This window comes from Candidatus Paceibacterota bacterium, from assembly GCA_035652395.1.
Classification (GTDB): domain Bacteria; phylum Patescibacteriota; class Minisyncoccia; order Phycocordibacterales; family CAJBRS01; genus JADGRH01.
Genome location: DASRDX010000009.1, coordinates 1 through 57,671, shown reverse-complemented (window position 1 = coordinate 57,671; position 57,671 = coordinate 1). Strand labels below are relative to the sequence as shown.

Sequence of the window (57,671 nt, the reverse complement as noted above, 5' to 3'; positions counted from 1 at the left end):
CGCCAGAAACGATCGCCGATTGATTCTTCCCTTTTGATAGTTAAGGCCTTAACTTCTTCTACATCCATTTTGTCTCGAAAAGCCACTCTTTTGACTCTTTCCTCAAAGTCGCATTCAAGCTTCACCTTTAATGAGTCCGGCACAAATCTCCAGCCGAGACGCGCATCTAAAATAAAATTGTCATTTTTCTTGCCAAATTCCTCAATCATCTTGTCGCGATTTAAATCATAGTTTGGGTCTTTGCGGCACATTTCATCAAATTCATAGATGGTCAGGCCAAGTTGGTCTGCCTGATCGCGCATAAAATTTCCGGTTGAATAGAATTGATATTTTAATTTCCGGGCTAAGGCTCGTCCGACGGAACTAGTGCCGGTGCCGGCCAAACCAAATAGAGTAATCTTTGCCATATCGTATTCTAGCAGTTACAAAATGTAGAAGACAACCTGAAGAGGCCGTAGTCAGCGGCTGCGGCCCTCGTTACTCATACCGCAGAGCTTCAATCGGATTCATATCAGCCGCCCGTTTGGCCGGATAATAGCCGAAGATAGTCCCGATAGCAGCGGAGACGCCGAAGGCCAGGATAACTGAACTAAGACTAACTCGGGCTTGAACCAAGCCGGTGGCCGAAGCACCCACAGCAATCAACCAGCCTAAAATAGTGCCGATTAAACCTCCGATAAAAGTCAAAACAATAGCTTCGGCCAAAAATTGCTGACTGATATCATTTTTCTTGGCTCCAATAGCTTTGCGCAGACCGATCTCTTTAGTTCTTTCGGTTACCGTTGTCAACATCATATTCATAATCCCGATACCGCCGACAATCAGAGAGATGCCGGCAATGGAAGCCAGAAATAAAGTGAAAGTATTAATAACTTGAGAAAGTGTCCCTAAAATATCTTCTTGAGAAATAATGGAGAAATCTGCTTCGGTAACATCGTGCTTGTCCACCAAAGCCGCCGTGATTTCGTCCTTGATTAAATTAGTATCGTTTTTATCAGTGACGCTCACCGTAATGGTGGAGTAAAAATCATCACCGGTTAAGATTCTCTGCATGACACTTAACGGAACCACTACCATATCGTCCGGTCCGGAAAAACCGACTCCGCCCTTTTTAGTCAGAACGCCGACGACAGTAAAGAGTGAATTGTTGATTTTAATTTCTTTGCCGACTGGGTCAGTGTCTCCAAAAAGATCGGTAGCAACGGTAGCTCCTAAGACGGCTTGCCGTCGCAGGCTTCTTTCGCTCTCATCATTGAAAAAATTTCCTTCACCCAGAGTTAAATTATGAATATCAAAATAAACAGGCAAACCACCTGTAACTGTGGTGTTAGTATTGTTCCCCAGTGAGGAGACGATCTGAAATCTTTTAGAATCTTCAGGTGAGATAGCTCCAATTCCCTGAATTGACTCGATAACGGGCAAGTCAGTAATTTTCAGGTTCTGGGCCGCTCCTCGGCCGCTTGAGACTATACCTCGGCCGGGTTGAACTACTCCAGGGAGGATAGTCAGAAGATTTGAACCCAGCCCTTCAATGCTCGACTGAATCTGAGCTTTAGCGCCGTTGCCAATAGCTAACATGGCAATAACGGAGGCAATACCTATAACAATACCCAGCACAGTCAGGGAAGATCTGACCTTGTTACTAAGCAGAGAGCTTCGGGTTTCTTGAAATAAATCTTTTACGTTCATACTTTATTAGCGTCAGCCAATCTTTTTTGATGACTTTTACTGTCACTGACAATCTCTCCGTCTCTTAAATGAATAATACGATCAGCATGTTCGGCCACTTCCACTTCATGGGTGATCAGAACGATGGTTCGACCGTGATTTTTATTTAATCTCTCAAAAGTTCCGAGAACGATTTCACCCGTCTTGGAATCGAGATTGCCGGTTGGCTCATCCGCCATAATAACCGAAGGATCATTGACTAAGGCTCGGGCAATGGCCACTCGCTGAATTTGTCCGCCGGAGAGCTGGTTGGATCGGTGATGCCAGCGATCTTCGGAGAGGCCGGCGGCCCGCAGGGCTGCCGCACTTAATTCTTCTCTCTCGGTCGTTTTTACGCCCGAGTAAACCAGTGGCAGCATCACATTTCTGATAGCAGTAGTGCGCGATAATAAATTAAAAGCTTGGAAGACGAAGCCAATTTTCTTGGCCCGAATGGCGGCAAGTTCATCGTCGGAAAGTTTGGAAACATCTTCCCCGTCTAAAATATAAGTGCCGGAAGTGGGAGTATCGAGAGCCCCTAAAATGTGCATCAGAGTTGATTTGCCGGAACCGGAAGGACCCATGATAGCTACGAATTCGCCATCTTCAATTTTCAAACTGACATCTTTTAAAGCAAAGGTTTCATTGTCCCCATTTTTATAGATTTTAGTGATGTGCTGGCATTCAATCATTAGATTGTGCTAATTAAGACCGCGAGAACGACTTGTTGGTAGGCTTCGTCTACCGACTGATAGTTCGGCTGCCGCCTCCAGCGGCAGCCCCTCCGCCAAAGAAGGTTCGGTTACCGGCACTGGCTGAATTGGCACTTCCAGCTGTGACACTGCTACCACTTGTGAGTGTACGGACAACGATCACATCTCCGGCATTCAGACCGGAAACGATTTCAGTTTGGGTGTTGTTTGATTCCCCAATCTCTACCGGAACATTGACCGGTTTAGTTTTAGTTGAGATAGGTCCTGCTGTAGTGATGCCTGGAATTTTCTGAACATAACTTTTACCAGAAGGACTGGTTTTCACCGCAGCTGTCGGCACTAATAGAACATTCGGTTTGGTTAAAGTAACAATGGAAGCGGAAACGCTCATGCCTGGCAGCACTCTAGTGTCCTGCGTATCAAAGCCAATCTTAACGGTGTAATCCACCACTCCCTGCGTCACAGCTCCAACCGTATCAATCTCGGCTACCGTGCCCTCGATAGTAAGATCGGGGAGGGCGTCAAAAGTTAAGGTGACTTTTTCACCCAAGGCGATTTTGGCCACATCCACTTCATTTAAGGTAATCTCGGCGAGCTTCTGAGAAGTGGTCAGAGTGCCCACCACGGTTGAACCACCTACCACATCTCCTACCTTGATATTGAGAACGGCTAAAGTGCCTTCAAAAGGAGCCTTAATGATGTTGTTGTTGTAAGTGTTCAAAGCCGCCTGATAGGAAGCTTGGGCGCTCTCCAAACTGGCTCTGGCACTAGCTACATCTTCGGCGCGGGCCGGGGCGGTGGTGACAGATAGACTGGCTCTGGCGCTTGAGAGTGCCTGCTGATTGCTTTGAATATTGGAAATTAAATTGGTCACAGTCGAGCGGGCGGAAGCGACATCGGTTTTAAAGGTATCAATGTTACTTTGATATTTAGTCTGGGAAAGAGAAATGGAATTTACGGCATCGGCGATATCATTAATGAATTTCTGAATTTGATTTAAATACTGAATGGTGTGAGCGGCTTGAGCGTCAACATCAAAAGAGGAAGTGGCGCTGATATCGGCTCTCCAGTTAATTAAGGTCTTGCCGATATCCACTCGCTCGGCATTTAGAGTCAGAATTTGATTTTGATCATTGGGTTTTAGAACAATAGTGGATCCGCTGGAACTATCGTAAAAAGAAACTTGGAATTGCGGCGAATAAGAAGTGGCGGCGTTAAAAAATTTATCCAGATCAGTCCTAATTAAATTATCAGTCTGGGTGTAAGCGCTTTGAATACTGTTTTGGAGGTTGGTTTGGGCAGTCTGAACCCCCACCTGGCTCTGATTAACCGTGGCCGTAGTAGCGCCGTTTATAACTTTATTGTAATTAGCTTGAGCACTATCCAGACTGGCCTTGGCTTGAGCTAAAGAGACATTGGCACTCCTTTCATCAATAACGGCAATGGTCTGTCCTACCTTTAAAATCGCCCCTTGTTTGGCCGGAATACTGACAATTTGGCCAGAGCCTTGAGGGACGATATCGAGCTGATTTTTAGCCGAAACCTGTCCAGTCCCCTCTACTGAAGCGACCAAGGTGTCAGTGGTAACAGCGCCCATAATATATTGGGTCGGCGCATTGGCGGCCGCAATTTTTTTGTAAGCAATATAGCCGCCAACCAAAACAACTACGACTACAATGGCAGTAATAATCTTGTGAGCTTTAATATATGTCCAGATTTTCATGAAAATGTTTATTAACCTTACAGCGGAAAATTAATAATGGCAAGTTAAGCGTAACCGATGAAGAAGTCCGTCTTAATTTGTGATCTTGAAACTCCCATCTCGGTCAAGATTTTCTTGAAAGCTTCTACCATCTTCGGCGGACCGGAGAGATAAAAAAGTCTCTCCCGATAATCCGGCACTTCTTTTCTAATCAGATCCGGAGTGATTCGCGATGGCTCGCCGGAATTATTCGTTTTGTCAGTGATTACATTTATTCTTTTCAGACCGACCGCTTGCTCGGCCGGGCCGAAGACATCCTCATAAGCCAACTCCGAGCTCGTGTGAACCGAATAAAAAAGGGTGATCGGCCGTTTTTCGCCTTTGTCGGAAAGATATTTAATCATGCTTCTAAATGGCGTTATTCCGATGCCGCCGGCAATGAAAACCATTTTCTGATCCGAATTATCCGGCAGAACGAAATCACCCGCCACCCCGTGAGCGAACAGGCTGTCCCCTTTTCCGAGCTTTAGTAATTTCTCCTTGAACCGGCTTGGCCAAGCCGGATCATAACTGATACCGAGATGAATTTTAGACTCGGTTGGCGAAGAAGCGATGGTGAAGTAGCGGCGATTGCCTTTTTTATTGAAGGACACGTCAGGTAGTGTCCATTCCATATACTGACCGGCTTTGTACTGAAAGGGCCTTTCCGGCTCCAGAGTGATATTAAAGGTATGACTGGAGATAGTTTGGCTCTCTACAAATGCCAGACGAACCCGCGACTTAAAACTGACAAAATAGGAAAAAACGTTGCCGATAATCAGGGCTAATTCCGGCGTGGAATAAATCGGTCCCAGTCGATACGATAAAGAAAAAAGTAGACCGATAATAATTCCGTAAATGATTCGGCTAATCTTTGTAGGCGGCATGGTCAAAGGTTCGGTTACCATTATCGATCCGAAGAAAATCAAGGGACTGTAAAGAATGGCTTGCTCTAAATTGGAAAGTAGACTACCTCCTGACCAGCGGGTTATGAGAAAAACAATCAAACTAGTTAGGGCAAAAGCGTTGAAAAGATGAAACTTCCGGATTTTCTTGACTACTAAGAAACCTAGAATAATTACCGGAATCACCAGCACTGGCACTGAAATCCACCAGGCGGTACCGCCCAGACCGCTAATGTCTAAAATGACTAGACTAATAGCGGCTGGGTTGAAGAGATGCCGACCGCCCGTGTTGAGAAGATATTTGGAAACCATGGCGAGCGTCGCCGCCAAAACTAAAAGATAGAAGCTGTGGAGATCCAGTAGCGGAGTCAGAGCAAAGAAAAGAATCAGAGCGCTGATATGGGAGGATTCTTGATTCAGAGGCACTTTAAAAACCCAGCCGAGAAGATAATTAACCAGACCAGCGACCAGAATCAAGGTAAGCAGGGCACCGATTAGAGAGAGCGGACTAAAGACCACAAGACCAAAAAGACTTAAGACAATGGAAATCACCGCCAGAATTAAAAGGCCGTAGAGCAGGAGGCCATACATGGTGATATTGTCCAGAAAATTGTCTATGAATTTCATAGGGAAGAGTTAAATAAAAGCCAAGCCCTTTGTTTTAGTCCAAAGGGCTTGGCTGAAGTCTTTCAACTAATTGGATCCTTTGACTACCAAGGTACCCGTCATGCCCATCTGTCGGTGATTGCCGACTGAGCAGTAGAACTGGAAGCTGCCAGCCTTGTCAGCTAAGAAAGTGATAGTCTGGCTTTTGCCGGTAGTTAGAACGTTGGTGCGGGCATTATAACCGTCTACTACCAAGTCATGGCTGCCGTTGTCGCTAACGAAGGTGATTTTAACGGTATCTCCTTTGTTAACACTGATCTGGTTCGGGCTAAAAGAAAAGTCCTGCCCGTGAATGGTAAAACTTTTAGTGTTCGTTCCGGTGATAACGGTCGTAGTGGAGTTAGTGGTGCTAACTACTACTGGACCCGCGCCGCCCGTTCCAGCGGTTCCCGAATTAGTCTGACCATTTGCTCCATTTTCTCCCGTCGTAAGATCAGAGGTAGTGGAAGCAGTCTGCGTGTTTGAACTTGAATTATGCATAGCTGCATATGCGGCCCAAACAATGATTACTAGTACTATGATAACGATAATCGTTATCCAAGCATTTCTACTCATAAATTTAATTTAAATTAATAATGGCGTCCTGTCATCTATTAGGACGTTAAACCTATTCTACTCCTTACCGCCATATTTCCAAGCCGATTCGAAGCGAACTTTTATACACTCTCTCTGGAGCTAACCGAAGGTAAATGTAAAAGCATCGAGACCGGAGTTCTCAATATCTATCTCTAGAGTATGAGTGCCGTAATCGGCGCCATGAACAATGTCGTAGAGACGATTGTCTTTGACGGTAACGGTGCCGTCGGCACCGACATCGGAGCCGGCGCGCCCGTCAATTGGCGCGCCGTCAATTAAAATTTTTAGTTTCACTCCGCTCTTAGAACTTGCCACCAGATAAACATTCTTGGCGCTGTATTTATAGACGATCTTGGCTCCAGCTTCCGTATTTTCCGCATACTCATTTGTGAAGTTCCATGTTCCATCAAGATAAAGCGTGTTTGGATTGATCTCGGCAGGCAAAGTTAGTTTTTGGTTGCCGCTGTAATTTTGCTCACCGTTTCCCAGAAAAACATTGCGCGCCGATCCGAAATAAGTTTCCTTGCTGCCAATTTTATTTTCATCCATTGAAATGACGTCTGCGGGCGAGACGATGGTGCTTGGAATATTTAAATTAAGCCCCAAAGCATCACTGCGCTCCCTCAGAGCCGTCTGAATAGCCCTCTCTGTTCCGTCATAATCACCTTCCCCAATCTTGTCATGAACAATGAATCCATCAATGTCGATTAAATACTCGCGAGGCCAGTAAAGATTCTGGTAAGCATTCCAGATGCCATGATTGCTGTCGAGTACTACGGGATATTGAATCCCTAATTTTTTAACGGCTGCCGAGACATTATTGTAGTCCTTCTCAAAATTAAATTCCGGCGAGTGAATTCCGACAATCACTAATCCATCATCTTTGTATTTCTGATACCAAGCGTTGAGATACGGAATGGTACGCAGGCAATTAATGCAGCTGTAAGTCCAAATATCGAGAAGGACAACTTTGTGACCGACTAAGTCCGAGAGTTTGAAAGAGTTGGTATTTATAAATCCAGTTGGGTCGACGAATTCCTTGGCCCGGGAGAATTCTCGAGCTTTGGCCGCCTGAATGGAAGACCGATCAGCTACAGTGCTGCTCGAGCTACTACTCGAAGCATTTAAATTGCCTGAAACCACAATGTCTTCCGCCGGGGAATTAATGGAGGCCGGTTTTTTTGCTTCGAGATACCCAATAGCTACTACAATTAGCGCCACTGCTATGATTAATAAAATATTTTTCTTCTTCATTAATTTGATTTAACTGCTGTGGAAGCGAGATACGAAAGGAAACCGGGAATAATCGGCAGGATGCACGGACTTAAGAAAGAGCCAAGACCGGCCAGAAAGGCCACGGCCAGATTGATGAAGGTCAGCGAAGAAATTTCGCCACCGAAGGTGGCGGTTAGTTGAAGAGAGTCAAGAATATTTGAAAGAGCGGAAAGGTTGGCAATGGTGCTCAATTCACCGGTAAAAACAAAGACGCCAATCACAATTAAAATCACTCCAAAAAAATATTGAAAATACTGAAACCATTTGCCGGCTCGATCAATTAAATTCTGGGCCTGGCTGGTGAAAAGACCGACCAATAAAAATGGAATACCTAGTCCTAGAGTGTAAGAGAAAAGCAGGAGAAAGGCGCTGGCCGATTTGGTGGCGGCCAGCGCCAAAATCGCTCCAAGAGCAGCGCTAACGCAAGGGGTCCAGCCAACGGCGAAGGCGGCACCAAAGACAAAGGAGGTTAGATAATATGAGCCGAATCTTTTCTTAACAGCAATGGTGTGAGTGCGCTCCAAAAAAGCTGGAGTAAAAAGTTTTAATAGAAACAGTCCGAAGAGAATGATAATTGCTCCGCCAATCCAGCCGAGCCACTTCTCTACTTCAATTGAGGCATGTGCCAAAACGGTCTGAAGTAAGACTCCGACCAGAGAAAAAATAATTGAGAAACCGAGGACAAAGAAAAGACTGCTTAGAAAAATATGCCACCTTTGCATTTCTCAATTGTAACATGGGCCAATTGCCAAGAACCTATTGACAGAAGTCTTGACATCAGGAAGCCAGCCGAGCAGTCACCACAAGCCGATGATCGTCTGTTTTCGCGGCCGGCAACCACTCGCCGGTGCAAGTAATAAGACGTAACCATGAGGCGCCAGCGCGGTTGAAAACATCGTAGGTATCATCTTTATAACCATAAACGGAAATGTCCGTAACTACAAAACGGAGTTTGGTTCCATCTTGAGAGATGACGTAAACACTATCTCCTTTTTGAACTTGATTTAGATTTTTAAAAACACCGGGAAGGGACAATCCATTATCAACATGGCCGGCAATGACGGCGCTACCGTCTTGTCCTGGTAAAGTTCCATACTTGTACCAGCCCACGTCGGTGTAGTTATTTGGCACGCCCATGTTGCCCGCTTTAGTAATACCCACTTCTTGTACTTTGGCATCAACGTTAATTGAAGGAATTTGTAATTCTTTCGGGTGTTCAGCTGGTACATCGGGAGAGCTGGCAACACTTGAAGGCAAATTTATTTCGGAATCAGGGGCGTAAAAGAGCGCTCTGGTTAAAACGTAACCGATAACGACAAGTCCCAAAACAATTAAAATAATTGGAAGAATGATTCGCTTTTTCATCTTTTGATTATACAAAAAGAAAGACGGCCGCGAAGCGGCCGTCTTTCTTTTTCTTGCGATTTTAGATGCTTTAGATCAACTTGCCCCAGCGTCGGTAAGAATAAATGAGACTAAGAGCTACCATCAAAGCTCCGAGAGCTAAGAACGTAACGTTAGTCGTCATCAAGCCGCTAAGACCAGTGGTTGGGAAACCAGGTGAGACAGTGTTAACGGCGCCAGTCTCTCCGGCCACAGCTTGACCGTAAAACGGTCCATATGGAGGAGAAACGGTGGTACCAGTGCTTCCGGTTGTACCGGTAGTTCCTGGGCTGGTAGTGCTGCCGCTAGTAGTAACAACAGTAGTGGTCGAGGTGGTAGTGCTGGTTACCTGAGCATGAGCGCTAAGAGTAAAGGAAGCAAAAGCGGCCAAAAGCACCATAGCAAACATAATTGAAGTAATTTTCTTCATAATTTTTAAGCTAAGCTTTAATTGCTAATAGAAACCGACCTATATTAGATAACGAATTAGAAAGCCCTTCGTTACATACGAAGTTTTAACAACAAATATTAAGGAAGGTCAATAGAGAGGGACTAGTAACCGATCTCTTCGCGAGCTAAAGCCGCTTTGAACTTTCGATGAGTGAAGTAAAGGTAGGCCAGAAAAGCGCTCCACATAAAGAGACCGCTAAAGAAGAGAATCACTTTTAAATCGAGATGAGCGCCCGTGGCTGGAACCTGATTAAGGAAGACTCCGGCTGATGGGGTGCCGTATATTCCGGAAGTTGTTGGTTGTGTGTAAACCACTCCATTGTTGTTGTAATTATTTGGACAAATGTTGTAACCATTGCTGATGTAACAGCCGTTATTGTTGTAGTTGTAATTATTGTTTGGACAATTGTAATAACCGTTACTGTAGTAGCAGCCGTTTGTGCCGCCGCCATAGTATCCGTTATTAACTACATTGACGTAGAGAGTGCCGCAACCGGATACTCCCCCATTGGTGCAGACAGTGATAGTGGCTGAGCCAGAATTGTTGCCGTAAACATTTAAAACGCTGCCGTTAATGTTAGTAGAGACAGCGTTTGGATTGGAATTATTTGAGATGTAATAACTACCTGAACCGTAGATGCTAACCTGTACGCCTTGGCCAACGTTTACCGAAAGATTATTTTGACTGAAAGTTACCTGATTGTAAGAGCCTCCGCCCTGATTAACGTAAAGAGAGCCGCAGGCTCCGTTGCCGTTCGAACAGACAACGATAGTGGCTGAGCCGCCGGTATATTGATTGTTTGGAGCCGAAACATACACCTGATTGCCACTGACGTAAGCGTTAACGAAATTCGGATTGGAATTGGAAGAGATGTAGTAAGAGCCGGAACCTCCGTAAACAGTGACGGTCGTACTCTGACCGTAACTTAAATTAATATTGTTCTGACTGAAAGAAATTGAACCATTATTGTTGCCGTTAGTGTAGGGCCAGCTGACTTGGTTTGATTGCTGACCGTTAACGCTGACATAAGTGTTGGCGCCTGACGGAATATTGTAAGTACCGTTACTGATGATGGTAGAGAAATAGCCGCTACCGTTAGTGCTGCCAATGTTTCCGACACTATTGAGAAAAGAGGTGCCCGGCGAATAGTAGTAGAGATTAACGGAAGAGTTAGGATCACCGTTGACGGCAATCTGGACTTGGCTATTGCTAAAAGTAGTTAGACTAAGACTCGGAACGGCGGCAAAAGTAGAGAGTGGGAGGAGTAAAAAACCTCCTAAAATGACTAGAGATATGGCACTAAATTTCAGGGTTTTCATGCGCGGCTAAATTAACGATTAATGCCTTTTATATAACTGCCACTTCCCCTTTTTGTCAATCGGCTCCGAAGCGAAGCTTCGGAGCCGATCAATCACTCCAAATCAATAAAAAGTCTGGCTAATCTTAACTCTTCGTAGGAAAAGCCGGGCCCAAGCATTATTTTGACTGGCGTCAGACGAGTGTCGCCATGTTTTTCAAAGGATTTTTTGAAGGCCTTCTCAATTTTTTTGAAACGAGAGTCGCTAAACTTGGCCGATTTAATGTAACTAATATCAATCTGCTCATTATCTTCAATTAAAGTTTCTAGATGATCGATGATGGTTCCCTCTTTTAGTTCGCGCTCCTTGGCAATTTTCTCCAGTGACATTTTCTCTAGTACTAACAGTTTAGTCTTGTGATGAGTGGAGAGATTTTCATTATTTTTTGTTTTGGTTGAAGCGTTTCGGCGCACAAATTCTTCCTGAAGGCGCTCGATGGTTTCCGGATCCATTTCCGAAAGTTCGGCTCTAGCTTCTTCGGATTGCTGACGAAGTTTTTGGTCCACTTCAAAAACTTCGCCGTTCACCAAGAGAGCCGTCTGATTAAGGCCAAGGAGAGTCAGTCCCTCAAGATTCCTTACTCGTGACAGGGCCACATACCCCATGCCGGCCACAAATGATTTTGAAAGATCAATCTCAGCCGCTTCGAGACTCATGCCCTGACTTTTATGAATGGTGATGGCCCAGGCCAATCGAAGTGGTACTTGAATGATTTCCGCCAGAACCTTGCCCTCTTCTTCGATTCGCCAGCTTTCGAGAGAGGCGGTCAGAATTTTGCCTGAAGAGATTTTGACCAAAGGATTGTTAGCTTCGTCGTAGCCGACTATTTCCCCCAAAGTGCCGTTGATGAAGCCTTTCTCATAATTATTTTTGACGAACATCACTCGAGCGCCGATTTTCAAAGTCAATTTCTCCGGCGCTAGGCAACTTCTGGCCAAAAGGTCAGTCAGAGGTTTGCGCCCACGAAAAACCATCTGAAAAGTCCGAGCTTCTCCCGAGAGTTTTTCGAGCTCATTATTATTAATGACATCAATATCAACATTGTGGCTGAAAAGCTTAGTCGGCGGCAGAGTCGAGCTCGATCTTTTCTTAAAGCGGCTGCGCAAATGTTCCAAAACTTCTTCATCTACATTATTTTCTCGAATGGCGCTGAGTAGCGAAAAATAGGCGCTATCGCTTTGGCGATGCTGCTCGGAGAGATAACAAACGGTCAAATCCATCTCTTTCCAGATCTTTGATTTGTAGGCAAATTCTGGCGCTCTCTCGCCGGCTCGAGAGACAGGCGGGAGCTGGAAAAAGTCACCACATAAGACAACTTGTAGGCCGCCGAAGGCGGCCTCATTTCTCTTAAAGGATCGGCAAAGCCGATCCAACAGATCAAACCGAAAATGATGCAGCATTGAGATCTCGTCAATAATTAGCACTTTCGTGGCCTGATATCTTTTCCAGAGATTCTGCTTTGACTCCAGCATATCAATATCCCACTCTGACAAACTATCTTTTACCCCGAGACCGCTCCAGGAATGAATAGTCATCCCACCAAGATGCGTAGCGGCAATACCGGTAGAAGCGGTCACGGCCACTTCAATATTCTTTTCTCTTAAATAAGCAATGTAGGCGCGCAGAGTATGAGTCTTGCCACTGCCGGCCGGGCCGGAGAGATATACATTCTTCCCCATTTTTAAAATAGTCAGAGCTTCGGCCTGCGTCATGCCAGAATGTTATCACAGAGAAATAAAGAAGAGATAAAAATTCTCTTATGTACTGATCTTTTGGCCTTTAACGCTCTATATTAATTTTCTGGAGCAGGCTCAATAGTATTTCCTGTAGAGGTGCCACTTTCTGAAGAAACTGTTTCTGTGGAAGAAGCGCTCGCACTATTGTCCGTAGTGGAGCTCGCGCTTTCAACAGTGCCGCCTCCGGCGGCACTGTTATCGGGCACTACAACCGTATTGTTATTTGAATCCACTGTAATGATGTTGCCTGAAGTCAAGGGTGTAGAGGTAGCGTCTTCACATTTTCCGGGGGCACTAATTGGAGTTCCATCATCATTTACTGTTAAGCAAAATGCTGTGCCGTTTTTACTATAAACCGTAATCCCCGTCGGCTTCTCTGGTGATCCGACAGTCAGATGCTCCACAAACACATTCTTCAAGTAAGCAATGCCGTCTACTACCTCGGCGCCAAAGCTTTGAAGGGCGCCGATGATGGCGTCTCCTACGGAGACGCCTCCTCCTAGGGTGGAGAGTGACTCAATGGAAGAGACTCGGATCTCGAGGTTAGAGAGTGCTTCTGTGGTGGAGGCATCTCTCTGGTCTAGTTCTTTCACCGCATTTACCAGAGTAGCCATGATTGGTCGGTCTTGGAGGTTAAGGAAGCCGTTAGGTCCTGTGGTGACTGCTTCAGGGATAGCGCTTTGGATATTCTGAGCAGAGAAGCCTGCGTAAGTTCCTCCGTCTTCGAGGCCTGTACCTTCCTTCCAGGAGTAGATGATTGGATTGATGTTTTCTAGATCTGCTAGTCCTCTATTGAAGGAGCCGCTGATATTCTTTAGTCTCTCATCTGAGGCTGCGGTGATTACACCAGAGGCATTGGTGGTTAGAGTTCCCGCTCCGTAGCCGCAAAATTGGATGGAGGCACCGCCGCCTGAGGTGCAGATGTGGATGGCGGCACTTTGACGAGGGCCGATGAGGGTGGAGGAGGCGACGGAGTTGGTGAGTAAGTTAAAACTATTTCCCCCTCCACCAAATACCGACGCTCCTGATGCAGAAACACAGGTTCTGTAACCCGAAGCAGTGGAATGATAACCAGAAGCAGTACTCTGGTTACCCATAGCTGTTGAGTAGGAGCCGCAAGCCGCATTTCTGTGACCTAATGCACTAGAAGTTGGACCAGACGCAATGTTCAAATAACCGATAGCTGAGGAGTAAATTCCCGAGGCTGTGTTGTAGAAGCCGGAGGCGCTTGAAGAAGTGCCTGAGGCGGTGTTTATATATCCAAAAGTGGAACTTAAACAACCACTCGAGGTATTACAATACCCCGAAGCTGAACTCCTATACCCAGAAGCAGTATTAAATGCTCCAACTGCATTAGCTCTGAAGTTTGATGCTACGTTAGCGAAACCCACAGATATAGATTGAAGACCCGTAGATGAATTTCCTTCCCCCGCCGCAAAGCTGTCATTACCACACGCCTGATTATAATATCCGGAAGCAGTACTTCTATTTCCTAAAGCGAGATTTTGGGAGCCAAAAGCAGAACTTTTATAACCGCAAGCGACGTTGGCATACCCAGATGCGGAACTTAGACCGTCAACTCCTGCGGCGGTGTTGAAGTAGCCGAAGGCGGAACTTTTACAGCCGGAGGCGGTGTTACCTAAACCAAATGCGGAGGAACGAATACATGAAGCAGTATTTTCAATACCAAAAGCAGAAGAATAGCTAGCAGAGACAGTGTTTTGATTACCGAATGCGCCCCCATTAACCTGAGCACAAATACTATTAGAATAACCAAAAGCAGAACCGTATAAAATACCAGATGCAATGCAATTAAACGTTCCTACTGAAGCGGTATAAGAACCATAAGCACTATTGGAGGTACCTAAAGCAGTGTTATATTGACCTGAAGCAGTATTCCCTACTCCAAATGCTGATGAGTAGTTACTCGAAGCAGTATTGGCTTTTCCATAATATCCCGAATTAGTTCCAACCGAGACTGAATTTATTCCTGAAGCAACGGTATTTAAAGGTCCGTTATATCCAGAAGCGCTTCCTGAACCGATGGCGAGGGCTCCACCCCCACATGCTTCGGTATTAGCTCCGAAAGCAACACTTAAATAACCCAGAGCATGGTTATAAAAACCTGAGGCGGTGCTGTCACATCCATAAGCATGGTTTTCAAAACCTACAGCGGTGCTTCTTCTACCACACCCCAGATTACTGTAGCCCAACGCGGAGCTGTAGCAGCCGGAGGCCGAATTGCTATAACCCGATGCACTGCTCCCGTAGCCTGAAGCGGTATTAAATTGTCCCAGAGCCGAACTTTTAAACCCGTCTGCAACATTGCAGTACCCCGAGGCGGTACTATGACCGCCGGAAGCAATATTATGATAACCAATAGCAGATCCATGAGTTGCACCCGCGCAAACGCAATTTCTTGATCCAATAGCTGTCCCATAATAGCTGCTTGATGTATTACAGACGCCAAGTGCGACACTATCTCTACTAGTCGAATTATTGCTATATCCTACGGCGACGCTGTTTACGCAACTAGCGGTATTCGATATTCCAACTGCAGATGTACGAAGGTATCCTGCAATATTTTGAAAGCCCAAGGCGGTAGTACAGCAGCCTGAAGATGTGTTATTTTGCCCAATAGCTATGCTTCTATAGCCACTGGCCGTATTAAATCCCAGTGCTGCAGAGCCCGCACCAATCGCAGTACTAATAAAACCCGAAGCAACATTGTACCCACCAATAGATACCGAAGACTGCCCGCTTCCGCAATTTTTAAATCCAATAGAGGAGGAATAATTCCCACTCGCAGTATTACAAAAACCGAATGCAGAACCGCGAAGACTGCCCGCTACATTACAAAACCCCACCGCACTAGCGTTGGCCCCTGTGGCAGAGTTCTGGAACCCCACTTGAATAGGATTCAAATTGTTTAATGTGGTAGTAGAGAAAGAAGAGAGTCCGGTTAAGTGTGATCCATCTCCATAATATGTGGTGGCGCAGAGTGGTCCGGCAAAGGTTGAGGTGGCTGCTCCGGTGAGAGTCAGGTGATTAAATGTCGGTGAGTCAGTGGTATTCAGTGATTGGTTGAAAGGATTTCCAGGAGTGGTGGTGATGTTTGTAATCTGGTTCTGGATATTTTTAATGTCAGCTTGAGAGGGTGAGCCTTGAAGAGTGATGCTGCCTCCTCCACCAGAGTAGGTGATGTAGTTGTTGACGGTGGTGGAGGCATTTCCACTTGTGGAAATGCCGGAGATGAGAGAGCGCAGCTCTTGGTCGAGTTTTGAGAGTTTGGAATCTAGTTCTGCTTCTGTCACTCCATTAATGATGGTGGTGTTGTGGATGAGGTTTGAGGTAGAGGTTGGAGGAGTGGAAACGGGAGGGTTGAAGATGGGAGCTGGAGTAGGAGTCTTTGGAGCGGTGGGGGTAGTATTGATAATCTCTACAGTCGTAGGCTTTGCGAAGAGATTTTTGAAGAAGTTAAGGAGGGAGGAGAGAAGAGAGGGAGAGGAGCTTCCTTCAGCAGCGTAGGCTGGGGTGATTAAGAGAGAGGAGAAGGGAGAGTGTTTTAAGAGAAGAGAGAGATAGGGTTTGAGGAGGAGGGAGGAGTTTGCAGATCTTCTAATTGGGGCAGCAGTGGTCTCTTCTTTGGCAAGAAGAGTGATGGAAGAGGAGCGGAATAGAAGAAGGAGGGCTAAAGAGAAGAGAGCTATTTTAGAAAAGAGGTGCTTCATTACAATTTGGAGCCTTTTGTGAGCTGATTATATCACAGGGGTAAGGGTGTCAAGAATTGGAGGCTATTGGTATTGGATATAACTCGGAATCGGTCGCAATTTCAAAAGATCTTTTGGGGCAAGCATGGTGCTGGAAGAATAGACGGTATCGTTTCGATAAAAGAGTTTAAAGCCGGTAAATTGAATCGGGTACGGATAGATTACCTGCTTGTAAGTGCCGATCTTTTTAGCCTGCGGTCCCCAGCCATCCATATCCATGACAATCTGCACTTCCGGCTGCAATCGAATATTTTGATAATTAGTCACCATTCCTTCAGTGAAGCGGTGAACAATTAAAATTTTTGGAGGCAAATTCCCTTCTCTTACCAACCGAGCCAGATAATCAGCGGCATAGTTTACATCCGTCGCATCCATGATGCCGATGACAGTACCCGGCTTCTCGCCGTGCTTCATGGAAAATTCGGGATCAATGGCCAGATGAACGTTTGGCAGCCGCAAGTATTTATCCAGATGCGGAATCTCTGCCGGTAAATCACTCTGTCCAACTTGAATATCTAGAAAAACCAATCCGTTAACTTCTGAAGCAAGCTGGAGAGCCTTGTCTATTTGATCGTCCGGCATACGTAAACGATATTTACCATCAGCCCCTGGTAGCCCTTGAGCAGTGACGGTAATGTAGTGAATTGCTGGAACCACGGGTGTGGCCGGATCCGCCTGCTGCCATTTTTCTACTTCGGCCTTCAAACGCGAGAGCATTTCTTCTGGCGGATACTGGCCCAAGACGCCCATGCCTTTGGAGTAGAAGTTGCCGTAGTAAGCCACAATTCGGTTAAAAGGCAGGATGGCTCCCGTTAGAGGGTAAACGGCACTTTTAGGAGGCCAGAGGTATTTGGGCGTGGAAGTGGAGTGAGTGCTGCTTGCCGTTGAAGTGGAGGCCGGCACCGGCGGATTATTGGCCAGCGCCAGCATTTTTTGATCATAGAGGACCTTATCAACGGGTGCTGCTTCAATGCCAATTAGAGCGTCTTTTACTTTGGCAACCGTCGTAGCAATTTTATTCGTCTCATCTCCGATCTGATATTTGACCGGACTGAAAGGAAAAACCGTTCCCAAGAAATTCAGGACGGCAATTACCAAAAGAAATGTTAGAAAAATGGCCGGAAATTTTGAACTTCTCTTTTTCTTCATTTTTTCCTAATCACCAACAAATTTCTCGGCATATTAATAATGTTATTTTATCACGAAATGAAAAAGCCGGCGCTTTCAACTCCGGCGCCGGCTTTTTCTTCCCTTCCCCAAAATTTATTTCAAATGAGCGCTGACGAGCTTCGTCATTTCAAACATATTGACTGTTTTCTTGCCGCCAAAAACTTTCGTGAGCTTGTCGTCGGCATTAATATTTCGCTTATTGGTGGCATCCTGAAGATTATTCTTCTTAATGTAAACCCAAAGGCCTTTCACCACTTCCGAGCGAGGCATTGGACCCTTTCCCACCACGGCCTCCAATTCCGGACTAAGATTCATCGGTTTCATGAAGGCTGAATTTGCTTTTGCCATTGTTTTAAATGTTTATTCTATTAATGGGATTATTATAGCATTTTCTATAGAGAGCAATACACAGGCCGTAACTTAAATCTTCAAATACTTCTTCACGGCCAAGAAGCTGGAGATAGCGCCGAGGATTAAGCCGGCGCCTAAAATGACGAGGGAGATTTGCCAGAGGTGATGGATGTAGTAATCAAATAGATTTAAACCGGTGCCAAGCTTGGCCGTGAGCGGCCCAAATCCGAAAGTAATTGGGTAAAGCAGCACGAGAGTTATAACGGCCGAGACGAAGCCGTACATAAGCCCGACTGTCACAAACGGCCCGCGAATAAACATGTTGGAAGCCCCTACCAGTCGCATAACGGCGATTTCTTCGCGAGAAATATAAATTGCCAGCCGGATAGTATTAAAGGTGATTAAAATGGAAATGAGGATAAAGAAGACCATCAGGATAAGGCCGATGCGATTGGCCGAATCGATGATGCGATTCAGGGCGTCAATAGCCGCCTTGTTTTCCGAGTAATTGATCTTGTCGATGATGGACGAGCTCGGTGAGATGGCGGCCGCTTTAGTTTCCACGAATTGGGCGATGCTCTCGTATTGCGACGGGTCTTTGGCCTTAATGTTTAGACTGGCGCCGAGCGGATTGTCATTTAATTCATCGAGGGCTTGAAGAGTGAGCTGATCGGTAGCGTGTTTGGCTCGAAAGTTGTTCAGAGCCTGCTCACGAGAAGTGTAAGTGACGTTTAGAACTTCTGGCTGGGCTTTAATGGAATTCTCCAAGCTGAAAATCTGATCTTCCGGCGCGGTGGTCAGAAAGTAAACGTTCACATCCACTTTGTCTTTAATCCCTTGCAGTGTTGACTGAAGCATCGCTCCGACAAAGATTAGAGCCGCTACCACGGAAAGAGTAACAGTCATGACCAGAACGGAAGCCAGCGAAACGTAACCGTTTCGCCAGAAGCTGATGAAACCCGATCTGATTACTCTTTTTACTTTAGTCCACATAGAAATTAGAAGTTAGAAGTTAGAGTGTAGGTTTAGGATTAATTATAGGATGTATTTGCCCGTCTTGTCGTCACGAAGAATTTTACCATGCTCGAGGGTGATCACTCTCTTCCCTAATGAATCAATTACCCCTTTGTTATGAGTAGTCAGAATGACGGTGGTGCCAAGGTCGTTAATCTTCTTCAGGATTTGCACGACATCATAAGTATTGACCGGATCAAGGTTGCCGGTTGGCTCATCGGCAATGATGAGATCCGGCTGATTGACGATTGCTCGGGCAATAGCCACTCGCTGCTTTTCTCCACCAGAGAGTTGGTGTGGAAAGTTCCAGATTTTTCGGCCAAGGTCTACTAGCTCCAGAACGTGCGGCACATCCGCCGCAATCTCCTCTTCGGTGCGGCCGGCCGCTTCCATAGCGAAGGCGATGTTCTCGTAAGCAGTTTTGTTGGGTAGCAGGCGAAAATCCTGAAAGACGGTACCGATACGGCGCCGATATTTATTGATCTGGTTTTTGGCCAGTGTGTGAACGTTAGTGGATTCGAAAAAGACCGAGCCTGAAGTCGGATACTCCTCGGCCAGAATCATTTTTATTAGAGTGGTTTTGCCGGCCCCGGATTGGCCGACTACGGAGACAAATTCGTTTGGTTCGATATTGAAGCTGACATCCTCTAGCGCTACGGAATTATCGGCATAAATTTTCGTCACCTTGTCAAAATAAATCATGCCTTGCCATTATAGCAGATTATCCAAGAGCGGAAAAAGGCCAGATTTAAAGGCCTTTTTCCGCTTTTATATTCCAGACTCTTTGTAAGATTAAATCAGCCATAGTTTTCACATCTTCACGGGTTTTTAGTATGTTCTCTCTTAGCTGAATCTTTTCTTCTTCGGAAAGAGGTTCCTTTATCCGGGCTTCAAAAATCGCCTTTTTGTGTGGATCTTTAAATTTTTCATTAATTACATCTACTCTATCGTCTGGTTTTAAATCAAATATTTGATCGATCTCTTGGTGCATGAATCTCTCCCTTCCTTCTTCCTCAATGACTTTGGTTAACAGTTGCGGACTAGGGTTGTAAGTCTTTCCTGATTTAGCCAACCCTGTATAGAAATTGTGTTTAGAATCTATGTCCATAGTAGAACTTCTGTCTCCAATATAGGTTTGATTATTAAATTCAACATTTAGCACCTCTTCGGGGTATAAACTTCTCGCAGAAGCAACATCAATATTATTGAAACCAGCTTGTTGTAGAGCTAGTAATAACTTGCCGATTGTATCTCCGTGATGAATGAACTGGGTGATAAGCAGGACACTCCCTTCGGGAGAGATTTTTTCTTTTAAATGCCTGACAAGGCCTTTCCATTCCTTTCCCGTAACAGATCCGGGCGTAGAATGACCAGCAGCGACAAAACTTACAGAGATGTCGTGACGGAGCTTTTTTAATACATTGGCTATGACCAATGTTGGGATACGACCACCTATATCATCACTAAGAAGTGTTCTATACTTTCCCGTATCAAAATTGTTTTTTAGTTTTGAACATAATTCAATCATTGGTTCTGCCAAATTTTCGATCTCAGGAAAATTGAATTTTTCTATCTTCTCAGTTTCTTTTTCGGCTGATGGTATTTGTTCCATATTGCTATAGATTCTTCTCCGCTTCTATAAACTCGTCAAGGTCTCCGTCAAGGACCTTGTCAATCTGGCTGGTTTCAACGTCGGTGCGGTGATCCTTGACCATCTTATACGGATGCATGACGTAAGAGCGGATTTGATTCCCCCATTCAGCGTCAGTGGTTTTGGAAATATACATGCCCTTTTCTTTGGCTAATCGCTCCTGCTCCTGTAGGTTGTAGATCTTTCCAGCGAGCAACGCCAAGGCTTTTTCCTTGTTTTGAGCTTGTGAGCGTTCAGAGTCCACGTGAACGGAAAGTTTAGTTGGTTTGTGAACAATGCGGACGGAAGTCTCCCGCTTATTAACGTTCTGACCACCGGGACCGCTTGATCGTTGAGTGGTTACTTCAATCTCATCTTCCGGAATTTTAAATTCTGCCTGCTTTTCAAATTTTGGAATGACTTCCACCATTGAGAATGAAGTGTGGCGAAGTTTTTTAGCGTTGAATGGCGAGAGACGAACCAATCGATGCACACCGGATTCATTTTTTAGAGTGCCATAAACATTGCGGCCGTTTATTTCAAAAGTCAGATTGCGAAAACCGCCATGATCATTTTGATTCTGATGCAGGATGATGGCCTGCCAGCCTTTTCGCTCAATAAATTTCCGATACATTTCAAAAAGAATGCGGGAGAAGTCCTCCGAGTCGTCGCCTCCGGCACCACTGAAGATGGTGATGATGGCGGATCCGGAATCGTAGGGGCCGCGGCCTGGGTTTTCGGCCGCGGCCTTTAGTTCCCGCAACTCTTTAATAGTAGCCTGGGCTTTCTCCTTATCCTGCCAGAAATCCGCCGCGCTCATGCGCGCTTCTATTTCCGCAATCTTTTTTTGGATATCGTCTTTCATTATTGAGCCACCCCGCAGGATCGAACTGCGGACCCCCGCTTTACGAAAGCGGTGCTCTACCAACTGAGCTAGGGTGGCTTAGCCTAATAATTTATCAGTTATTGGTATCTGAATACCATAACTACGCAGGCATCTACGATAAAAATATTCATAATCGATTCTATCACCTTTGATTTCCTGTACACGCTGATAGGATTTTTTATCACATTGATGAGCAGCTATTGCGGGTCTCCCTATAAACCATCCCAACAAAATGAGAATTACGATTGTACCAATCAGCAAAAATACATTCTTCTGCTTCATATTTGGGAGCCGTTGCCCGGGATTGAACCGGGGACCTTCTCCTTACCATGGAGATGCTCTACCAGCTGAGCTACAACGGCAAACGATCCTTGTGTGTAGAGACCGTCTGACCCCTGGCCGTTATTCCACTGCAGGGCTGATCGATTTACTGTCTCACGACATGAGGATATATCATCGGGCGTGCACACAAGGAGTTTTCATATACTAAAGGATTTTAAAGTTATTTTCAATTTAAGTTAAAAAATATATAAAGAAAGATTAAAATCATCTTTATGAGTCTTCCCCATATCCGCTAGCCTTCTTAATACTTCCTAAAATATAATTAAGGAATTGTGCGAATATTAATTGTTGAAGATGACAAAAACATTTCGGCTTTTCTGAAAAGCAGCCTTGAGGCGGAGAATTTTGTGGCTGATACGGCAGAAGACGGCGAGAAGGGCTCGTATCTAGCCCGAACCAATGATTACGATTTAATCATCTTGGATTATGTCATGCCAAAGAAAGATGGCCTGGCGGTTTGTCAGGAACTGCGAGCTCTTAATAAGACAGTGCCTATCCTAATGCTTTCGGTAAAAGCGGAAATTCCGGATAGGGTGAAGCTCCTTAATGTCGGGGTGGATGATTATGTAGCCAAACCTTTCTCTTTTCATGAGCTTCTGGCCAGAATTCGAGCTATTCTTCGGAGACCAAGATTGGTACAAAATAATCCTCTAAAATTTGCCGATTTAGTTCTGGATAGCGAACGACAAATGGTCTGGAAGGGTAAGAAAGAAATTTATTTAACTCGCAAAGAATTTCTACTTCTTGAATATTTTATGAAGAATGCCGGCCGAGTTCTCTCCCGTGGCTTGATCATGGAACACGTCTGGAGCATTGATGGAGATCCCTTCTCTAATACCATTGAGGCGCATATCTTAAACCTGCGGCGCAAGGTCGATGACGGAAAGAAGAAACTCATTCATACGGTGCCAGGCAGAGGATATAAATTGGATCTGAAGAAATGAAAAGGTCGGCGCGAAGCGCCGACCTTTTCTGTCAATACTTTTGTCAATTACTTCTTTCTCTTGTGAAGAGTCAGTTTGTTCTTATCCGGATCCTGAATGACGATCATCTGACAGGTCGGGAAATCGTGCGGACCCATCTTAATCGGCACATTTTTCTCCTTTATCAAAGCCATAGCGGCATCAAAATCCTCCACTTCAAGAGCTACTGAGGCACCGTCTTCTGATGGTTTCCACATATCCGGCGCATGACCAATAGCTAAGGTGCCGGAGCCGATGTTGTATTCGACGTAATCGGGATTTTTGCTGCCATCAAATTCATTATTTGGCACTAATCCCAAAACTCCTTCATAAAATTCTCTGGATTTAGCTATATCATTTACGGCGTAAGCTGTGAAAGCAATTTCTTTAATTTTCATAGGTTTAAAAATTAATAATAATTAACCGGTCTTTTTATTGTCAGCGGCTAGAGTCTTAAACGCCTCCTGCACGCTCGTCATAAATTGAGCCGGGAAAATAATAGTGGAATTTTTTTCAGTGCTGATTTCCGACATGGTCTGAAGAGTGCGAAGCTGCAGAGCCACCGGATGAGCGCTGATAATGTCAGCCGCTTCTCCCAGTTTTACCGCTGCCTGAAATTCTCCTTCAGCTGCCACAATTTTGGCCCGTCTTTCTCGTTCGGCTTCGGCTTCCTTGGCCATGGCTCGCTGCATGTTGTCGGGCAAAGTGATATCTTTGATTTCCACCGCCGTTACCTGCACGCCCCAAGGCTCGGTGTGAGTGTCAATAACATTTTTAATTTGAGTATTGATATCGACAGTCTGCGAAAGAAGCTGATCGAGTTGAAATTGGCCCACAACATTTCGTACAGTGGTCTGGCTAATTTGATTGACGGCGCTGTAGACATTCTCAATTGAGATAACAGACTTGGATGAATCAACAATGTGATAGTAGGCGACGGCGGCGATATCAATTGAGACATTGTCCTTAGTGATAATCTTCTGTGAAGGAATGTTCATGGTGATCGTCCGCAAGGTGACGCGCGTCATCTGCTCAAAAACAGGAATGAGAAAAATCAGACCGGGCCCGCGCACGCTGGTGTACTTGCCGAGAAAGAAGATCACTCCCCTTTCGTATTCTTTTACTACCCGCAAAGATAGAAGAACTAATATAAGAACGATGACTCCGATAATGTAAAACATATTTTTGAGAATAGTTGATAAGATTTTTATTCTAGCATGAAATAGAAAGACAAGCGGAAAATATGTCTTGCGGACTTGGTCACAACTCTCGCTCTGCAGAGCTCGGTCGCGACCCCGGCTCGCTTGTTTTCTCTACTGAGAAAACATAGCTGCGCCTTTCAAGTCCGCACGCAAGCAAAGCAGTTTGCTTGCTTTGGCCGCGCAATTAAAAAATCCGGACAGACTTGCCGGATTTTTTAATTGCGCGGCCAAGCGGACTTGAACCGCCAACCTCTCGCGTGACAGGCGAGTGCTCTAACCAGTTGAGCTATGGCCGCAACTTTCGTATTTTACAAAATACGAGTGTCGGAGGTGGGGATCGAACCCACGACCCCGGGCTTATGAGTCCCGTGCTCTACCAACTGAGCTACCCCGACATTAAGTTCAACTAATATAACCTTAATTGCAATTAAAATAAAGTTAGAGTATATTTGAAAATCTCCACAATTTTTAGCGGGGTGGAGTAACAGTAGCTCGGGAGGCTCATAACCTCCAGGCCCCGGTGCAAATCCGGGCCCCGCAACAAGATATAACAAAAAATCCACCTTTGGTGGATTTTTTGTTAATTAAATAAAATGAAATTCCTGAAAGACGCTCTCGTAGAGAGCGATCACCCGACGTGCTTCACGCTGTGACAAAATGAAGTCGGCGCCCTCATGAGCAATGGCATTTCGAATTTTGTGAGCCTCCCAAGCGTTATCAATGGTATTAAAATCGCTCTTTTCTACTGATTTCAACATCTCGCCAATTCCCTCTCCGTGATAACCCATTTTCTCCAGCAAATCCCCTAATAAAATGTCCCCTTCCAAAATGGCCAGACGCCAATCATTCGGGTTCTCACTGTTAACATGATCCAGAACTCTCTGCCATTTTATATTTCCCTTTGGTACTTCCACTGATCCGCTTCTAATGGTTCTCTCTCGTTTCTCCCGCGCGCGCTGAAATCTCTCCAGATAATGGAGTCTGAATAAAATATAAATCACTCCCATTAAAAATAAGACGGAAATAAAAATGGCCAGAAGTTCAATAGTCGGAAAAATTCGGGCAAAACCGCTGCTAAAGCCATGCCCAATGGAGGAAAACAACAACGAAATGCCCGAGGAAGTGGCAGCCGTGCTGGTTGCTCCGTTCTGATTAATCGAATAGAAGTGTCTGGAAATAAAAACACCGACCTGATTTAGAAAATAAATAAAAATAATAAGAATGAAAACTATTTCAAAAATAGTGGTGGCGAGCTCGGACCCAGACTCTTTTTTATTATCATCATCGGCCATTTTAAATTAAATATTTATTGTTACTTGTTACTCCCTTCAAATTGTTTACCGATTTCAAACAAGAAATTTTCGGCCAAAAAAGGTGCCGTGAATTGAATACCGAGTGGCAATTTCTTACCATCCACTTCCGTAAAGCCGGAAGGAATGGAAATAGAAGGCAACCCCGTAATGTTGGCCGGTACTGTGAAGACATCCGAAAGATACATGGCCACCGGATCAGCCGCTTTTTCCCCAATCTTAAAGGCTGGCGAAGCGGTGGTTGGGGTCAAAACGACATCAACTTCCTCAAAAGCTCTTTCAAAATCGGCTTTAATCAGATTGGCTACCTCATTGGCCCTACCATAATAAGCATCGTAATAGCCGCTTGAGAGAACGTAGGTGCCAAGCATGATGCGGCGGCGAGGCTCTTTGCCAAACCCGGAACCGCGCGTTAAGAGATAGTCTTCCAATAAATTGCCGCCTTCTTGATGATAGCCGAATTTCACTCCGTCGTAACGGGCCAAGTTGGAAGAGGCCTCGGCCGGCATAATGATGTAATAGACTGCCAAGGAATATTTAACATTCGGTAATTTAATTTCTTTGACTTCGTGTCCGAGACTTTCCAGTTTGCTGACAGCTTCTTTAAAATTCTTCATTACTTCCTCATTAACGTCTTCCATAAAATGGTACGGCACTCCGATTTTCATTTTCTTGGGCGCTGCTTTAGAATTTCCTTCTCCAATTTTCAGAGAGGTGCTATCCAATGAATCCTTCCCTTGAATAAGGTTGTAAAAAATCTCGGCATCTTCAACTGTCTTAGTAAAGGGACCGATTTGGTCGAGCGATGAGGCCAAGGCCATTAAACCTCGGCGCGAGACGCGTCCGTAAGTTGGTTTAAGACCGACTACTCCGCAAAAAGCGGCTGGTTGGCGGATTGAACCGCCGGTGTCCGATCCGAGAGATGCCAGAGCCAGATCGGCGGCTATGGCGGCGGCGGAGCCGCCGCTTGAACCACCCGGAACTCTTTCTGGATCATATGGATTTTTAGTGACTCCGTAAGCGGAATTTTCGGTGGAAGAGCCCATGGCGAATTCGTCCATATTGGTTCGCCCCAAGATTATGGCTCCTGTTTCCTGAAGTTTGCTGGCCACAAAAGAATCGTAAGTGGCTATGTAATTTTCCAAAATCTTTGAACCAGAGGAAGAAATTTTTCCCTTAATTAGCATATTGTCTTTCAGGGCAACCGGTATTCCGGACATCGGACTGTCAAATTTAGAAATAGTCTTTGATTTCTCTAGAGCGTCTTCAAAAACTTCCAGATAAATGTGCAGATCCTTATTTTTTGATTCAATATTTTTTAAGTAAGCTGCCGTTAATTCTTGTGGCGAAAAATCACCTTTTTTGAGGTGCTCATGAGCTTTTTTAATTGTCAGATCTTTTAAATTAATCACTTTAAACTTACAACTAAAGTATCTTTTTCACTTTAATATATTGTCCTTGCCGGTCTGGAGAACTTTCCAGAAGAGCTTCGTTAAAAGCACCGGCGGGATGAGGCTCTGCATCCTCTCTAAAGATATTTCGAGAGAAAGGTTTATGGAGAGCTACCGCGGCGCTTTGCGCCGCGGTAGCCTCCTTGACCTGATCCACGTATGCTAAAATGGCATCCATTTCCTTGAGCAAACTTTCTTTCTCCGAATCCGGCAAATTAATACGTGAGAGAGCGGCCAGCTTTCCAATATCTTTAATTTCCATAAGAAAATTATAGCTTACTTTGGGCTTATTAGAAAAAGTCCGGCCGAAGGCCGGACTTTACTGAATCATCTTCAAAAATTCTTTTTCATCAAGCACTTTCACGCCGAGCTCTTCCGCTTTCGTTAATTTTGATCCGGGATTTTCTCCCGCCACGACATAATCGGTTTTGGTTGAAACGGATCCAGAAACGCTGCCGCCAAGAGCGCGAATCTTTTCTTTCGCTTCGTCTCGGTCCATCTTTTCCATGGTGCCGGTCAGAACAAAAGTTTTATCGGATAGGCGGCCGCCTGTTGGGATGGCGGCCGCCCCTTTCGTCTTTCTAGGATTCTCCACTTCAATTATTTTCAGAAGTTTAGAAAGCTGCTCTCTGTTATTTTTATTTCCAAACCACCGATGAATCGAACTGGCTACAACATCCCCCACCCCTTCAATCGCTTGCAGCTCTTCCAAAGAAGCTTTTCGCAAAGAATCAAGGTTGCCAAAATGGTCGGCCAGATCATAAGCGGTTTCTTCGCCAACTTGCGGAATGGAAAGCGAGATAATCAGGCGCGGCAGACTAACGTGCCGTGCCTTCTCAATTGCTTTCAATAAATTGTTAACTGATTTTTCTTTAAAACCTTCGAGTTCCGAAAGATCTCCCGCTTTCAAAGTAAAGATGTCGCTGCCGGCGGTGATCAGATGATTGTCAAGGAGTTTGTCAATGATCTTCGGACCGAGACCATCAATATCAAAGGCGTGCTTGGAAGCAAAATGATAAAGTTCCCGTCGATGTTGAGCTGCTCCTCCTTTATTAACACAGCGCCAGGCCGCTTGGCCGGGAATTCTCTCAATTCGTCCGTCTCCCCCGCACTCCGCAACATGCGTTGGAAATTTGTACGGTTTTTCCTTACCGGTACGCATTTCGGTCAAGACTCTGACGATATCGGGAATAACGTCGCCGGCTTTTTGCAAGATCACCGTATCGCCAATTCGTACATCTAGCCTTTTAATTTCATCTTCATTATGAAGAGTGGCCCGGGAAACAGTTGAGCCGGCTACTAAGACCGGACGTAGGTGAGCAACCGGAGTGATAGTGCCGGTTCGACCCACCTGAAGGACGATATCTTCCACGACCGTAGTAACTTGCTCGGCCGGAAACTTGAAGGCAATGGCAAAGCGCGGGGCCTTGCCGGTGTAACCTAAAGCCTCCTGATAATCGCGGCGATTAACTTTGATAACGATGCCGTCAATCAGATAATCCTGTTTTTTTGATTCAACCTGCCACTTTTTCCAATAGGCAATCACCTCATCCACATTTTCACAAAGTCTGTAGTGAGAATTGACTTTGAAGCCGAGCTTCTGGAGAAGCTGAAGTTCTTCGAGTTGGGTCGGGGGAAGCTTCGCTTCCCCCGACCCCCTTAACTCCGCGATATCATAAACAAAAGCCTCCAACCTTCTTGAGGCAGTCATGGCAGGATCGAGCTGACGAATCGAGCCGGCCGTGACATTTCGTGGATTGGCGAAAAGCGGTAAACCGCTTTTCGCCCTCTCCTTATTAAGTTTCTCCAGACTGCTCTTTCTCATCCAAACCTCTCCTTCGGCAATCAAATCCGCCGCTTCCTTAAGACGAAGTGGTACTGACTGAATGGTTCGGACGTTCATGGTGACATCTTCCCCCACTTCTCCATCTCCGCGTGTAGCAGCCGTTTTGAGCAGCCCTTTTTCATATTCAAAAACGATTTTCAGGCCGTCAATTTTCAGCTCACAAACATATTCCGGGGAAATCTCCTTGCCTAATTCAGCTTTCAATAAACGTTTCACTCGAGCGTCAAAGTTTTTGATATCCTCTTCACTGAAAGCGTCATTGAAAGACCACTGCGCTACCTTATGTCGAACTTTCTTAAATTCCGGCAGAGGTTTGCCTGCCACTCTTTGAGATGGCGAGTCGGCAGTGCGGAGTTCCGGATACTGATTTTCCAGATCCACCAGCTCTTTCATTAAAGAATCGCGGGCTTCATCGGAAATCTCCTGCTTATCCAGCACGTGATACTGATAACGATGGTATTCAATCGTCTCTCGGAGCTTCTCAATGCGCTCTTTTATCTCCTTAGTCGCTTTAGCCATAAGAAGAGTGTAAGAGAATTAGTACTGAACCTCAAGTCCTCTTTCTACTCGCCGCGGATTATTGGCGTCGCAGGTGTTATAGCCTCGAGATTTAATATCAGTATAAGTATTTATATTGTCAGGAAAGCTTTTATTGACCACAATATGAACAATTGGAGTAGTTGGGTTTTTCACCACATCACATTCACCGGTTGGGTAAATTAAGTCAAAACTAGTGTCCCATGAACCGTCACCGGAATTACTTAGAGCAGAGGACCATGCGCTCGCCGTCACCCCGTTACAATTAATATCAGAAGCAACGAGTGAATTTGATTGCGAAGAAGTGGCAAAAATACGGCCGCTCGGTCCGTTTTTATCCCAATAGAGAGCGCATTCAATGCCGGTATCGGCATTATAAAAAGCAAACTGCGATTCTTTGGCGGCGGACGAAAGCAACACTTGCTGCAAAGTAATGTTTAGAATTGCTAAACCAATCGAAAGGAGCAGGCTTACCACTAGCGAAGCGAAGAGTAACGTGAAGCCATTTTTATTTTTAAATAATTTATTCATCAGTCTGCTACATAGACCGCGGTCATATTTGTATTGCCATTCATAATGAAATTGCAAACATTGTTCGAATTAGAGTTGCAAGGACCACCATTCCAATGATCAAATGACCAGTTTGTTATGAACTCTCCGCTACCAGTGGTATAACCCGCAGAAGTGGTAACGCTTGTTACTGACCCATTGACAATGGAAGTAGAACATGAGTTTCCACCGGAACACTTAGTGACCCCATCCGCACTGACCTGTAGAGCTCTCCCTCCCGAAACTGACAATGTTCCAGAACCTGTATAAAATCCTGCATTCAGAGTGATATTTGAATTAGGATTAAAGGAACAACTGCTGTGTCCTGAACAAGCCTGACCGGCCCCCCAAGTAAATACATAACTGCTGTTCGGCGTTCCAGTAAGCACAATATTGTTATTGGTAACTACAGAGGTTGAACATGTTGAGGGACAATTGATGCCAGTTGGATTACTAATAACCGTTCCGTTGCTGACAGTAGTTATGTTAATGGTAACGTTAGCCATTGGTGTTCCGCCAGAGGCTCCAGAATAAAGATTATCCCAGTTAAATAGATTTTCGGTAATTTGAAAACTGGCCGGTGCCTTCAGATTACCCACTGACCAGTAGACCGTAACTGTCACTTTATCTTCATTGCTATTAATTTGTTGGACTTGAATAGTCCTATAAAAAGGTGAAGTACCATAAGCTGATCCTTGATGGTATAGGCCAGTTGAAGAATCGTATTGCACTGGGCACGAAGCAATATTGTTACCACAGGTGACCAGGATCTTACCGCCGGTAAAGACATTAGATGAGTCAAGTCCACACAAAGATGAACTGGTACAACCGGTCATGCCGGTATCCCAAGTGGCGCCATTGGAAGATAATTGATTGATGAAATTGGCATCGCGTAAATATCGCAGGTATTCGATACCTTCTTGAGCCAAATAAAAAGCGGTTACCTGGTCGTTGGCATAATAAGCGGAATTTAGACTGTTTGAGGCAATGGTAAGCGGCCCAACAATGGCTAGAATTAGAATAGCGATAGCTACCAGAGTTTCAATTAAAGTAAAACCGAATTGAAGTTTATAAAGTTGTAAAGTTTGTAAGGTTTTTAAAGGCCTCCTGGTTTGAGACTTTATGAACTTTATGAACATTATGAACTTTATGAACATATTTTTTATGAATCCAATAATCTCTGAGTAATCAAAGTTTCAACCTGAAAAGTGGATTGAGTTTTGAGACTGGCACCGGTCTTTCCTTGAATAATAAGAAGAATAATTGGTTGCTGCCCGTCACTACTACCGTTGCCTCTAATAGAGAAAAGCATGTTGGTGATATTAACTTCAGGAGCCGTAATAACTGAAGCGGCGGCGCCATTAATGCTTTTGCTGATATAACCGTTTGCCTGACTTTGCGGACAATACACACTACTGGTATTTGGTCCACAATAACTATAAATAACCTGCTGACTAAGATAGTTAGTAAAACTGATAGAGGAAGTATTGACGGCAGACGGACAACCATACGAGCCAGTGGCGCAATAACCGCTTCCCTCGCGTACATCTCTGACCATGCTCTCCAGAGCAAAGCTTAAATTAGTCATGATGGAATTGAGTGATTGGGCCTTCCGGTTAACGTTGATGATATTTAAAACAGAAGAAATAGCGATTACCATCACAATAATGAAAATAGTAGAAGCCACCATTAATTCAATCAGGGTAAAACCACGGACTTTCAGCTTTTTATTTTTTACTTTTAACTTGTTCATGGACAGGCACCCACACCGGGATTGACCGAGACTTGGCCAGTCTGATAAATGGTGACGCATTTGTATCGATCACCGATTGATGAAACGAGAGTAATGGAGGCGCTGTTGTAAGAGACCCCGCCACTAAACTGACCGTTGGCGCTAATATTGGAAGAAGGATCCGGACGAAGGTAGAAAATATCCAGCGAGGTTAGATTTCCTCCTTTCGAGCAAGTCTTGCTGTTGTAAGCATCGGTGACACAAAGATTATCAATCTTGGCCCCTTGTTGGAGTTGGTAGCTGCTAACCAGGGAATCGGCAGGACTCGGCGCCTGATCATATAATTTATCCTGATTGTTGTCGGCAATCAGTTGGTAAGTATTGGGAGAGGCGGCAGTGAAATCAATACCGTATCCTGTGTTGAAGTTGGTGCTGGCGCCTTTTACGCCAAGACCATAAACTTGAGCTTGGCGAATAGAGATAGCCACTTGATAAGCCAGATTGGTCAGTTGGATGTCACTGGAAAAACGATTCTGACGCGCCAGAACAACGGCCGTAATAATTACAAAGATGGCACAGACCACTAGAAGTTCAACGAGAGTAAAACCGGCCTTAGAAGTTAAAAGTCCGGATTTTTCTTTTTTCGTTGTTCTCTTTTCCATTAGTGAAGAAAATATGAGAGTCCTGTTACGTCCCATCCCAGAAAATAAACGAGGAGAAGACCGAGAATGAGAAAGGGGGCAAAAGGTATTTCAGTCTTCATTGTAACTCGTCTTGATTGAACAATCAAAAGAATGATGCCGAGCGCCGCGCCACTCCAGAAACCGAGAACGATTGCCGAGAGGCCGCCAAAAAATCCGAGGAACCAACCAATGCCCGCCGCCAGTTTGGCGTCGCCAAAACCCATGGCGCGGCCGCCGGAGAAATACCAGAGCAAAAAGAACGGGAGGAAGAAAATTGGTCCAGCTAGAAAATCGAGGGCGGTCGGGCGCAGAATAAATAATGGAAAAAAATATAAAATCAGTAGTTTGATTAAACTAATAATAATAAAGGCATAGACTAAGCCATCCGGAATGATTTTATGCTTCAGATCGTAGACAAGAATTACAATTAATAAGCTGAAAATTATCAAATCAATTCCTAAAATCGCCCAGCCCGTCACGGCCGAGTGAAAGTAGGCAGCAGCAAAAATCAGGCCTGCTAAAAGTTCAACTAAAGGATACTGCCACGATATTTTAGAGCGGCATTTTAGGCAGCGGCCGCGCAGAAAGAGAAAGCTTAAAATTGGGATGAGCTCGGCGAAGCCGAGGACGTGCCCGCAGTGCGGGCACGAGGAGCGGCCGCGGACCACGGTGCGGCCAGTGTTATATCGAAGAATAACTACATTTAAGAAACTGCCGACAATGGTGCCGAAAAGAAAAAATAAAAAAAGAAAGAGCAAAGACATTACTGGTTGGAAACTTTGAAACTATTGCCGGAGATATTGGTACTGCAGGAAGCGCTGGTGCCTAGAGTATTTGGATTTAGAACTTCCAAAGTGATGCCTAGACAATAGGTAGAGGCGTTGCCGATGTAGCCGTAAACATAATTTCCACTATTGGTTGGGTCAGTCGGCATACTTGGTAAATAAGTTGGAGCTAAAGCGCCGGGCAAACAGCTTGTGTCATTACAAACAGGATAAGTTTGGTTGTTGGTGAAATAATTTTCCAGAGCTAACTGAAGCTGTTTGATATCAGACGCTCGCTTGGAATCGCGTCCTTTGGCTCTAGCTGTACCGAGATTAGCTATAACAATGGCAGTCAGAAGACCAATAATACCGATTACCACGATGAGCTCAATGAGAGTGAAACCTCTGCTTCTTTTCATCTTTAAATTATAACAGAAAAAGAAAAGCCGCCCAACGGGCGGCTTTTCTTTTCACAATCAATCAGAACTAATTATGATCCACACGTAACGGAAGCGGCACCTAGAACACCGGTCTCTGCGGAAGCACCACTTGCGTCAACGCACCATCCGTTTCCTGCAGTTGTAGGATTTTTCAATGGCACCATCGCGGCCCATCCACTGGCTGAGTCATGACAGACTGCCGTAGTTGAGGTGTAAGCACCCGTTCCTACAGAAGCAATTCCAGCGGCTTTAGCGGCGGCCAGAACCATCGGTTGAGTACCGGTAGCGGCAGTACAGACTCCGACATAGCTATTACCTGAACCATCGTAATAAATAGCTGCTTGAGCTCTACCATTAGCAAGGTTTGATTTGATAGCTGCATCCGTTCCTTTGCTTCGAGCAGTGTTCAAAGAAGCGAGTACTACGGAAGCTAAGATACCAATAATGGCGATAACCACCAAGAGTTCGATCAGGGTGAATCCTTTAGTGAATTTTTTCATTTAAACTTTTAATTTTCTAATAATAATTCGACCCTTCTATCCCTTTTTTTACAAAGGGTCGTTTTCGACTAATGTCTATATTATATGTTAAATAAGCTCTCTATACAAAGGAGCTGTGGACAACTGAACGGATTAAATAGCCGAGCTAATGTTATAAATCGGAATAAGAACGGAAGCCAGAAGAAAGGCTACGCCGAGACCGAGAAGCACAATCATCACCGGTTCAATTAAATCAACCAGGGTATCCACGGCATTTACCACTTCTCTTTGATAAAACTTGGCCAAGGTATCCAAAATATGCCCGAGTTCCCCTGTCTCTTCCCCAATTTTTACCATCTGAACCATAATACTAGGAATCTCTGGATATCTTCCCATGGCATCTGATAGGGCACTTCCTCCTTTCACTGCTTCCATAATATTGTTCAGAATATTTTCATAAATGATATTGTCTACCACGCTCGATGTCAGTTCAATAACTTTAATCATCGGAATTCCACTGACGAGCAGCGTATTCATATTGTCGGCGATACGAGAGAGATAAAGCTTGCGATAGAGAGTGCCGACATATGGAAAGTCCAGTTTTACTCGCCCCAAAGCTTCCTTGCCAGCCGCCCCGCGAGTGTAGTAATAAGCGAAAAATCCTAGAATGATTAGAGCAATTAACAGAAATAATCCGTAATTGACCATAAAACTGCTCATGGCGATAATGATTCGAGTATAAATTGGGATCTGTTGTCCGGCACCGGTTAAAATACTGCCGATTTTTGGAATAACTAAGGTAAGCATCAAGACCATCACGGCCACGAAGGTGAAGATAACGAAAGCGGGGTAAATCAGAGCATTGCGCGCCTTTGAGGTAACGGCGTAATTTCGATCAAGATAATCGGCTAAATAAATAAAAGTTTCATCAAGTTTGCCGGACTCTTCACCGGCCTTAACCATGTTGACATAAAAGATGGAAAAGACTTTCGGATGCTTAGCTAAAGCTTTGGAAATGGTGCTCCCCCCTTGAAGATCGTCAGCTACTTCCGTCAGAACATTTCGGAGAGTTTCATTTTGAACTTCCGTGGAAAGCAATCGGAAAATTCGGAGCGCCGATACTTGAGCACTGAAAAGAGTGGACATCTGGCGCGAGAGAATAACAATCTCTTTGTTTGAGACGTGCTGAAAGAGATTGATTTTGCGGCCGAAGAGGCCACCGGCATCTTCGGCAGGCTTGATTTCAGAGATAATTAAGCCGCGACGCTGCAGACCGTTAATGGCGACATCAATATTAATAGCTTCAATTGAACCGTTTTTCTCGGAGCCAGCGGAGTCTATGGCTTTGTAGTTGAAGAGCATTTTTTTATTTTACTTTATCTGGAAGAAAATGTCTGTTAGTGAGGAAAAATGCAGCAGCTTTTTCCTACAGCATTTTCTCAAGCACTTTCGGATCAAAGGAATGTTTGTAACCATTCTCAATGGTAATTTCCCCGGCTCGGATCAATTCCACAATGGAGCGATTCATATCGATCATGCCTTCATCGGAACTGGTCTCAATAACCGTGTTAATCTCGTGAGTACGTTTTTCTCGAATAAGGTTGGCCACGGCATTGTTGGCAATCAGAAGTTCGTAGATTGGAATTAAGCCTCCGGAAATACGAGGAACTAATCGCTGAGAGAAAACTCCGGTCAAAGCGCCGGCAAGTTGCACCCGAATCTGGTTTTGCTGCTCGGCCGGAAAAGAGTCAATGATTCGGTCAATAGTCTGGGAGGCATTGTTTGTATGTAAAGTGGAGAAAACTAAGTGACCCGTTTCTGCCGCCGTGACAGCCGCGGCCATCGTCTCCGGATCTCGCATTTCTCCGAGAAGGATTACATTCACATCCTCTCTCAAAACACTGACTAAAGCTGTCTTAAAATCAGCCGTGTCAACCCTAACTTCCCGCTGATCGATAATGGCCTTTTTCTGTTCGTAAATGTACTCAATTGGATCTTCAATAGTGATGATGTGCTCGGCTCTTTCCTGATTAATCAATTCGATTAAAGCGGCCAAGGTTGTAGTTTTTCCCTGCCCCACCGGTCCCACTACCAGAAAGAATCCCTGTTGCTTGCGCGCGAAGGTTTCCAATACTTCAGGAAGATGTAAATCCTTAACGGAGGCAATACTTTTTGGAATAAGGCGCAGAGCAATACTAACTTTCCCTTGCTGATAGAAACCATTGCCTCGGAAGCGGGCCTGATCATTGAAATTGTAAGAGAAATCAATCTCTTTATTGAGTTGGAAGTGTGCCTTATTGCCTGGGCTTAAAAGAATATCCAAAAAAGCGCTGGTATCCTTTTCCGTTAAGGCATTTTTCTTCACCAACGGAATTAATTCCCGGGCCACGCGAATAGTCGGATGTCGGCCTTCCGAGAGATGAAGGTCGGAGCCGCCTTGGGTGATCAGAGTCTTTATTAAATCGTCAAGTTCCTTTTTGTAATCCATGACCTAAAATTATCCTTTACGCACTTTTAAAATTTTCATTACTTCATTTAGAACTTCCGAAGGAATGGTAGTGGCTTTGACAATGTATCCATCAATGCCAAGTTCTTTGGCTCTATCAATATCGGCTGATTCAGTCTGATTGGTTAAAATAACCACAATAGCTTGCGGAATTAATTTTTTGGCTCGAACTGTTTCCAGAAATTTCAAACCGTCCATGGTTGGCATGATGATATCGAGAAGAACGGCATCGGGAGCAAGACCCTCTTCTACTTTTTGAAGAGCGCTTGATCCATCATTAGCGGTAAAGACTTCAAAATTCTCCTTCTGAAACTTCATGGCGTACATGTTCAGGAGGAAATTGTCGTCATCTACAATCAGAATTTTTCTTTTATCTGGCATAAAATAATTCTATCACAATTAAAGTGTATTCACTTCCTCAAAAGGAATGGTCTTGTTAAAAGCCTTGATCATGGCATCTTCTTTCATCGTTAGCATGCCTTTCTCCCGCAGAAGTTTGGTCAGATTTAATTCGGTGGGATCTTTCAGAATGGCGTCTTCCAGCTCCTTGTCCATTTTAAAGGCTTCAAAAACGGCTACTCGCCCGCGGGTGCCGCGCGGACAGTCCTCGGTGGGCACGGCTTCTAGGACAGTTTTACTCATTGGGACATCCTTTTTATATTTCTCCGGCAGATCTTCAAACTGTCGATCTATCATCACTTTAATACTGCCTTCAACGGGGATTTCCTTGCCCCCTCCCGGACAAATCTTGGCCACCAATCGTTGAGCCATGGTCAAGATAAGAGTTGGAGCAATCAGGTACGGATCTACTCCCATGTCAATCAAACGCGGAATGGCGCCGACAGCGGTGTTGGTGTGAAGAGTAGAGAGCACTAAGTGACCGGTTAGGGCTGCTTGAATTGCCAGTGCAGCCGTTTCCTTGTCGCGAATCTCTCCCACCATGATGACATCAGGGTCCTGTCGCAAGGTTGTACGCAAACCATTGGCAAAAGTGTAGCCGATTTCCGGTCGTACTTGAGACTGGCTGACACCCTCAATGTTGTATTCCACCGGATCTTCAAGCGAAAGAACATTTGATTCTTCCTTATCGATTTCATTCAACATGGAATAAAGAGTAGTACTTTTACCGGAACCAGTTGGACCGGTAATTAAAATCAAACCATAAGGTCGAGTGATGGCTTGGCGAATCAGTTCCAGATTTTTCGGCGTTAGACCCATATCCTCACTTCCGAGTTTTTTCACTCCTTTTTCCTGATCCAAAATTCTCATCACGATCTTCTCGCCATAATATGCTGGAAAAGTAGAGACACGGAAATCAATCTTTCTACCCTCAATGCGAGCGCTAAAACGACCGTCCTGCGGTTTACGCTTTTCATCCAATTTCATATCGGAGAGAATTTTAATACGAGCTACCACGGCCGAGTGAACGTTCATCGGCAAAAGGAGTGATGTATTTAAGACGCCATCCACTCGAAAGCGCACTCTGACTTTCTCGCGCATGGCTTCAATGTGAACGTCCGAAGCTTCTCCATCCAGAGCGTAGCGTAAAATGGTGGCTACGATTTTCGTTACCGGCGCGTCTTCAATAATGTTGGCTTGTTTGGTGCCCCCTTTTTCTCGCTTCTCTATTTTCTCAATTTCAATTTCTTCGGCCGAAAGCTCCCCTTCCAACTCGGTTAAGGCTTTCGTCACTTCTCCGGAAAGTCCTTTGTAGGAATTAAGAACGCGTTCAAAATCTTCCTCGCTGACTACGAAGATTTTGAACGGCAGATTATTTTTGGAGGAAATGAAATTTAGGGCATCGCGAGCTTCAATGTTGTCCGGCTCTACCAAGCCGACCTCCAACACCCCATCTTTGACCGCCAGTGGAATGATTTTGTAATGAAGAGCCGATTCTTCCGGAATATATTTTAGAATTTCAAATGGAATTTCCTGTCCGCCCAAGTTTCGAACCGGAATCTGCATGTATTCGCTCTTAGCTTGCAGGATCTGCTCCGGCGTTACACCTTTTTCCTGCAGAACCTCATCAATACTTTTGTCCTGGCCTTGAGCCTCTTCCTTAATAGCCAAAACCTCATCCGGAGAGATGATATTCTTATCGGCCAATACGTCTAAAAAACTCATTTAAATAGATCGATTAACGACCGCGACTAGAAGTGGCGGCTGGCGTAGTAGAGAAATTAAGATTGGAATAATTAGGACCGCTAGGCTGATTGATAGTCGGGCCGTTTTCCGTATCCACTCCGATTGGAGCGAATGGATTTGGTCGGCCTTGCGGCTCGGTCGGAACGGGCTGACTGAAATCCTGAAGAGTGTTGAAGCTTGGATTGGAAAAGATTTCGCTATTTAGCCGGACACCCTGCAGAGTAAGGAGCTGATTAACAAAAGCCTGCCCGACTTGAGGATTGTTGGCTGCCGGACTGGAAGCGGTTAGAACGGCGCCATTGTTGGAAGAGCCGCCGTGCCAGAAACTATAAATAACAAAAGCTAGGATTAAAACTCCGATGATGATGAGGGGCATTTTATATTTTCGGATAGTTTGCATGTTATTTTAACCAGTACGTTTGAAGGGTAACGTTATAAGCGTAGGTGCCCGTCTGATCGTTCGGAGTAAAAGAAAGATTGGTTACATCCACTAATCTCAAACTGCTTTCCAGATCTTTCAAAAATGGCTGGAGGTTTTCGTAAGGACTAATGACGGAAAATGAGAGCTGGATTGAGCCGACTGGATTGGCCCCGGTTCCCGGAGTGCTATTAATGGTTTGGAGTTGGGAAATCTTAATATTCTTCAAACTCATGCCATATTTAGCGGCAATGCCGTTCATATCCAAAATCAGGCGGATGTTATCGACGGAGTCCGGCAACAGTTTCTGCAGGCGATCAATTGAAGCCTTATCAAAAGCATTGTATTTGGCTACTAGATTGTTACGAACCTGTCGAAGAGCCGAAGAATTATTAAGGGCTTCACTATATTGAGTTGATTCAGCTTTGAGCAGTTTGGCGCTCTGATAGAGTGGGTCAACTCCAAAGTAAAAGACTGCGCCAGCTGCCAATATGAGAATGATTGAAATAAATCCGCGCATGATTATTGATTAAATGGACTATTAGTATTTGCCGCTGCGGCCGGCGCACTGCTTTCAGTACCGAGATTTGCTCCATTTGTATAAAGAAAGCTCTTTCGATCCAGATTGGTGGTAACGCTGAAAACTACTCGACCGCTGCCATCCAAATCCAGATTGGAAAAGATGGGATTTTTGAAGTCGGGGTTCTGATCGAAGACATCCGACTGACTAGCTACATCGGCATAAGCGGTGGCCTGACCCTTTAGAGTGAGTGTCAGTTCGCCGGCATTGGCATTTGAAGCGCTTAAATTAAAATCGGTAAAGCGGACATTCTTTAAAGTATTGGCTTCCAATTCATCAAAGATCTTAGAAGTGGCAATGTGATTATTTAAAAGATTTTGAGCGTTTGTCAGGCGATCACTCAGGCGGGTAAGAGTAGTAACGGTTTTCAAGTCGAATTCCTTCTGGCTGTTCTGAAGGCTTTCGGTGTCATTCTGGATTTTATTGTTCAGGTAAACCTTGTAAAGAAAGACGCCTCCCCAAGCCACCAAGCTTATTAACAAAATTAAAATGGCAATCAACCGAAGGAGGCTCGGTCCTCCGCGGGAACTATTGCGCGGACCGGTATCAATCGGTTTTTTTGGTATGAAAGATGTTTGAAATTTACTTTCGACCATCGAAGTTGATGCTAAAATTCATATTAATTGTATCAACTTTCAGTCTTAAAGTCTAAGCGCCTGAAAAAAGGCGGGGTTTTAAACCAATTCGGCCCCAATGACAGAGCTGTGTGGTTTTGAAATCTACTCTATTTCCTGCAATTTTCGCAAAGCAATCCCTACTGCTACCGCAAATTCCAATCCGGTCGCCTTCAAAACTTCTTCAAGAAAGGCCGGCGCTTCCACTTTGGCGAACGGCTCTCCCACCACAACTTCAGTTTGAAAGTTTGCTTTGGCCAGCTCATAAAATCCCTGCATGGCCACTCCACCGCCAGTCAAAATAACTTTGCCGACTGTTTTCTGATATTTTTTTTGAAAACTTAAAAGAACACTATTAGCCTCGGAAAAAATGTAGTCCAAGGTAAGCGAGATCATTTCGGTAATACCCTTTTGATCCTCCGGTTTTAAAGTATTGTCTCCCAAGTTTCGTTTTATATGCTCTGCCCGGGCCACCGGCAAATTCATTCCTTTGGAAATACTCTGGGTGATGTCCTGCGAGCCTTTATTAATGATGTGAGAATTTTTGATCACTCCATGGTCGACAAGATAAACTTTGGTGGAAGAAGCTCCCATGTCAAAAATCATGCTTGCTGTCGGTTCCTGATCAAGAAGCGAGCGAGCGGCGCTGAACATTTCAATTTCAAAGAAGCTGGCATTTAAGTTGGCGGACTTAACGATGCTGTTGTAGGAATTCAACACTTCATTATGAATTGAAACTACTAGCACATCGGTTTTATGTTTTTCTTCTTCCGGTTTAGATTCATCATCAATCTCAATGTTGGATTCTTTCGGAATCACCCACCAGTCCAGGGTCACTTCGGAAATTGGCACCGGAATATATTTTCTGGCCTCAAGAGGAATCATCTCATCCAGTTTTTTGGAAGAGACCGGAGGAAGTTCCATCAAGGTGACAAGGCTTGATCGAAATGGAATGGAAATGCCGGCGTTAGTGGTAGAAGTGTTGGCCTCTTTTAAAACGTCGGTAATAGCTTCGCTGAGCTTCTCCGGCGGCAAGTTGGTTACTTGGCCGATAGAAAGTCCGGCGTAAGGACCGAGAGAAAGCTCTCCGTAAGTTTCGAGAACGGCTCGGCCTTTTTTGTTACGCAATTGCACCACTTTAATGGCGGAAGTGCCGATATCAATGCCAAGAACACTCTCTTCAGTTTTTTTGAGTAGGTTTTTAAACGGATTATCCATCAGAATAGTTTATTATATCATTTTATCTGTTTTTAGACAGAATTTTAGGCCTTTTTAGCCAAAATAAGCTGGTGGAAAAAGCCCTTATCCTCTGGCGAAATCTTCTTGATTTTTGTCTCCCGCGCACCTCGGATTTGAAAAAGCTGGAAGAGATGAGTGCGGTGGAGTTTTGTCAGTCGGCCCGGAAGTTGAGTCGGGCCGACTGCTCCAATCTGCCAATAAATATTCGGCCATTCTTTAGTTATCGAGATCCTTTAGTCAGAACGGCTATCTGGCAGATTAAATACCGAAATCATTCAAAAATTAGTAGGCTGCTGGCAGAAGTAATTTATTCGGGTTTATTGGAAGAATTAATGGATCGGGCGGTTTTTGAAGACTTTCAAAAACCGCTTCTCATTCCCATTCCTCTTTCAGCCGAGCGCCTTCGCTCGCGCGGCTACAATCAAACGGAAAATCTAGCCCAAGAATTAACTCGCATTGATGGTGGTCAGAACTTTGAACTCTTGACAAATGTCTTGACAAAAATCAAAGAAACGAAGCCGCAAAGTTCGCTCCCGCGAACTTTGCGGCTCCAAAACTTAAAAGGTTGCTTGCACGTAACCACCCCAGAAAGAATCCGCCACCGCAACATCATTCTATTAGATGATGTGACTACAACAGGCGCCACTTTCACGGAAGCTCAGAAGACTCTGGAAAAAGTGGAAGCGCGAAATATTATTGCAATATCAGTGGCACATTAAACTTATAATATGTTAGAGTATCGCCTATTGGAGACGTGGCTGAGTGGTCGAAAGCGCCTCACTGCTAACGAGGTAGGGTCTAAAAGCTCTCGTGGGTTCGAATCCCACCGTCTCCGCTCAGAAAGATATATTATAAATTCAGTTTATAAAACTTAAATATGGAAAAACCTCCGGAGTCTGAGATAGCTGGCCAGCATGAGAAAATAAGCTACACCGCTATCGGAGTAGCTTATGCACGCACCTTCTCGGATATTCCTTACTCAGCGGAAATTTCTAAAATTTGTGATGCTAGCAATTTAACTCCAGAGAATGCTGAAATTCACGAAAGAATGTCCCCATATTTCGAAGGACGTTTTAAAGCCCTGAGCAATCTTATCAAAAAAAGTGGTATTAAAAATATTCTCGAACTTGCTTCTGGAGTTAGCCCTAGAGATTTGTTACTCACTCAAGATTCTTTGGTCAATTACATAGAAACAGACTTACCTGACATGCTTCGGCAGAAGAAAGCGGTCTTGGCCGAGTTGGTGAAAGGTAAGGGAATAAAGATCCCACCCAATTTACATTTTGCAGAATTAAACGTTTTAGATAAGAATTCTTTTAAGAAAGTGATTGAACAGTTTCCCTCAGGCCCAATTGTTATTGGGCACGAGGGATTAGTTGCTTATTTTAATCGAGAAGAAAAAGAAAAAATGGCAACTATTATTCGAGAAGTCTTGATTGATCGAGGCGGTATTTGGATAACTCCAGACATTTTTACATTAAGTGATATGGAAAAACTGAATACCGGCGGGAAACGTAAAGAAGCATTGGAAGAAATCAAAAAACGTACAGGCAGAGATTACGCAAGTAACGCTTTTATTGATCTAGATGATGCAAAAAAATTTTTTACAGATCTTGGATTTGAATTTAATATTCAAACCCTTAAGGAAACGGCGGGAGATATTCAATCGGCTAAGATCGGCTTAAATGAGGAAAGTGTTCAAAAACAGTTATCTTGGAATATCTGGGAGCTAAAAACCAATGTCCCAAAATGATCCATTGATAGTGAATGTATTGTGATTGCCTTCTCTTCATCTTCCTGCTAGGATTTATTTATGACTTCCAGACAATATGTTTTAATTGTGGCCGTCATTATTATTGCTGGTTTGGGAATTTTCTTTGCTGTCAGCAATAAAAATAACTATACCGTCATTGAAAACTCAAATACCGATACTTCCGAGCAAAACCCATTTCCGCTGGTTATTACTAACAGCACAACTACTTCCACTACTACATTAACGGCCGCCACATCAAGTGGTTCTAACGCCACCACTACTCATTAATTGATGAAAGGCCGGTCCCGCTTCGCGGGACCGGCCTTTCCTTTCCCTATGAAAAGACACTTTACCCCTGCCCGCCAGCATCTCACCGATTTAATTTTAAGGATTTCTTTAGCCTTTGCTTTTGTTTATGCTGCTCTGCTTGGCTATCTTCACCCGTTTGACTGGATCGGCTACTTCCCGAATTTTATTCGCGAACATTTCTCTGACTCAGTTGTCTTAAATCTATTCGGTCTTTCAGAATTAATCATTGCCGCTTGGTTTCTCTGGGGGCGCAAGCTTTTCATTCCTAGTGTGGTGGCCTCGCTCTATCTTTTCGGCAGCCTCATTTTTAATTTCCATCAATTTGACGTTCTCTTCAGAAACGTACCGATCTTGGGAATCTCTCTGTCTCTGTGTGTCTTAAGTTACCCCCGCTTCATTCATAAAAATCGGTTAGAATGAGGAGATGCAGCCCGAATCTCTGATTGAGGAAACCTTTCGCCTCACTCCAGTTCAAAAATCTGCTCTGAAAAAACTTGGTCTCAAAACCATTATGGATTTGCTCTATCATTTCCCCGCTCGGTACGGAGACACCAGCGAGATGAAAAATGTCAGCGATCTGGAAAAAGGTGAGCAAGCTGTTGTCTTTGGCCAGATCAGCTCTCTTAAAACCAGCAAGGCCTTCCGGAAAAAAATTCCGATGGCCGAAGCATATGTGGCCGACGAAACCGGTCGAATAAAAATTGTCTGGTTTTATCAGCCATATTTAGCCAAGATGATTGCCGAAGGAGCGTTGGTTCGAGTAGAGGGCAAAGTTACCGAGCGCAAAGGTGAGTTATATCTTAGCAATCCCAAGATTGAGACGGTTTCCAAATTGCCAACAGCCGTCGGTGATTCTCTTTTTGGTGAGGGTGGAGAAATTCATACTCTTTATCCAGTCTATCCAGAGAGTCGCGGCATCAGTTCTAATTGGTTCTATCATGCACTTCAGAAAGTTTTTAAGACTGGAATTCTGGATTCACTGGAAGATCCGATTCCAAATGAAATTCTGGAAAGGTACAATCTGCCGAAATTAAAATCATCCTTCATTTTCATCCATACTCCGCAGCGCGCCTCTGATGCTCTGGCCGCTCGCAAACTTTTTTCTTTTGAAGAAGTCTTCTACATTCAGCTTGGTAAACAAAAAGAAAGAAAAGAACAGGAGAAATCACAGGCTTTTGTCATTAGTGAAAGTGTGAAGAGTATTGAAAGCTTCACTTCCCGCTTCCCTTTCAAGGAAACTGCCGCTCAAAAGCGGGTGATTGCCGATATTTTAAAAGATTTTCAGAGTGGGCAACCGATGTCGCGACTTCTTGAAGGTGATGTCGGCTCTGGCAAAACTGCCGTAGCCGCTACCAGTGTCTACGCGGTGACGGTTACCAGACCGGCCGAAGGCCGCTCTGGTGATTTCGGTAATCTCCAGACCGCTTACATGGTACCAACGGAGATCTTAGCCAAGCAGCACTTTGAATCTTTCATTAAATATTTTGCCCATCTTGGAATAAATATTGGTTTAATTACTGGCAGCGGCTGTTTTAAGTTTCCGTCAAAAGTAAATCCGAGCGGCTACACTAACATTTCCCGCGCCCAGCTTTTAAAATGGGTGGCAAACGGCGAAATTCCAATTTTGGTCGGCACTCACGCACTCATTCAAAAGTCAGTGAAATTTAAAAATCTGGCTTATGTCATTATTGACGAACAACATCGTTTTGGGACGGCCCAGCGACGAAAGTTGCGTCAGCGAGAGGGCTCGGTTGACCAAATCGTTCCACATCTTTTATCAATGACGGCTACTCCCATTCCCCGCACTTTAGCTTTGACCATTTACGGGGATCTGGATCTTTCACTTCTGGATGAAATGCCGGCAGGACGAAAGCCGGTTATGACGGAAATTGTCTTACCGAATAAACGGGAAAATGTTTACGAGAAGGTCCGCAATGAGCTCGAAAGCGGCCGTCAATGTTATGTCATTTGTCCGCGCATTAATGAGCCCGATCCGGAAAAAGAACAGGCTTTAATTGCCAAATCGGCCAAAGCAGAAGCGACCCGACTGAAAAAAGAAGTCTTTCCGGAATTTAGTATTGACGTGCTTCATAGCAAGATGACTCCGAAGGCTAAAGATGAAGTGATGAAGAAGTTTGAAACGGGCGAAACAAAAATCTTAGTCTCCACCTCCGTCGTGGAAGTCGGAGTAAATGTGCCGAATGCCACCGTCATGATTATTGAGGGAGGTGAGCGTTTCGGGCTGGCACAACTGCATCAATTGCGTGGCCGCATTATTCGCAGCAATCACCAAGCATACTGTTTCGTTTTCGCTGAAAGTAGAAGTCAGAAAACTTTGGAAAGATTGCGAGCATTAAAAAGCGCCAAGAGCGGATTTGAATTGGCGGAATTGGATCTTCAGCTTCGCGGAGCCGGAGAACTCTACGGCAGAAAACAATGGGGCCTTTCCGATATCGCTATGGAAGCCATTAAGAATATTAAAATGGTGGAAGCGGCGCGAACCGAAGCGCGCCGCCTAATCGAAGAGGACCCCGAGCTAAGAAATTACCCGCTGCTTCATCCTCATCTTGAAGCAGCCAAGGAAATCCATTTTGAATAAAGATTTTGGATAGTTTTCCACGGGAGTGATATATACTATTTTGATGCGAGTGTAGCTCAGCTGGTAGAGCAGGCGTCTTATACACGCCCGGTCCTAGGTTCGAATCCTAGCACTCGCACAAAGAATTCATGAAACATACACACCGAGGGAGGGGTAAATAAAAACTCTGTTTGGCAACAGAGTGAATCAGGCATACGCAACCAATGCAGCATTTTGACTTAGCCGCCACAGTTTGTGAATAAGCTGATTCTCAGAAAGAGTTTTCGCATTTTCAGCGATAAAGCTTTTTCGGTACAGGAGATGATTATTTCGACGAAATTCGATCTCATATTGACCTTTCGGGAGATGATCAATTAAGAAAAAACTGATTTTAATCGAGTAATCAATTTTGTGCTTCGAAAATTTGAACTCCGCCGAAAAATCTTGTGGCTTTTTTAAAGATTCTAACTGCCAGGGAATCTCTTCTGTTTCCAAAAGCTGATCAACCAGGGTTACCGTCGTGGAAAGTTTTTGGGCTTCATCGGAGGAGTGAGATAACTGGTAAAGACGTTGGAGTCCTCTGACCAAAGATTTCATATCTGGCATATATATTAGCCCTGAAAAAATTAAAATCAACCACCGAAAAATCCCCAGTTTCCTGGGGATTTTTCGGTAGGCTTATTGAAAGATTTTGCCCGCGCAATATAAATATTATTGAAACAAAATCCTTCAGTAATATGAGACGAGCTACCTTAAAAAATCTTACAAATCTAGATTATAGCGTCCTGATGTTCAATATCCTTCTTCTTTTTTGGAATAATGCCGTGAGCGATGATGATCTTTTCAAAATCGTCGCGTTCAATAGTTTCTTTCTCAATTAAAACTTCAGCAATGGCATTTAGAGCTTCTCGTTTTTCATTGATAATCTTTTCAGTTTTCGCATAGGCCTCCTTCATAATGCGGGAAACTTCCGCGTCAATCTGCTCCCCTACCGCCTCCGAATATTCTTTCTCATCCAAACCCCGACCAAACATAGCGCGCCCTCCCGCTCCTTCAAGCGCCATGGCCCCAATCTTCTCTGACATACCATATTTAGTTACCATCTCTCGGGCCAAAGCAGTTGAAACTTGCAAATCGTTTGACGAACCGGTCGTAACATCGCCAAAAATATTTTTCTCTACGACATAACCTCCAAGAGAAACGGCAATATCATCCAAAAATTCATTTTTCGACTGCAATTTTCTTTCCTCAAGCGGTAGTTTCAAAGTGTAACCGGCAGCTCGACCGCGAGAAATAATGGAAACTTTATGAACCGGATCCGCATACGGCAAAACTGACGCAACTAGAGCGTGACCGGCTTCATGATAGGCCGTAATTTCTTTTTCTTTCTGATTTAGGACGTGAGAGCGGCGCTCCGGACCGAGCATCACTTTTTCAATGGAACGAATTAAATCATATTGGGACACTTTGGTGCGATTTTCGCGCGCAGCCAAAATGGCTCCTTCATTCATTAGTGAGTAAAGATCAGCACCGGAAAAACCGGGGGTTCTTTCGGCGATGACTTTCAGATTTACATCTTCGGCGAAAGGTTTTTCTTTGGAATGAATTTTGAGAATGGCTTCTCGATCTTCCCTATCCGGCAAATCGATGGTTACTCGACGATCAAAACGGCCCGGTCGAAGCAGGGCCGGATCCAAAACATCGGGACGATTAGTGGCTGCCATCACAATAACTTTTTCATTTGGTTCAAACCCGTCCATCTCCACCAAAATCTGATTAAGAGTTTGCTCGCGCTCGTCATTGCCGCCACCCACTCCAGTTCCTCGCACCCGTCCAACCGCATCAATTTCATCCATGAAAATAATGGCGGGGGCAGCCTGCTTGGCTAAACCGAAAAGATCCCGTACACGAGAAGCGCCGACTCCAACGAACATTTCCACGAATTCAGAGCCGGAAATAGAGAAAAAGGCTACGCCGGCTTCGCCGGCCACCGCTCGCGCCAAGAGAGTCTTTCCAGTACCCGGTGCACCCATTAATAGAATACCTTTAGGAATACGGGCTCCAATTTCCAGAAATTTCTTGGGATTTTTCAAAAAGTCTACGATTTCTGCCAGTTCTTCCTTGGCTTCTTTGGCCCCGGCCACATCTTTAAAAGTTACCCGCTGTTTTTTGTCCGTCGGTGAAGTAAGTCGAGCTTTTGATTGACCGAAGGTAAAAGCCTGCATGCCGGCGCCCTTTACTTGTCGCGACAGAAGCCACAAGAAGAAAATGACAAACAAAGCCGGAATAATGAAGGGAGCCAGATTTATAATCCAATAAGTTACGCCACCGGCTTCTTTTTCCTGAATATCTACGTTGGCCAAAGCCGCTTTGTCCACTCCATAATTAACTAGAGTTTGCGAAAGAGAGCTTTCAGGTTCCTTCTTAGCATCTTTGGTAGTCTTATCAACGTAAGCAATTTCCAAATTATCACCCTTGACGGTAATGGTACTGACTTTGCCAGCGTTAATGTCTTGAACTAGTTGAGAAATACTTACCGGTGGGGTACCGGAGCTGTTGTCGGCAATAAAGGCGTAAGCAGTAATCAGAATAATAAAAATAATGATGGTAGTCAGAACATTATTGAAGAAAGGGCTGCGTCCGCCCGGTAAACGTCCCAACGGACCCCGCTTTCGCGAAGGTTTTAGAGGTTTTTTGGATTTTTGATTGTTGTATGGAGGCATTTAAAAGGTGATTATATCACAAGTTAATGACGCCAATTTAAAAACCGCCTTACGGCGGCTTTTAAATCTTTAAGTGGTGGAGATGGCGCGAATTGAACGCGCGTGCAACTGATTTTCTAAAATGAATCTACAAAGTTTAGTTTATTTCTTTGTCTTGCGACAATTTAGACGAAAGAAGTCGGAAACAAACAAAACCTTCTTTCCTCGAGCCGTTAATTATTCGGGCTCGCGCGCTCGGCTTCGCGCGATCCTATTCCGAAGATATAACACCACTGGAAGAGTTACGGAAGGCCTCTTCGCGGGTGTCACTTACGCTAAAGCGTAGGCGAATTGAAAATCTTTAGCCGTAAAATACGGTGAGATCCTCGATGCTAAGTTTTTTGCACTTAGGCTTTCTCCGAGATTTAGGAGTTCAGAGTGCTCCACTTTGCACATATTAGAGTTGACCAGCTGTCGATGCCTGGCATCCCCCGAAAAAATTCGATTAATCGGCTCGAATTTTTTCGGGGAACCTCTAATTTGTATTTCTACTGATTTTTCAAAGTGCGGCGAATTTCTCTTTCAGTATCTCGCCTCTTAATAGTTTCTCTTTTGTCGAATCTCTTCTTGCCTCTTACGACGGCAATTTCAAGCTTTATCTTACGTCCTTTATTATACACCGAAATAGGCACTATTGTCAATCCCTTCTTCGATTCGTTCTCGGCTAATTTGCCAATCTCTGCCTTAGTTAGAAGCAATTTTCTTACTCTCTCGGGTTCATAATTTTTTGGAGTGTTAGCGCTCTGATACGGAGGGATTTGGACCCCGATTAAAAAGGCTTCTCCTCCTCGAATACTGACATGACCCCCTTCCAGATTTCCCTGACCGCTTCTTAGGGCCTTCACCTCAAAACCAAAAAGCTCAATTCCGGCTTCAAATTTCTCCAGAATTTCATAATTAAAATGGACTTTTTTGTTGGAAATTAAGACTGACATACCTGAATGATATTACAGAGAGAGGAAATATAAAAACGAAAAGGTCGTCGCACTGATGCGACGACCTTAACCCATTAATCCTCAATTACATTCTCCGACCAGAAATTTTTTCTGGCAGCGAAAATGGCTTAGGCTGATCTGGCTGTTTCCGACCTTCCCACCTGAACGCCATAGGCCAGCCCGGATTGTAGCGCGAGTCCTTAAACGAGACAAACCACATTGCTTGCTGCATGTTGTTCTCTCGATGAGGCAGAGCCTTGGCCGCAAACCCCGACTGATTGAAAGAGTCTGCGGCAATCTTGGCGTCTCGTTCCGGGTTGTCCGAGACAAAAGCCGGAAAGGCTTTGGCGTCTCCGAGCTCCTCAATGAACGACAGATCGTCGTCCAAATTGAAGAGTGCCCCGTTTGCATAGAGATCCCGCTTCAAGTGAGAGTTAGTAGACGAGGGTATAGTCCCTATTGGCCAAATATTCACGAGACCGAGAGCTCGACGCCGGGCGGCGAAGAAGTCTGGATCAGTTGAGATGTACCCGAAACTACCCTTGTCGGGAATCGGGGCTCCAATCTTACGACTTATGTAGGTCGGGCCAAAAATCACGGTCGCGTTAATTGCAAGGGATATCAGCAAAAGAATTGCCAATGTTAATTTCATTTGTATCTCCAGTTCTGAGTGGCAGAATTACCGACTCTGCGGCCAAAATTATCATAAGATCCCCTTTTGTCAACAAAAAACAAAAGCCGGGTCGAGCTTGCTCGACCCGGCTGAAAATTTGAACTTTAGTTATTCCCGGCTTCGCCGTCGCCAGCGATAAGGCGGAGGACGGTGCGCTTGCAGAAATTTTTTGTTTTTCTTCAGCGAGCTGAAGACCAGTGAACCGACATGTTGATGTACCATTCTGGATACTAATTATAACACCCACCCTCTCTCTTACTACTTGGCTGTCCCCAGCAATTACGGATGAAAAAAGAAGGCCACGGCCATAATGGCATAGGCCACCATTAGCTGCAGTCCTTCAAACCAATTGCTTTCGCCATCCTGCACAACTCCACTTACTACAATCACCGAAAGAATAATAGTGATCAATTGAAAAGTTTCAAAAACTAAAGTCATTGGCGTCGGAAAAAATAGACTAAAAATAACTAAAAGAGGCGCTACCAGCATGGCAATTTGGGTAGCCGAACCAATGGTAATTTGAATAGCAAGATCCATCCGGTTTTTCATCGCCACGGTAATGGCCGAGACGTGTTCCGCCACGTTTCCAATCAAAGCGACAAAAATCACTCCGATGAAAAGCGGCGACCAACCGAGACTAGTAACAATCGGATTAATGGATGAAACTAAAATTTCGCTCATAGTGGCTACACCAAGAGTAGCTAGAATTAAAATAATGGTGCTTTTGGAAATACTCCATTTCGGTTCATACTTGCCCACTTCTTCAGTGTAAAGATGTTTGTGGGAGTAAAGAGAAAAAAGCAGACTGGAGAAATAAATAATGATCATTAAGATCGACACCGAAATACTTAACTTCTCTACCACGATATCCGAAATGCCGGGGTCGGTGGTTAAAAAAATGGCCGGAATGACAAAGGCAATCATGGTAAGAATTAAGGTTGAAGCGCTGGCACTGGCCGCCGTTTTATTGAACTCCTGTTTTTTGTGACGTCGCCCACCAAAAAACATGGCCATGCCAAGCACCAGCAAAAGATTGCCTAAAATAGAACCCGTAATGGAAGCCTTCACCACTTCAATTAAACCGGCTCTCAAAGAAAAGATTCCGATAATTAATTCGGTGGCATTACCAAAAGTGGCGTTGAGAAAGCCCCCCATAGCCGGATTGCTGTGCGTGGCTAATTCCTCGGTAGCTTCTCCTATGTATTTTGCCAGTGGAATAATAGCCAGAGCCGAGACGAAAAATAAATAAACGGGCGAAACCCCGACCCAATCGGCCACCAAAGTAACGGGAATAAAAATTAAGAGAATTAAAAAATATAAATCTAATTTTTTCATTTATTATGAGACGGTCTTATTTATTACTTCTTGCGTATTAGAGCGGGCCATCACGAAGTGCTGTATCTCTTGTCCGGTTTTTAAATCAATAGTTGGTAAGATCCCCTCCGATTTATCTTCATCATCTCCATGACCGGCCGTTAAAATAGCGACTCGACAGACTCCCATCATCTGATAAAAAATACTCTGCTCAATATTAATATCTTCAATATGGTGATACGGGATGGAAATTGTCTCCTTCGTTAGAATGCCGCGATGAACTTCCAGAGCATGGTCACCTAAAGTAAAATTGTAATTTCGATATTCTAACCAAGTGATAACAAGAGCGATGATTAGCAGAACAAGAAAGAGAAGAGCCGATCCCATTAAGCCTAAAATTAGAAAGGCTTCCACGGTTTGTCCTGCCTGATCGCTAATACCTGAATAGAAAGTGGTCGGACCAAGTGAAGCCAGGACTAAAAAGACAATTAGAATGCAAAAAAAGATGATGGCCCCGATAGATTTGCCGAGCAGAAAAATCCAGAAGGTTTTTCGTCCGAGTTTCTGTCTGACATTCATTTGATCCGTTACTGCCATCATTTTAATTATAGCAATATTACTTAAATTTTTCTTAAGGGGAAGGGGCGGCCGGCTTCGCCGGCCGCCCCTGTTGTATAATGACCGCATGGTGAAACGTGGTATCGCAACATTCGGACTGGACACCGGAGTCTGTCCGCCATGGCTCTTTGAGCGAATGGTGAAACTCTCGCGCGAAATGATTCAGATCATGGTTGAGCTCTATGGCCCCGACGAATTTATTCGTCGAGTTTCGGAACCCGGCTGGTTTCAGTCGCTTGGTACAGTATTGGCCTTCGACTGGAACGCTTCTGGCTTGACAACTATCTTGACAGCCGCCCTGAAGGAGGCTTTGAGCGGGCTGGAAAAGGAACTTGGAATATTTATTTGCGGCGGCAAAGGCAAGACTTCCAGAAAAACTCCTCAGGAAATTGAGAATTGGGGCGCCGTCTTAACTCTGCCTTCGCCTGCCGTCCAAAATCTTGTCTACAATTCCAAAATGTCGGCCAAGGTTGATTCCAGTTTGGTGCAGGACGGCTATCAGCTTTATCATCACGCCTTTTTCTTTTCCCGAAACGGCCATTGGAGCGTAGTCCAGCAAGGTATGAATCAGGATACTCGGATGGCTCGCCGCTATCACTGGTATTCAAAAAATATTAAAGATTTGGTGGTTGAACCACATTCCGGTATTTCAAGTCCTCTTTCTACATCACCAATTTTAAATTTATCAGCCGAAAAGAGTAAGCCGACGCAGGATTTAAGTATTGAGTTAGCTAACGGCAATTATCAGAGTCTCCTCAAAGATGTAGAACTCCTTCGTCGTCACAGCACGCCCTTCTCACGCTATTTGAAACTGCAAATTAAAAACCAGACCGAGCCGCTGGATTTAATCTGGCTTGGCAAGAAGGAGCCGTATGTTCATTCAGTAATCTTTGAAGATTTCAGCCGCAGCAAATATCTGGAGCGAATACTTTACAAAGTGAACGAACAAAAGCCGGAGAATTATGAAAAATTGGTTTCGCTTGAAGGAGTGGGGCCAAAGACCGTTCGAGCCTTGAGTCTGGTCTCGGAAGTAATTTATGGCGCCAAACCTTCGTATGAAGATCCGGCCAGATACAGTTTTGCTCACGGCGGTAAGGATAAAATTCCTTACCCGGTAGACAGACCAACCTATGATGAAACAATTACCTTCTTCCGAAAGGTCATCAAACAGATGAAACTGCCTTTTTACGAGAAGAATGCTCTCGAGAAAAAGTTAGTGGATAGAAATTAGGAATAGTTGGTTTTTAGGAAGTTTTTGCTATAATAATTTCACTTGGCTACCACTCAAAACAGGATTAACCACCAAATCAAGGCGCCGGAGCTACGGGTTATTGATATTGACGGCCAAAACCTAGGAGTGATTAGTTTAGAGGAGGCTCTGCGAAGAGCCGGAGAAGTTAATTCGGATCTGATTGAAATCTCGGCCAAATCCAATCCGCCGGTTGCAAAAATAATGGATTATGGTAAGTTTCAGTACGACGAGAACAAGAAGCTGAAGCACTCCAAGGCCCGAACTCACTCAGTTGAGATGAAAGGCCTTCAGGTTAAACTGGGCACCGGCGAACATGATCTCGAATTGAAAGCCAAGAAGGCATCAGAATGGCTAAAAGAAGGCCATCGCATTAAAATTGATTTATTTCTTCCGGGCCGAGCCAAATATCTCGACCAGAACTTCCTCAAAGAGAGAATGGAGCGAATTTTAAAGCTCCTAACCGAAGAATATAAGATAGCTGACTCGGCCAAAAAGAGTCCGAAAGGATTAAGCATTATTATAGAAAAAGCATAAATTAGTTGATAAGTTACGCTTCGCTTAAGTTCATAAGTGAAAAACTTGTAAACTTAAGAACTTTAAACTTATAACTTCCATGAAGACTAATAAATCCTATTCCAAACGAATAAGAGTAACTAAAAACGGCAAACTGGTGGCTCGAAAGCCGGGACAAAACCATTTTAATGCCAAAGAGTCGAGTTCAAAACAGATGGCTAGAAACCGTTTGGTTCCTTTTGCTATTAGTAATAAAAGCCGATCACGTTTTATCGTAAGTAACTAATATGACTAGAGTGAAAAAGGGGGTGCACGCCCTAAAAAGTCGTCGCAATGTTTTAAAACAAGTTAAAGGTTACCGATTTGGCCGCTCAAAAAAAGAAAGGCAGGCTATTGAAGCTATTTCTCATGCCGGCACTTACGCTTTTGCTCATCGTCGTGATAAGAAAGGTGATTTTCGCCGAATGTGGAATGTTCGAATCAATGCCGCTCTGAAAGAACACGGTGGCCCATCTTACAGCAAGTTTATCGGCGCTTTAAAGAAAAATAAATTGGGTTATGACCGCAAGACTTTGGCCACTTTGGCGCTCGAGTCTCCGAATACTTTTAAAAGAATTCTGGAAAAAGTTTCCTAATCAAAAAGCCCCGCCGTCGGCGGGGCTTTTTGATTTCTAGTTTCCTGATCCCAAATCGCTAGAACTACCACTCTCAGTTGTAGGGGGCGCAGGCTCAATAGTATTTCCCGTAGAGGTACCACTTTCTGAAGAAACTGTTTCTGTGGAAGAAGCGCTCGCACCATTGTCACTAGTCGAGCTCGCGCTTTCCCCAGTGCCGCCTCCGGCGGCATCCGGCACTATTACTGTATTGTTATTTGAATCGACAGTGATGATGGTGCCGGAAGAAGTAGAGGGGGTGGAAGTTGAATTTGCAGCAGGATCCGGACAATCACCCTTATCTTTTTGGAATTCTCCGCTATGAAGTGTGACACAATACACTTCGCCTGTATCGCTATCGATGATCTGGAATCCTTTATTAACATTTAATTTTTGAATGTCAGCCTTCTTCGCCGTGAGATTTTCCACAAACACATTCTTCAAGTACGCAATACCATCCACTACCTCGGCGCCAAAACTCTGAAGGGCGCCGAGTATCTCTCCTCCGAGTGAGGTGTGAGCATTCGCGAGATTAGTCAGAGATTCAATGGAAGAGACTCTGATATCGAGGGAGGCTAGGGCTGCTGTGGTGGAGGCATTCTGATTGTCTACTTTCTTTGAGAGAGCCTGTATGCCTACTAGAGCAATGCCTGCAGGATCAATGGTGGAGATAGATTTGTCAGAGTTTCCAACGTGAAAGGTCTCATAGAAGTCTTGAGCTACCGGACCAATGTGTTTAACTGTGGAGTCTTCACTCTTGTAGTTCCATTCTGTGACAGGGAGAGAATTAATTTTGTTTAAGATATCTTCTCCATCCAATGTGGTGAAGTTCTCCTTGAGGTTTCGATCTGAAGCGTTAGTCCAAGTACCTCCGGTTGAGAGACAAGCTCCGTTTGAGGCGAGGACACTTTTGTTACCATTAATGGAGAGCCAGCCGTTACAGACTCCGATGAGGGAGGTAGAAGAAGTGGCGTTTGAGAGGCAGGCGCCGAAGGCGGAAGAGAGACAGGCGGAGGCGGCATTTAAGAAGCCGGAGGCGGAGGAGCAGCCGCCAGACGCAGTATTGAAAAATCCTACGGCTGAGGAATTACCTCCACTCGAGGTATTGTGGTAACCTGCCGCTATTGAAAAATCTCCTGAGGCAGCGTTTTGTCGAGATCCCAAGGCTGAAGCAAAAGAACCTGATGCTGTGTTACAAGTTCCTACACTAACAGAATAGTTGCCTGATGTGGTGTTTAGATAACCTAACGCGCTGGATTGAGTGCCACAGGCGGTGCTGTGATAACCAAAGGCGGAGGAGAAATAACCCGAGGCGGTGTTGCTGAAGCCGAAGGCGGATGAGGAGCAGCCAGAGGCGATATTGCAATTACCAAAAGCGGATGAGTTTAAGCCAGTTCCACATACACAATTACTAACACCTATTGCAGAACTTGAAAATCCCATAGCGGTATTGAGATAACCAGAGGCAGTAGAACGACTAGCACCAACAAAGTTACGGTAACCTGAAGCGGAACTTCGAGTGGCGTAATCAGAAACAGTATTACAAACACCAAAAGCTGAAGAAATACCTGCATAGAGACCCGAAACGGAATTAGACTTTCCAACACTAACGCTATAGTAACTTGACGCTGTATTAGCAACTCCTATAGCCACTGATTCACATCCACTAGCGGTGTTTGCGACCCCATAATACCCCGAATTCGTTCCCACTGAGACTGAATTTATTCCTGAAGCAGTAGTTCGGAGATCCTGAAAGGAATATCCCGAAGCGCTTCCTGAGCCGATGGCCAAAGATCCGTCAGCAGAAGCCAGTGAGTTGGCGCCGAAGGCAGCGCTATTCTGGCCAGAAGCCATATTAGCAAAACCCAAAGCCGAACTTCCAGCACCGGAGGCAGTATTAAGAGCACCAAAGGACGAAGAGTGGTTGTTGCAGGCGACATTGCAAAGACCGAAAGCTGAGGAGTTGTAGATGGATGCAGTATTACGAAAGCCGGAGGTAGAAGAACAGCAGCCGGAGGCTGTATTACCAGAACCAAAAGCAGAAGAGTCAATTCCACAAGCTATATTTTGTACACCAACCGCGACAGAATCACTACAGGAGACATTCGAGTAGCCGACAGCAGTAGAAAAACTACCACAACCAGTATTATGGTATCCAACTAAAGTAGCCAGGTTTGCGCCGATAGAGCTAGTGTTAGATCCTCCAACAGCAACGGAATCATAAGAGGGTAAACTATTACATAGACCTAATGCAGTAGATCGATAACCTCCAATGCTATTGCATGAGCCAAGAGCTGAAGAATATGAATCTCCATTAAATCCAGCAGAAGTGACAGAGTTTAGATTTCCAATAGAAATGTTGCCAGCACCTCCGGTAGCGTTGTTTAAGTAACCAAAAGCGGAAGATCGCTGACTAGAAACTGTGTTGCAGGCTCCAAATGCAGAACTGAAGCTACTTAGGCAGACTGCATTTTTATAACCTCCCACCGAATCTGCTCCTCCGGCAGCTGTATTGCAAAACCCTACCGCCACTGATGAGAGGCCGGAAGCGATGTTGGTATAGCCCGAGGCAGAAGAACAATCACCAGAGGCGATGTTGCAATTACCCAAAGCGATTGATAATCCCCCGGAAGCAAGGTTGCCTAATCCCATTGCCGTAGCTTTACAGGCACAGGTGGTGTTGTAATACCCGGACGCAGTAGCCCCATAGCCAGCAAGGGCACAGGCTTTATTACCCATTCCCATGGCAACGCTCTGAGCTCCGGGCGCAAAATTATTTACACCAATAGCAACCGCTGATCCCCCCGTAGCAGCATTTCTATTTCCAATTGCAACACTATTTATACCGGCAGTGTAACCGCCCACTACACAGACATTATTTCGGAAACCAATGGCAGTACTGCAGAGACTGTTCGCGAGATTACAAAAACCAAAAGTGTTAGCACAGCTAGCGCTAGAAGTATTACAATACCCGACTGCCGTAGAATAGTTTCCTGAAGATGTATTTCTAAAACCCAAAGCTGAGGCATTGAGACCTGTAGCAGAGTTTCCAAACCCCACCACAATTGGATTGAGGCTGTTGACGTTAGTGGAGAAGTTGTTCTGGATGTTTGTAACATTGTTTTGGATATTAGTGATCTGTCCTTGGAGATTCTGGACATCCGCCTGTGAGGGTGAACC

General features: G+C 44.7%; 58 protein-coding genes, 7 tRNA genes and 1 other RNA gene (1 of these 66 running past the window's edge). 13 read left to right on the top strand and 53 right to left on the bottom strand.

Features of this window, described 5'->3' with window-relative positions; genetic code table 11:
* The 22 genes from VFA52_00425 to VFA52_00320 form a co-directional block, all read right to left on the bottom strand.
* Nucleotides 1-407, bottom strand: partial view of a cytidylate kinase family protein gene (locus VFA52_00425; GenBank protein ID HZS42674.1) — the 5' portion only. The gene continues 118 nt to the left of window position 1, outside the view; the window shows 407 of its 525 coding nt (coding positions 1-407); its start codon is at nt 405-407; its stop codon lies off the left edge, out of view.
* A 70-nt stretch (nt 408-477) separates the two neighbouring features.
* A complete protein-coding gene (locus tag VFA52_00420) occupies nt 478-1,689 on the bottom strand; it encodes an ABC transporter permease (protein HZS42673.1) in 1,212 nt (403 codons plus the stop codon).
* Nucleotides 1,686-2,399, bottom strand: a complete 714-nt coding sequence (locus tag VFA52_00415) for an ABC transporter ATP-binding protein (GenBank protein HZS42672.1) — start codon at nt 2,397-2,399, stop codon at nt 1,686-1,688. Before VFA52_00415 ends, VFA52_00420 begins: the two co-directional genes overlap by 4 nt.
* Nucleotides 2,400-2,448: 49 nt before the next feature.
* Nucleotides 2,449-4,143, bottom strand: a complete 1,695-nt coding sequence (locus tag VFA52_00410; GenBank protein HZS42671.1) for an efflux RND transporter periplasmic adaptor subunit — start codon at nt 4,141-4,143, stop codon at nt 2,449-2,451.
* A 44-nt stretch (nt 4,144-4,187) separates the two neighbouring features.
* Complete coding sequence (locus VFA52_00405; GenBank protein HZS42670.1) at nt 4,188-5,693, bottom strand: oxidoreductase; 1,506 nt, start codon at nt 5,691-5,693, stop codon at nt 4,188-4,190.
* A 66-nt stretch (nt 5,694-5,759) separates the two neighbouring features.
* The gene (locus tag VFA52_00400) at nt 5,760-6,287 is read right to left on the bottom strand and encodes a cupredoxin domain-containing protein (protein ID HZS42669.1); all 528 of its coding nucleotides are present in this window, start codon (nt 6,285-6,287) and stop codon (nt 5,760-5,762) included.
* Between the two features lie 120 nt (nt 6,288-6,407).
* Nucleotides 6,408-7,562 carry a redoxin domain-containing protein gene (locus tag VFA52_00395; protein HZS42668.1) on the bottom strand — a complete coding sequence of 385 codons (1,155 nt, stop codon included), beginning with the start codon at nt 7,560-7,562 and terminating at the stop codon, nt 6,408-6,410.
* On the bottom strand, nt 7,562-8,305 hold the full coding sequence (locus VFA52_00390) for a cytochrome c biogenesis protein CcdA (GenBank protein HZS42667.1): 744 nt from the start codon (nt 8,303-8,305) through the stop codon (nt 7,562-7,564). The genes VFA52_00395 and VFA52_00390 overlap by 1 nt, the downstream gene beginning before the upstream one ends.
* 55 nt (nt 8,306-8,360) lie before the next feature.
* Nucleotides 8,361-8,948, bottom strand: a complete 588-nt coding sequence (locus tag VFA52_00385) for a class F sortase (GenBank protein HZS42666.1) — start codon at nt 8,946-8,948, stop codon at nt 8,361-8,363.
* 70 nt (nt 8,949-9,018) lie between these two features.
* Nucleotides 9,019-9,396: a hypothetical protein gene (locus VFA52_00380; protein ID HZS42665.1), complete on the bottom strand. Its 378-nt coding sequence runs from the start codon at nt 9,394-9,396 to the stop codon at nt 9,019-9,021.
* 122 nt (nt 9,397-9,518) lie between these two features.
* On the bottom strand, nt 9,519-10,736 hold the full coding sequence (locus tag VFA52_00375; GenBank protein ID HZS42664.1) for a hypothetical protein: 1,218 nt from the start codon (nt 10,734-10,736) through the stop codon (nt 9,519-9,521).
* A 92-nt stretch (nt 10,737-10,828) separates the two neighbouring features.
* Nucleotides 10,829-12,487, bottom strand: a complete 1,659-nt coding sequence (locus VFA52_00370; GenBank protein HZS42663.1) for a helix-turn-helix domain-containing protein — start codon at nt 12,485-12,487, stop codon at nt 10,829-10,831.
* A gap of 80 nt (nt 12,488-12,567) precedes the next feature.
* Entirely contained in the window at nt 12,568-16,242 is a 3,675-nt protein-coding gene (locus tag VFA52_00365) for a tail fiber domain-containing protein (protein ID HZS42662.1), read from the bottom strand.
* A gap of 63 nt (nt 16,243-16,305) precedes the next feature.
* Nucleotides 16,306-17,430 (bottom strand): hypothetical protein, encoded by a 1,125-nt coding sequence (locus tag VFA52_00360; protein HZS42661.1) that lies wholly within the window; start codon nt 17,428-17,430, stop codon nt 16,306-16,308.
* Nucleotides 17,431-17,544: 114 nt separating this feature from the next.
* Nucleotides 17,545-17,799, bottom strand: coding sequence for an SWIB/MDM2 domain-containing protein (locus tag VFA52_00355; protein ID HZS42660.1), 255 nt, complete (start codon nt 17,797-17,799; stop codon nt 17,545-17,547).
* A gap of 72 nt (nt 17,800-17,871) precedes the next feature.
* The gene (locus VFA52_00350) at nt 17,872-18,795 is read right to left on the bottom strand and encodes a permease-like cell division protein FtsX (GenBank protein HZS42659.1); all 924 of its coding nucleotides are present in this window, start codon (nt 18,793-18,795) and stop codon (nt 17,872-17,874) included.
* Between the two features lie 42 nt (nt 18,796-18,837).
* On the bottom strand, nt 18,838-19,518 hold the full coding sequence (ftsE, locus tag VFA52_00345) for a cell division ATP-binding protein FtsE (protein HZS42658.1): 681 nt from the start codon (nt 19,516-19,518) through the stop codon (nt 18,838-18,840).
* A 46-nt stretch (nt 19,519-19,564) separates the two neighbouring features.
* Nucleotides 19,565-20,428, bottom strand: a complete 864-nt coding sequence (locus VFA52_00340; protein ID HZS42657.1) for a hypothetical protein — start codon at nt 20,426-20,428, stop codon at nt 19,565-19,567.
* 4 nt (nt 20,429-20,432) lie between these two features.
* Nucleotides 20,433-21,311: a PCRF domain-containing protein gene (locus tag VFA52_00335; protein HZS42656.1), complete on the bottom strand. Its 879-nt coding sequence runs from the start codon at nt 21,309-21,311 to the stop codon at nt 20,433-20,435.
* A 5-nt stretch (nt 21,312-21,316) separates the two neighbouring features.
* Nucleotides 21,317-21,389: transfer RNA gene (locus tag VFA52_00330), tRNA-Thr, on the bottom strand.
* Entirely contained in the window at nt 21,390-21,614 is a 225-nt protein-coding gene (locus tag VFA52_00325; protein HZS42655.1) for a hypothetical protein, read from the bottom strand. It abuts the tRNA gene before it with no gap.
* 7 nt (nt 21,615-21,621) lie between these two features.
* Nucleotides 21,622-21,694: transfer RNA gene (locus tag VFA52_00320), tRNA-Thr, on the bottom strand.
* A gap of 252 nt (nt 21,695-21,946) precedes the next feature.
* Here VFA52_00320 and VFA52_00315 point away from each other — a divergent pair.
* Nucleotides 21,947-22,618, top strand: coding sequence for a response regulator transcription factor (locus tag VFA52_00315; GenBank protein HZS42654.1), 672 nt, complete (start codon nt 21,947-21,949; stop codon nt 22,616-22,618).
* A gap of 47 nt (nt 22,619-22,665) precedes the next feature.
* Here VFA52_00315 and VFA52_00310 read toward each other — a convergent pair whose 3' ends face one another.
* The 4 genes from VFA52_00310 to VFA52_00295 all read right to left on the bottom strand — a co-directional run bounded on the left by VFA52_00310 (nt 22,666) and on the right by VFA52_00295 (nt 24,233).
* On the bottom strand, nt 22,666-23,034 hold the full coding sequence (locus tag VFA52_00310; protein HZS42653.1) for a VOC family protein: 369 nt from the start codon (nt 23,032-23,034) through the stop codon (nt 22,666-22,668).
* 21 nt (nt 23,035-23,055) lie between these two features.
* On the bottom strand, nt 23,056-23,817 hold the full coding sequence (locus VFA52_00305) for a slipin family protein (protein ID HZS42652.1): 762 nt from the start codon (nt 23,815-23,817) through the stop codon (nt 23,056-23,058).
* A gap of 243 nt (nt 23,818-24,060) precedes the next feature.
* A tRNA-Asp gene (locus VFA52_00300) sits at nt 24,061-24,134 on the bottom strand.
* A 26-nt stretch (nt 24,135-24,160) separates the two neighbouring features.
* Nucleotides 24,161-24,233, bottom strand: a tRNA-Met gene (locus VFA52_00295).
* Between the two features lie 75 nt (nt 24,234-24,308).
* Between VFA52_00295 and VFA52_00290 the strand changes: the two genes are divergently transcribed.
* Nucleotides 24,309-24,379 (top strand) — tRNA-Met (locus VFA52_00290).
* A gap of 43 nt (nt 24,380-24,422) precedes the next feature.
* Here VFA52_00290 and VFA52_00285 read toward each other — a convergent pair.
* The 19 genes from VFA52_00285 to pilM form a co-directional block, all read right to left on the bottom strand.
* Nucleotides 24,423-25,130 (bottom strand): hypothetical protein, encoded by a 708-nt coding sequence (locus VFA52_00285; GenBank protein ID HZS42651.1) that lies wholly within the window; start codon nt 25,128-25,130, stop codon nt 24,423-24,425.
* 20 nt (nt 25,131-25,150) lie between these two features.
* A complete protein-coding gene (gene gatA / locus VFA52_00280; GenBank protein HZS42650.1) occupies nt 25,151-26,560 on the bottom strand; it encodes an Asp-tRNA(Asn)/Glu-tRNA(Gln) amidotransferase subunit GatA in 1,410 nt (469 codons plus the stop codon).
* 13 nt (nt 26,561-26,573) lie between these two features.
* A complete protein-coding gene (locus VFA52_00275; GenBank protein ID HZS42649.1) occupies nt 26,574-26,861 on the bottom strand; it encodes an Asp-tRNA(Asn)/Glu-tRNA(Gln) amidotransferase subunit GatC in 288 nt (95 codons plus the stop codon).
* A gap of 57 nt (nt 26,862-26,918) precedes the next feature.
* The gene (gene ligA, locus VFA52_00270; GenBank protein ID HZS42648.1) at nt 26,919-28,964 is read right to left on the bottom strand and encodes an NAD-dependent DNA ligase LigA; all 2,046 of its coding nucleotides are present in this window, start codon (nt 28,962-28,964) and stop codon (nt 26,919-26,921) included.
* 18 nt (nt 28,965-28,982) lie between these two features.
* The gene (locus VFA52_00265) at nt 28,983-29,513 is read right to left on the bottom strand and encodes a pilus assembly PilX N-terminal domain-containing protein (GenBank protein ID HZS42647.1); all 531 of its coding nucleotides are present in this window, start codon (nt 29,511-29,513) and stop codon (nt 28,983-28,985) included.
* Entirely contained in the window at nt 29,513-30,670 is a 1,158-nt protein-coding gene (locus VFA52_00260) for a type II secretion system protein (protein ID HZS42646.1), read from the bottom strand. The genes VFA52_00265 and VFA52_00260 overlap by 1 nt, the downstream gene beginning before the upstream one ends.
* A 23-nt stretch (nt 30,671-30,693) precedes the next feature.
* Nucleotides 30,694-31,284 carry a prepilin-type N-terminal cleavage/methylation domain-containing protein gene (locus VFA52_00255; protein HZS42645.1) on the bottom strand — a complete coding sequence of 197 codons (591 nt, stop codon included), beginning with the start codon at nt 31,282-31,284 and terminating at the stop codon, nt 30,694-30,696.
* Entirely contained in the window at nt 31,281-31,925 is a 645-nt protein-coding gene (locus tag VFA52_00250) for a type II secretion system protein (GenBank protein ID HZS42644.1), read from the bottom strand. Before VFA52_00250 ends, VFA52_00255 begins: the two co-directional genes overlap by 4 nt.
* Nucleotides 31,925-32,710 (bottom strand): prepilin peptidase, encoded by a 786-nt coding sequence (locus tag VFA52_00245; GenBank protein HZS42643.1) that lies wholly within the window; start codon nt 32,708-32,710, stop codon nt 31,925-31,927. Before VFA52_00245 ends, VFA52_00250 begins: the two co-directional genes overlap by 1 nt.
* The gene (locus VFA52_00240) at nt 32,710-33,129 is read right to left on the bottom strand and encodes a prepilin-type N-terminal cleavage/methylation domain-containing protein (protein ID HZS42642.1); all 420 of its coding nucleotides are present in this window, start codon (nt 33,127-33,129) and stop codon (nt 32,710-32,712) included. Before VFA52_00240 ends, VFA52_00245 begins: the two co-directional genes overlap by 1 nt.
* A gap of 71 nt (nt 33,130-33,200) precedes the next feature.
* A complete protein-coding gene (locus VFA52_00235) occupies nt 33,201-33,650 on the bottom strand; it encodes a type II secretion system protein (protein ID HZS42641.1) in 450 nt (149 codons plus the stop codon).
* A gap of 132 nt (nt 33,651-33,782) precedes the next feature.
* Nucleotides 33,783-34,991 (bottom strand): type II secretion system F family protein, encoded by a 1,209-nt coding sequence (locus VFA52_00230; GenBank protein HZS42640.1) that lies wholly within the window; start codon nt 34,989-34,991, stop codon nt 33,783-33,785.
* Between the two features lie 64 nt (nt 34,992-35,055).
* Nucleotides 35,056-36,117 carry a PilT/PilU family type 4a pilus ATPase gene (locus VFA52_00225; protein ID HZS42639.1) on the bottom strand — a complete coding sequence of 354 codons (1,062 nt, stop codon included), beginning with the start codon at nt 36,115-36,117 and terminating at the stop codon, nt 35,056-35,058.
* A 9-nt stretch (nt 36,118-36,126) separates the two neighbouring features.
* Entirely contained in the window at nt 36,127-36,516 is a 390-nt protein-coding gene (locus VFA52_00220; protein HZS42638.1) for a response regulator, read from the bottom strand.
* A gap of 18 nt (nt 36,517-36,534) precedes the next feature.
* Entirely contained in the window at nt 36,535-38,259 is a 1,725-nt protein-coding gene (locus tag VFA52_00215) for a GspE/PulE family protein (GenBank protein ID HZS42637.1), read from the bottom strand.
* A gap of 13 nt (nt 38,260-38,272) precedes the next feature.
* Nucleotides 38,273-38,680 carry a hypothetical protein gene (locus tag VFA52_00210; GenBank protein HZS42636.1) on the bottom strand — a complete coding sequence of 136 codons (408 nt, stop codon included), beginning with the start codon at nt 38,678-38,680 and terminating at the stop codon, nt 38,273-38,275.
* 1 nt (nt 38,681) lies between these two features.
* Nucleotides 38,682-39,218: a type 4a pilus biogenesis protein PilO gene (gene pilO / locus VFA52_00205; protein ID HZS42635.1), complete on the bottom strand. Its 537-nt coding sequence runs from the start codon at nt 39,216-39,218 to the stop codon at nt 38,682-38,684.
* A gap of 2 nt (nt 39,219-39,220) precedes the next feature.
* Nucleotides 39,221-39,874, bottom strand: a complete 654-nt coding sequence (locus tag VFA52_00200) for a PilN domain-containing protein (protein HZS42634.1) — start codon at nt 39,872-39,874, stop codon at nt 39,221-39,223.
* Between the two features lie 123 nt (nt 39,875-39,997).
* Nucleotides 39,998-41,110, bottom strand: a complete 1,113-nt coding sequence (pilM, locus tag VFA52_00195; GenBank protein ID HZS42633.1) for a type IV pilus assembly protein PilM — start codon at nt 41,108-41,110, stop codon at nt 39,998-40,000.
* Between the two features lie 71 nt (nt 41,111-41,181).
* On the opposite strand from pilM, the gene VFA52_00190 reads away from it, so the two are divergent.
* From VFA52_00190 to VFA52_00160, 7 genes are all read left to right on the top strand, one after another.
* Complete coding sequence (locus VFA52_00190) at nt 41,182-41,850, top strand: hypothetical protein (protein HZS42632.1); 669 nt, start codon at nt 41,182-41,184, stop codon at nt 41,848-41,850.
* 29 nt (nt 41,851-41,879) lie between these two features.
* Nucleotides 41,880-41,966: transfer RNA gene (locus VFA52_00185), tRNA-Ser, on the top strand.
* Between the two features lie 42 nt (nt 41,967-42,008).
* Nucleotides 42,009-42,884, top strand: coding sequence for a hypothetical protein (locus VFA52_00180; protein HZS42631.1), 876 nt, complete (start codon nt 42,009-42,011; stop codon nt 42,882-42,884).
* Nucleotides 42,885-42,944: 60 nt separating this feature from the next.
* Nucleotides 42,945-43,172: a hypothetical protein gene (locus VFA52_00175; GenBank protein HZS42630.1), complete on the top strand. Its 228-nt coding sequence runs from the start codon at nt 42,945-42,947 to the stop codon at nt 43,170-43,172.
* Between the two features lie 48 nt (nt 43,173-43,220).
* A complete protein-coding gene (locus VFA52_00170; protein HZS42629.1) occupies nt 43,221-43,613 on the top strand; it encodes a hypothetical protein in 393 nt (130 codons plus the stop codon).
* 4 nt (nt 43,614-43,617) lie between these two features.
* Complete coding sequence (recG, locus tag VFA52_00165; GenBank protein HZS42628.1) at nt 43,618-45,792, top strand: ATP-dependent DNA helicase RecG; 2,175 nt, start codon at nt 43,618-43,620, stop codon at nt 45,790-45,792.
* Between the two features lie 45 nt (nt 45,793-45,837).
* Nucleotides 45,838-45,910, top strand: a tRNA-Ile gene (locus VFA52_00160).
* Nucleotides 45,911-45,978: 68 nt separating this feature from the next.
* On the opposite strand, the gene VFA52_00155 is transcribed toward VFA52_00160, so the two are convergent.
* The 7 genes from VFA52_00155 to VFA52_00125 all read right to left on the bottom strand — a co-directional run bounded on the left by VFA52_00155 (nt 45,979) and on the right by VFA52_00125 (nt 52,055).
* Complete coding sequence (locus tag VFA52_00155; GenBank protein ID HZS42627.1) at nt 45,979-46,368, bottom strand: hypothetical protein; 390 nt, start codon at nt 46,366-46,368, stop codon at nt 45,979-45,981.
* Nucleotides 46,369-46,541: 173 nt separating this feature from the next.
* Entirely contained in the window at nt 46,542-48,494 is a 1,953-nt protein-coding gene (gene ftsH, locus VFA52_00150; GenBank protein HZS42626.1) for an ATP-dependent zinc metalloprotease FtsH, read from the bottom strand.
* A 74-nt stretch (nt 48,495-48,568) separates the two neighbouring features.
* Nucleotides 48,569-48,965: a transfer-messenger RNA gene (gene ssrA / locus VFA52_00145) on the bottom strand.
* 56 nt (nt 48,966-49,021) lie between these two features.
* Complete coding sequence (gene smpB, locus VFA52_00140) at nt 49,022-49,468, bottom strand: SsrA-binding protein SmpB (protein ID HZS42625.1); 447 nt, start codon at nt 49,466-49,468, stop codon at nt 49,022-49,024.
* A gap of 85 nt (nt 49,469-49,553) precedes the next feature.
* Nucleotides 49,554-50,120, bottom strand: a complete 567-nt coding sequence (locus VFA52_00135) for a hypothetical protein (protein ID HZS42624.1) — start codon at nt 50,118-50,120, stop codon at nt 49,554-49,556.
* Between the two features lie 300 nt (nt 50,121-50,420).
* Entirely contained in the window at nt 50,421-51,476 is a 1,056-nt protein-coding gene (gene cax, locus VFA52_00130) for a calcium/proton exchanger (GenBank protein HZS42623.1), read from the bottom strand.
* A 3-nt stretch (nt 51,477-51,479) separates the two neighbouring features.
* Nucleotides 51,480-52,055 (bottom strand): PH domain-containing protein, encoded by a 576-nt coding sequence (locus VFA52_00125; protein ID HZS42622.1) that lies wholly within the window; start codon nt 52,053-52,055, stop codon nt 51,480-51,482.
* An 85-nt stretch (nt 52,056-52,140) separates the two neighbouring features.
* Between VFA52_00125 and VFA52_00120 the strand changes: the two genes are divergently transcribed.
* The 4 genes from VFA52_00120 (at nt 52,141) to rplT (ending at nt 54,473) form a co-directional block, all read left to right on the top strand.
* Nucleotides 52,141-53,304 carry a DUF763 domain-containing protein gene (locus VFA52_00120; GenBank protein HZS42621.1) on the top strand — a complete coding sequence of 388 codons (1,164 nt, stop codon included), beginning with the start codon at nt 52,141-52,143 and terminating at the stop codon, nt 53,302-53,304.
* A 42-nt stretch (nt 53,305-53,346) separates the two neighbouring features.
* Nucleotides 53,347-53,859, top strand: coding sequence for a translation initiation factor IF-3 (infC, locus tag VFA52_00115; GenBank protein HZS42620.1), 513 nt, complete (start codon nt 53,347-53,349; stop codon nt 53,857-53,859).
* Nucleotides 53,860-53,938: 79 nt separating this feature from the next.
* A complete protein-coding gene (locus tag VFA52_00110; GenBank protein HZS42619.1) occupies nt 53,939-54,124 on the top strand; it encodes a 50S ribosomal protein L35 in 186 nt (61 codons plus the stop codon).
* Nucleotide 54,125: 1 nt separating this feature from the next.
* Nucleotides 54,126-54,473: a 50S ribosomal protein L20 gene (gene rplT, locus VFA52_00105; protein ID HZS42618.1), complete on the top strand. Its 348-nt coding sequence runs from the start codon at nt 54,126-54,128 to the stop codon at nt 54,471-54,473.
* 36 nt (nt 54,474-54,509) lie between these two features.
* Here rplT and VFA52_00100 read toward each other — a convergent pair.
* Nucleotides 54,510-57,671 (bottom strand): tail fiber domain-containing protein (locus VFA52_00100; protein HZS42617.1); only part of this gene is annotated, 3,162 nt, incomplete at its 5' end.

Coding starts and splice junctions, on each gene's coding strand:
- VFA52_00255 (HZS42645.1), bottom strand. CDS start 31,284: ATGAACAAGTTAAAAGTAAAAAATAAAAAGCTGAAAGTCCGTGGTTTT.
- VFA52_00110 (HZS42619.1), top strand. CDS start 53,939: ATGAAGACTAATAAATCCTATTCCAAACGAATAAGAGTAACTAAAAAC.
- pilO (HZS42635.1), bottom strand. CDS start 39,218: ATGCGCGGATTTATTTCAATCATTCTCATATTGGCAGCTGGCGCAGTC.
- VFA52_00230 (HZS42640.1), bottom strand. CDS start 34,991: ATGCTCTTCAACTACAAAGCCATAGACTCCGCTGGCTCCGAGAAAAAC.
- VFA52_00225 (HZS42639.1), bottom strand. CDS start 36,117: ATGGATTACAAAAAGGAACTTGACGATTTAATAAAGACTCTGATCACC.
- VFA52_00245 (HZS42643.1), bottom strand. CDS start 32,710: ATGTCTTTGCTCTTTCTTTTTTTATTTTTTCTTTTCGGCACCATTGTC.
- VFA52_00265 (HZS42647.1), bottom strand. CDS start 29,513: ATGAATAAATTATTTAAAAATAAAAATGGCTTCACGTTACTCTTCGCT.
- VFA52_00235 (HZS42641.1), bottom strand. CDS start 33,650: ATGAAAAAATTCACTAAAGGATTCACCCTGATCGAACTCTTGGTGGTT.
- VFA52_00380 (HZS42665.1), bottom strand. CDS start 9,396: ATGAAGAAAATTACTTCAATTATGTTTGCTATGGTGCTTTTGGCCGCT.
- VFA52_00415 (HZS42672.1), bottom strand. CDS start 2,399: ATGATTGAATGCCAGCACATCACTAAAATCTATAAAAATGGGGACAAT.
- VFA52_00250 (HZS42644.1), bottom strand. CDS start 31,925: ATGGAAAAGAGAACAACGAAAAAAGAAAAATCCGGACTTTTAACTTCT.
- VFA52_00125 (HZS42622.1), bottom strand. CDS start 52,055: ATGATGGCAGTAACGGATCAAATGAATGTCAGACAGAAACTCGGACGA.
- smpB (HZS42625.1), bottom strand. CDS start 49,468: ATGTCAGTCTTAATTTCCAACAAAAAAGTCCATTTTAATTATGAAATT.
- VFA52_00340 (HZS42657.1), bottom strand. CDS start 20,428: ATGGAACAAATACCATCAGCCGAAAAAGAAACTGAGAAGATAGAAAAA.
- VFA52_00210 (HZS42636.1), bottom strand. CDS start 38,680: ATGCAAACTATCCGAAAATATAAAATGCCCCTCATCATCATCGGAGTT.
- VFA52_00240 (HZS42642.1), bottom strand. CDS start 33,129: ATGAAAAGAAGCAGAGGTTTCACTCTCATTGAGCTCATCGTGGTAATC.
- VFA52_00365 (HZS42662.1), bottom strand. CDS start 16,242: ATGAAGCACCTCTTTTCTAAAATAGCTCTCTTCTCTTTAGCCCTCCTT.
- VFA52_00275 (HZS42649.1), bottom strand. CDS start 26,861: ATGGAAATTAAAGATATTGGAAAGCTGGCCGCTCTCTCACGTATTAAT.
- VFA52_00120 (HZS42621.1), top strand. CDS start 52,141: ATGGTGAAACGTGGTATCGCAACATTCGGACTGGACACCGGAGTCTGT.
- VFA52_00385 (HZS42666.1), bottom strand. CDS start 8,948: ATGAAAAAGCGAATCATTCTTCCAATTATTTTAATTGTTTTGGGACTT.
- cax (HZS42623.1), bottom strand. CDS start 51,476: ATGAAAAAATTAGATTTATATTTTTTAATTCTCTTAATTTTTATTCCC.
- ligA (HZS42648.1), bottom strand. CDS start 28,964: ATGGCTAAAGCGACTAAGGAGATAAAAGAGCGCATTGAGAAGCTCCGA.
- ftsH (HZS42626.1), bottom strand. CDS start 48,494: ATGCCTCCATACAACAATCAAAAATCCAAAAAACCTCTAAAACCTTCG.
- VFA52_00360 (HZS42661.1), bottom strand. CDS start 17,430: ATGAAGAAAAAGAGAAGTTCAAAATTTCCGGCCATTTTTCTAACATTT.
- VFA52_00400 (HZS42669.1), bottom strand. CDS start 6,287: ATGAGTAGAAATGCTTGGATAACGATTATCGTTATCATAGTACTAGTA.
- VFA52_00260 (HZS42646.1), bottom strand. CDS start 30,670: ATGTTCATAAAGTTCATAAAGTCTCAAACCAGGAGGCCTTTAAAAACC.
- recG (HZS42628.1), top strand. CDS start 43,618: ATGCAGCCCGAATCTCTGATTGAGGAAACCTTTCGCCTCACTCCAGTT.
- VFA52_00420 (HZS42673.1), bottom strand. CDS start 1,689: ATGAACGTAAAAGATTTATTTCAAGAAACCCGAAGCTCTCTGCTTAGT.
- VFA52_00170 (HZS42629.1), top strand. CDS start 43,221: ATGAAAAGACACTTTACCCCTGCCCGCCAGCATCTCACCGATTTAATT.
- VFA52_00375 (HZS42664.1), bottom strand. CDS start 10,736: ATGAAAACCCTGAAATTTAGTGCCATATCTCTAGTCATTTTAGGAGGT.
- VFA52_00155 (HZS42627.1), bottom strand. CDS start 46,368: ATGAAATCTTTGGTCAGAGGACTCCAACGTCTTTACCAGTTATCTCAC.
- VFA52_00350 (HZS42659.1), bottom strand. CDS start 18,795: ATGTGGACTAAAGTAAAAAGAGTAATCAGATCGGGTTTCATCAGCTTC.
- VFA52_00175 (HZS42630.1), top strand. CDS start 42,945: ATGACTTCCAGACAATATGTTTTAATTGTGGCCGTCATTATTATTGCT.
- VFA52_00325 (HZS42655.1), bottom strand. CDS start 21,614: ATGAAGCAGAAGAATGTATTTTTGCTGATTGGTACAATCGTAATTCTC.
- VFA52_00355 (HZS42660.1), bottom strand. CDS start 17,799: ATGGCAAAAGCAAATTCAGCCTTCATGAAACCGATGAATCTTAGTCCG.
- VFA52_00285 (HZS42651.1), bottom strand. CDS start 25,130: ATGGCCGATGATGATAATAAAAAAGAGTCTGGGTCCGAGCTCGCCACC.
- VFA52_00335 (HZS42656.1), bottom strand. CDS start 21,311: ATGAAAGACGATATCCAAAAAAAGATTGCGGAAATAGAAGCGCGCATG.
- VFA52_00410 (HZS42671.1), bottom strand. CDS start 4,143: ATGAAAATCTGGACATATATTAAAGCTCACAAGATTATTACTGCCATT.
- VFA52_00180 (HZS42631.1), top strand. CDS start 42,009: ATGGAAAAACCTCCGGAGTCTGAGATAGCTGGCCAGCATGAGAAAATA.
- VFA52_00215 (HZS42637.1), bottom strand. CDS start 38,259: ATGAGTTTTTTAGACGTATTGGCCGATAAGAATATCATCTCTCCGGAT.
- pilM (HZS42633.1), bottom strand. CDS start 41,110: ATGGATAATCCGTTTAAAAACCTACTCAAAAAAACTGAAGAGAGTGTT.
- rplT (HZS42618.1), top strand. CDS start 54,126: ATGACTAGAGTGAAAAAGGGGGTGCACGCCCTAAAAAGTCGTCGCAAT.
- VFA52_00405 (HZS42670.1), bottom strand. CDS start 5,693: ATGAAATTCATAGACAATTTTCTGGACAATATCACCATGTATGGCCTC.
- VFA52_00200 (HZS42634.1), bottom strand. CDS start 39,874: ATGGTCGAAAGTAAATTTCAAACATCTTTCATACCAAAAAAACCGATT.
- VFA52_00220 (HZS42638.1), bottom strand. CDS start 36,516: ATGCCAGATAAAAGAAAAATTCTGATTGTAGATGACGACAATTTCCTC.
- ftsE (HZS42658.1), bottom strand. CDS start 19,518: ATGATTTATTTTGACAAGGTGACGAAAATTTATGCCGATAATTCCGTA.
- VFA52_00370 (HZS42663.1), bottom strand. CDS start 12,487: ATGACGCAGGCCGAAGCTCTGACTATTTTAAAAATGGGGAAGAATGTA.
- VFA52_00395 (HZS42668.1), bottom strand. CDS start 7,562: ATGAAGAAGAAAAATATTTTATTAATCATAGCAGTGGCGCTAATTGTA.
- VFA52_00305 (HZS42652.1), bottom strand. CDS start 23,817: ATGTTTTACATTATCGGAGTCATCGTTCTTATATTAGTTCTTCTATCT.
- VFA52_00310 (HZS42653.1), bottom strand. CDS start 23,034: ATGAAAATTAAAGAAATTGCTTTCACAGCTTACGCCGTAAATGATATA.
- VFA52_00135 (HZS42624.1), bottom strand. CDS start 50,120: ATGAAATTAACATTGGCAATTCTTTTGCTGATATCCCTTGCAATTAAC.
- VFA52_00390 (HZS42667.1), bottom strand. CDS start 8,305: ATGCAAAGGTGGCATATTTTTCTAAGCAGTCTTTTCTTTGTCCTCGGT.